Origin of the sequence: Stenotrophomonas chelatiphaga, assembly GCF_001431535.1 — a bacterium.
GTDB classification, from domain to species: domain Bacteria; phylum Pseudomonadota; class Gammaproteobacteria; order Xanthomonadales; family Xanthomonadaceae; genus Stenotrophomonas; species Stenotrophomonas chelatiphaga.
This window is the reverse complement of sequence record NZ_LDJK01000068.1, coordinates 1-51682: the sequence shown is the minus strand read 5'-3', so window position 1 is coordinate 51682 and position 51682 is coordinate 1. Positions and strand designations below refer to the sequence as shown.

Annotated in this window: 41 protein-coding genes and 1 riboswitch; of the genes, 25 read left to right on the top strand and 16 right to left on the bottom strand. The window is 65.6% G+C overall.

Annotated features, from left to right (window positions below; genetic code table 11):
- Nucleotides 1–115 precede the first annotated feature (115 nt).
- Complete coding sequence (locus ABB28_RS14200; protein WP_057509243.1) at nucleotides 116–934, bottom strand: META and DUF4377 domain-containing protein; 819 nt, start codon at nucleotides 932–934, stop codon at nucleotides 116–118.
- 73 nt (nucleotides 935–1007) lie between these two features.
- Nucleotides 1008–1802 carry an undecaprenyl-diphosphate phosphatase gene (locus ABB28_RS14195; RefSeq protein WP_057509242.1) on the bottom strand — a complete coding sequence of 265 codons (795 nt, stop codon included), beginning with the start codon at nucleotides 1800–1802 and terminating at the stop codon, nucleotides 1008–1010.
- Between the two features lie 225 nt (nucleotides 1803–2027).
- Here ABB28_RS14195 and glnA point away from each other — a divergent pair, with 225 nt between their 5' ends.
- The 9 genes from glnA (at nucleotide 2028) to ABB28_RS14150 (ending at nucleotide 11077) form a co-directional block, all read left to right on the top strand.
- Entirely contained in the window at nucleotides 2028–3437 is a 1410-nt protein-coding gene (gene glnA / locus ABB28_RS14190; RefSeq protein WP_057509241.1) for a type I glutamate--ammonia ligase, read from the top strand.
- Between the two features lie 313 nt (nucleotides 3438–3750).
- The gene (locus ABB28_RS14185; RefSeq protein ID WP_042614733.1) at nucleotides 3751–4089 is read left to right on the top strand and encodes a P-II family nitrogen regulator; all 339 of its coding nucleotides are present in this window, start codon (nucleotides 3751–3753) and stop codon (nucleotides 4087–4089) included.
- Between the two features lie 20 nt (nucleotides 4090–4109).
- Entirely contained in the window at nucleotides 4110–5537 is a 1428-nt protein-coding gene (locus ABB28_RS14180; RefSeq protein WP_057509240.1) for an ammonium transporter, read from the top strand.
- Nucleotides 5538–5634: 97 nt separating this feature from the next.
- Nucleotides 5635–6378: an N-acetylmuramoyl-L-alanine amidase gene (locus ABB28_RS14175; RefSeq protein ID WP_057509239.1), complete on the top strand. Its 744-nt coding sequence runs from the start codon at nucleotides 5635–5637 to the stop codon at nucleotides 6376–6378.
- A 70-nt stretch (nucleotides 6379–6448) separates the two neighbouring features.
- A complete protein-coding gene (locus ABB28_RS14170; RefSeq protein ID WP_057509238.1) occupies nucleotides 6449–6724 on the top strand; it encodes a hypothetical protein in 276 nt (91 codons plus the stop codon).
- Between the two features lie 494 nt (nucleotides 6725–7218).
- Entirely contained in the window at nucleotides 7219–8274 is a 1056-nt protein-coding gene (locus tag ABB28_RS14165) for a two-component system sensor histidine kinase NtrB (RefSeq protein WP_057509237.1), read from the top strand.
- Nucleotides 8267–9730: a nitrogen regulation protein NR(I) gene (gene ntrC / locus ABB28_RS14160; protein WP_057509236.1), complete on the top strand. Its 1464-nt coding sequence runs from the start codon at nucleotides 8267–8269 to the stop codon at nucleotides 9728–9730. The genes ABB28_RS14165 and ntrC overlap by 8 nt, the downstream gene beginning before the upstream one ends.
- A gap of 93 nt (nucleotides 9731–9823) precedes the next feature.
- Nucleotides 9824–10393 (top strand): superoxide dismutase family protein, encoded by a 570-nt coding sequence (locus ABB28_RS14155; protein WP_057509235.1) that lies wholly within the window; start codon nucleotides 9824–9826, stop codon nucleotides 10391–10393.
- Between the two features lie 45 nt (nucleotides 10394–10438).
- Entirely contained in the window at nucleotides 10439–11077 is a 639-nt protein-coding gene (locus ABB28_RS14150) for a superoxide dismutase family protein (protein WP_057509248.1), read from the top strand.
- 249 nt (nucleotides 11078–11326) lie between these two features.
- Here ABB28_RS14150 and ABB28_RS14145 read toward each other — a convergent pair whose 3' ends face one another.
- Entirely contained in the window at nucleotides 11327–12214 is an 888-nt protein-coding gene (locus ABB28_RS14145; protein ID WP_057509234.1) for a hypothetical protein, read from the bottom strand.
- A 93-nt stretch (nucleotides 12215–12307) separates the two neighbouring features.
- On the opposite strand from ABB28_RS14145, the gene ABB28_RS14140 reads away from it, so the two are divergent.
- On the top strand, nucleotides 12308–13603 hold the full coding sequence (locus tag ABB28_RS14140) for an acetyl-CoA C-acetyltransferase (RefSeq protein WP_152983481.1): 1296 nt from the start codon (nucleotides 12308–12310) through the stop codon (nucleotides 13601–13603).
- Between the two features lie 97 nt (nucleotides 13604–13700).
- On the opposite strand, the gene ABB28_RS14135 is transcribed toward ABB28_RS14140, so the two are convergent.
- From ABB28_RS14135 to ABB28_RS14125, 3 genes are all read right to left on the bottom strand, one after another.
- Entirely contained in the window at nucleotides 13701–15005 is a 1305-nt protein-coding gene (locus ABB28_RS14135; RefSeq protein WP_057509232.1) for a heme biosynthesis protein HemY, read from the bottom strand.
- Entirely contained in the window at nucleotides 15002–15991 is a 990-nt protein-coding gene (locus ABB28_RS14130) for a uroporphyrinogen-III C-methyltransferase (RefSeq protein WP_057509231.1), read from the bottom strand. The genes ABB28_RS14135 and ABB28_RS14130 overlap by 4 nt, the downstream gene beginning before the upstream one ends.
- Before the next feature lie 135 nt (nucleotides 15992–16126).
- On the bottom strand, nucleotides 16127–16921 hold the full coding sequence (locus ABB28_RS14125) for a uroporphyrinogen-III synthase (RefSeq protein ID WP_057509230.1): 795 nt from the start codon (nucleotides 16919–16921) through the stop codon (nucleotides 16127–16129).
- Nucleotides 16922–16956: 35 nt separating this feature from the next.
- Between ABB28_RS14125 and ABB28_RS14120 the strand changes: the two genes are divergently transcribed.
- The 6 genes from ABB28_RS14120 (at nucleotide 16957) to ABB28_RS14095 (ending at nucleotide 21492) form a co-directional block, all read left to right on the top strand.
- Nucleotides 16957–17424: a YiiD C-terminal domain-containing protein gene (locus tag ABB28_RS14120; RefSeq protein ID WP_057509247.1), complete on the top strand. Its 468-nt coding sequence runs from the start codon at nucleotides 16957–16959 to the stop codon at nucleotides 17422–17424.
- A 47-nt stretch (nucleotides 17425–17471) separates the two neighbouring features.
- Complete coding sequence (locus tag ABB28_RS14115; protein ID WP_057509229.1) at nucleotides 17472–17900, top strand: hypothetical protein; 429 nt, start codon at nucleotides 17472–17474, stop codon at nucleotides 17898–17900.
- Between the two features lie 115 nt (nucleotides 17901–18015).
- Nucleotides 18016–18453 (top strand): rhodanese-like domain-containing protein, encoded by a 438-nt coding sequence (locus ABB28_RS14110; RefSeq protein WP_057509246.1) that lies wholly within the window; start codon nucleotides 18016–18018, stop codon nucleotides 18451–18453.
- A 108-nt stretch (nucleotides 18454–18561) separates the two neighbouring features.
- Nucleotides 18562–19080 carry a protein-export chaperone SecB gene (gene secB, locus ABB28_RS14105; RefSeq protein WP_057509228.1) on the top strand — a complete coding sequence of 173 codons (519 nt, stop codon included), beginning with the start codon at nucleotides 18562–18564 and terminating at the stop codon, nucleotides 19078–19080.
- 20 nt (nucleotides 19081–19100) lie between these two features.
- On the top strand, nucleotides 19101–20126 hold the full coding sequence (locus tag ABB28_RS14100) for an NAD(P)H-dependent glycerol-3-phosphate dehydrogenase (protein ID WP_057509227.1): 1026 nt from the start codon (nucleotides 19101–19103) through the stop codon (nucleotides 20124–20126).
- A gap of 190 nt (nucleotides 20127–20316) precedes the next feature.
- Nucleotides 20317–21492 carry a Fic family protein gene (locus tag ABB28_RS14095; RefSeq protein WP_083492039.1) on the top strand — a complete coding sequence of 392 codons (1176 nt, stop codon included), beginning with the start codon at nucleotides 20317–20319 and terminating at the stop codon, nucleotides 21490–21492.
- A gap of 139 nt (nucleotides 21493–21631) precedes the next feature.
- On the opposite strand, the gene ABB28_RS14090 is transcribed toward ABB28_RS14095, so the two are convergent.
- Entirely contained in the window at nucleotides 21632–22207 is a 576-nt protein-coding gene (locus ABB28_RS14090; protein ID WP_057509225.1) for an OmpO family porin, read from the bottom strand.
- 758 nt (nucleotides 22208–22965) lie between these two features.
- Between ABB28_RS14090 and ABB28_RS14085 the strand changes: the two genes are divergently transcribed.
- Nucleotides 22966–26691, top strand: coding sequence for a YobI family P-loop NTPase (locus tag ABB28_RS14085; RefSeq protein ID WP_152983480.1), 3726 nt, complete (start codon nucleotides 22966–22968; stop codon nucleotides 26689–26691).
- A gap of 1063 nt (nucleotides 26692–27754) precedes the next feature.
- Here the strand turns inward: ABB28_RS14085 and ABB28_RS17790 are convergent.
- Both ABB28_RS17790 and ABB28_RS17785 read right to left on the bottom strand, forming a co-directional pair.
- Nucleotides 27755–28543 carry a hypothetical protein gene (locus ABB28_RS17790; RefSeq protein WP_083492037.1) on the bottom strand — a complete coding sequence of 263 codons (789 nt, stop codon included), beginning with the start codon at nucleotides 28541–28543 and terminating at the stop codon, nucleotides 27755–27757.
- A 105-nt stretch (nucleotides 28544–28648) separates the two neighbouring features.
- Entirely contained in the window at nucleotides 28649–29128 is a 480-nt protein-coding gene (locus ABB28_RS17785; RefSeq protein WP_245625347.1) for a hypothetical protein, read from the bottom strand.
- A 610-nt stretch (nucleotides 29129–29738) separates the two neighbouring features.
- Between ABB28_RS17785 and ABB28_RS14075 the strand changes: the two genes are divergently transcribed.
- Complete coding sequence (locus tag ABB28_RS14075) at nucleotides 29739–30200, top strand: hypothetical protein (RefSeq protein WP_057509222.1); 462 nt, start codon at nucleotides 29739–29741, stop codon at nucleotides 30198–30200.
- 629 nt (nucleotides 30201–30829) lie between these two features.
- Here ABB28_RS14075 and ABB28_RS14070 read toward each other — a convergent pair.
- On the bottom strand, nucleotides 30830–31657 hold the full coding sequence (locus ABB28_RS14070) for an SDR family oxidoreductase (RefSeq protein WP_057509221.1): 828 nt from the start codon (nucleotides 31655–31657) through the stop codon (nucleotides 30830–30832).
- 98 nt (nucleotides 31658–31755) lie between these two features.
- On the opposite strand from ABB28_RS14070, the gene ABB28_RS14065 reads away from it, so the two are divergent.
- The gene (locus ABB28_RS14065) at nucleotides 31756–32643 is read left to right on the top strand and encodes a LysR family transcriptional regulator (RefSeq protein ID WP_211260397.1); all 888 of its coding nucleotides are present in this window, start codon (nucleotides 31756–31758) and stop codon (nucleotides 32641–32643) included.
- Between the two features lie 53 nt (nucleotides 32644–32696).
- The gene (locus ABB28_RS14060; protein WP_083492036.1) at nucleotides 32697–34052 is read left to right on the top strand and encodes a putative bifunctional diguanylate cyclase/phosphodiesterase; all 1356 of its coding nucleotides are present in this window, start codon (nucleotides 32697–32699) and stop codon (nucleotides 34050–34052) included.
- A 112-nt stretch (nucleotides 34053–34164) separates the two neighbouring features.
- On the opposite strand, the gene pnuC is transcribed toward ABB28_RS14060, so the two are convergent.
- From pnuC to ABB28_RS14045, 3 genes are all read right to left on the bottom strand, one after another.
- Nucleotides 34165–34740 (bottom strand): nicotinamide riboside transporter PnuC, encoded by a 576-nt coding sequence (pnuC, locus tag ABB28_RS14055; protein ID WP_211260396.1) that lies wholly within the window; start codon nucleotides 34738–34740, stop codon nucleotides 34165–34167.
- A complete protein-coding gene (locus tag ABB28_RS14050) occupies nucleotides 34737–36908 on the bottom strand; it encodes a TonB-dependent siderophore receptor (RefSeq protein ID WP_057509218.1) in 2172 nt (723 codons plus the stop codon). The genes pnuC and ABB28_RS14050 overlap by 4 nt, the downstream gene beginning before the upstream one ends.
- Nucleotides 36909–36975: 67 nt before the next feature.
- Nucleotides 36976–37071, bottom strand: a riboswitch (TPP riboswitch).
- A gap of 41 nt (nucleotides 37072–37112) precedes the next feature.
- On the bottom strand, nucleotides 37113–38249 hold the full coding sequence (locus ABB28_RS14045; protein WP_057509217.1) for a phosphotransferase enzyme family protein: 1137 nt from the start codon (nucleotides 38247–38249) through the stop codon (nucleotides 37113–37115).
- A gap of 120 nt (nucleotides 38250–38369) precedes the next feature.
- Here ABB28_RS14045 and ABB28_RS14040 point away from each other — a divergent pair, with 120 nt between their 5' ends.
- Together ABB28_RS14040 and ABB28_RS14035 are read left to right on the top strand one after the other, a co-directional pair.
- Complete coding sequence (locus ABB28_RS14040) at nucleotides 38370–40745, top strand: TonB-dependent receptor (protein WP_057509216.1); 2376 nt, start codon at nucleotides 38370–38372, stop codon at nucleotides 40743–40745.
- The gene (locus tag ABB28_RS14035) at nucleotides 40742–42886 is read left to right on the top strand and encodes a phosphocholine-specific phospholipase C (protein WP_057509215.1); all 2145 of its coding nucleotides are present in this window, start codon (nucleotides 40742–40744) and stop codon (nucleotides 42884–42886) included. Before ABB28_RS14040 ends, ABB28_RS14035 begins: the two co-directional genes overlap by 4 nt.
- Nucleotides 42887–42898: 12 nt before the next feature.
- Here ABB28_RS14035 and ABB28_RS14030 read toward each other — a convergent pair whose 3' ends face one another.
- The gene (locus ABB28_RS14030) at nucleotides 42899–43537 is read right to left on the bottom strand and encodes a response regulator (protein ID WP_057509214.1); all 639 of its coding nucleotides are present in this window, start codon (nucleotides 43535–43537) and stop codon (nucleotides 42899–42901) included.
- A gap of 117 nt (nucleotides 43538–43654) precedes the next feature.
- Between ABB28_RS14030 and ABB28_RS14025 the strand changes: the two genes are divergently transcribed.
- Nucleotides 43655–46852, top strand: coding sequence for an ATP-binding protein (locus ABB28_RS14025; protein ID WP_057509213.1), 3198 nt, complete (start codon nucleotides 43655–43657; stop codon nucleotides 46850–46852).
- Here the strand turns inward: ABB28_RS14025 and ABB28_RS14020 are convergent.
- Nucleotides 46849–47232, bottom strand: a complete 384-nt coding sequence (locus ABB28_RS14020) for a c-type cytochrome (RefSeq protein ID WP_057509212.1) — start codon at nucleotides 47230–47232, stop codon at nucleotides 46849–46851. The two genes, ABB28_RS14025 and ABB28_RS14020, sit on opposite strands and share 4 nt — an antisense overlap.
- 7 nt (nucleotides 47233–47239) lie before the next feature.
- Nucleotides 47240–48916, bottom strand: a complete 1677-nt coding sequence (locus tag ABB28_RS14015) for an electron transfer flavoprotein-ubiquinone oxidoreductase (RefSeq protein ID WP_057509211.1) — start codon at nucleotides 48914–48916, stop codon at nucleotides 47240–47242.
- A 372-nt stretch (nucleotides 48917–49288) separates the two neighbouring features.
- Here ABB28_RS14015 and ABB28_RS14010 point away from each other — a divergent pair, with 372 nt between their 5' ends.
- Both ABB28_RS14010 and ABB28_RS14005 read left to right on the top strand, forming a co-directional pair.
- Nucleotides 49289–50014, top strand: coding sequence for a polymorphic toxin type 15 domain-containing protein (locus tag ABB28_RS14010; protein WP_057509210.1), 726 nt, complete (start codon nucleotides 49289–49291; stop codon nucleotides 50012–50014).
- Nucleotides 50015–50043: 29 nt separating this feature from the next.
- Nucleotides 50044–51207, top strand: a complete 1164-nt coding sequence (locus tag ABB28_RS14005) for an acyl-CoA dehydrogenase family protein (protein ID WP_057509244.1) — start codon at nucleotides 50044–50046, stop codon at nucleotides 51205–51207.
- The last annotated feature ends 475 nt before the right edge of the window (nucleotides 51208–51682 follow it).

Here is a 51682-nt window from a genome sequence, read left to right as displayed (position 1 = left end):
GAGCCGCGAAGAGCTACATGGACGTACTTGCGCGTGCCCCGCATAGCCTCCCCGCCCGGCCCACCCCAGCTTCAGCCTGAAAGCCACCCGCGAGGGGGGTCTCACCCGTTCGCAGTCACTTCTCGACAGCCGACTCCACCACCATGTCCAGCACATACGCCTGCGACGACGCATCCGCCGGCGGATTGGCCACCTTGAAGCGGTTCACGCGCAGTACGTTGCGGGTCCCGGCCTCGTGGGTGTAGCCCTCGATGTTGTCGTAGAAGTTCTCGAACCCGCCCGGCTCACCCTGCTTCAGGCCCTGGTCGTCGAACTGCACTTCGCGCACCTGCAGGCACTGCTTGTCCTTGATCAGCGGATGCGGGCACGGCTTGGTCTGCGCGGCCACTTCCAGGAACACGCGCTCACCCGGGCCGCCGAAGCGGGTCTCGGCGGTAGGCTCTGGGGCGAACACCAGCACCTCGCCCTGGGCGGTACGCAGGGTCAGCTCGCCGTTGTCGGCCAGTTCGGTCTTCAGCGTGCCCTGCAGGCGGCTGCCCACGGCCTCGTCCAGCGCCATGATGCTCGGCTCGCAGGCCATGCGCGTGGAGGCCAGCTGCGACAGCACCAGGTTGCCATCAGCCACGGTGTAACCGCCACTCATGCCGTTGCAGGCGTTGGACACCGATACGCGGCCTTCGCTGAAGTCCAGCGTCACCGGCTTGTCGGCGCGCACGAACAGCGCATCGATGCGCTTGCCGTCGGCGCCGGTGGCGTCCTTCAGTCGCCAGTGCTGGCCATGCAGGCGCTGCACGTCCAGGTGCGCGGCGGTCTTCTGCGCAGCGGCGGCGGCCGGTGCCGGGGCGAGGTCATCGGCATTGCCGGCCGGGGCCGGGTTCTGGCTGCAGGCCGCCAGCAGGGCCAACGGCAGGGACAGGATCAGGGTGCGCTTCATTTGGATTCTCCTTGGATTGCCGGATTCAGAACGGGTGCGCGTGCCGGATGGGGTCACGCATCTGGCGCCGCATTCAGTTGCCGGCAGGCAACCACAGCAGCAGTCCCGCGCCGAGCAGGATGCGATACACCGCGAAGGCGGTGAATTTGTGTGACTTGATGTAGCCCAGCAGCCACTTCACTACGACGAAGCCGGTGACGACCGCGGCAAGGAAGGCCACGCCGACGTCGGTCCAGTTTTCGCTGGCCAGGTTGCCCTCCTTGGCCAGTTCCAGGAACGCATAGGCGCTGGCCGCGAACATGGTCGGGATGCCGACCAGGAACACGAACTCGGTGGCCGCTGCACGGCGGCTCAGGCCCAGCAGCATGGCCAGGAAGATCGCCGACGCCGAGCGCGACGTGCCCGGGAACACACCGGCCACCACCTGCGCGATGCCCACGCCGATGGCCACCGTCCAGGTCACCCGGTCACGATCAGGCAGGCGTGCGGTATAGGCCTCCACCAGCAGCATCCAGATGCCACCGATGATCAGCGCCCACGCTACCGGGCTCACCGTTTCCGGCAGTTCCCAGCCAGCCAGGCGCACCGGCAGGCCGACCACCGCGGTCACCAGGAAGGCAGCCCCCAGCTTCATCACGTAGTCGCGGTTCTCGCGCTGGTGCAGGCCGGTGGCCAGGCTCCACAGACGCTGGCGGAAGACCAGGGTGATGGCGAGGATCGCACCGGCCTGGATGATGATGTTGAAGAAGTCCGAGCGCGCGCCCAGCCAATGCTGGGCGATCAGCAGGTGCCCGGTGCTGGAGATGGGCAGGAACTCGGTGACGCCTTCAAGGATGCCCAGCAGCAGGGCGGAGAGCAGGTCTGACATGGAGAAGGATAGTTGGGTGGGCAATGAAAGGTGCCGAAGAGGATAGACCATCTCCTGATGCACCAAGCCAGTGCGCGGTGCTGACAACGCACCATGATGGTGCGTTTTGTTGTGCACCATTCAGGCGCACGCTCATGCAAATCAAGGGCTTGTGAGGGTGCAGAAGTTGGCACGGACATTGCTCTGGTAATCCCAGGCATTCAATTCCAACCGAGGTTCCACCCGATGTCCGTTGAAAACGTTGAGAAGCTGGTCAAGGACAACCAGATCGAGTTCGTCGATCTGCGTTTCGTGGACATGCGTGGCATCGAGCAGCACGTCACCTTCCCGGTCAGCATCATCGAAGCGTCGCTGTTCGAAGAAGGCAAGATGTTCGACGGCAGCTCCATCGCCGGCTGGAAAGGCATCAACGAATCGGACATGGTCCTGCTGCCGGATCCGTCCAGCGCCTACGTGGACCCGTTCTACGCCGACCCGACCATCGTCATCAGCTGCGACATCCTCGACCCGGCCACCATGCAGCCGTACGGCCGTTGCCCGCGCGGCATCGCCAAGCGCGCCGAAGCCTTCCTGAAGTCCAGTGGCATCGCCGAGCAGGCCTTCTTCGGCCCGGAGCCGGAGTTCTTCATCTTCGATTCGGTCCGCTTCGCCAACGACATGGGCAACACCTTCTTCAAGGTCGATTCCGAAGAAGCCGCCTGGAACACCGGTGCCAAGTATGACGGCGCCAACAGCGGCTACCGTCCGGGCGTGAAGGGCGGTTACTTCCCCGTGCCGCCGACCGATTCGCTGCACGACCTGCGCGCGGAAATGTGCAAGACGCTGGAACAGGTCGGCATCGAAGTGGAAGTGCAGCACCACGAAGTGGCCACTGCCGGCCAGTGCGAGATCGGCACCAAGTTCAGCACCCTGGTGCAGAAGGCCGACGAACTGCTGCGCATGAAGTACGTGATCAAGAACGTTGCCCACCGCAACGGCAAGACCGCGACCTTCATGCCCAAGCCGATCGTCGGCGACAACGGCAGCGGCATGCACGTGCACCAGTCGCTGTCCAAGGGCGGCACCAACCTGTTCTCCGGTGACGGCTACGGTGGCCTGAGCCAGCTGGCGCTGTGGTACATCGGCGGCATCTTCAAGCACGCCAAGGCGATCAACGCCTTCGCCAACGCCGGCACCAACAGCTACAAGCGCCTGGTCCCGGGCTTCGAAGCGCCGGTGATGCTGGCCTATTCGGCACGCAACCGTTCGGCTTCGTGCCGCATCCCGTTCGTGACCAACCCGAAGGCGCGCCGCATTGAAATGCGCTTCCCCGATCCGATCCAGTCCGGCTACCTGACCTTCACCGTGCTGATGATGGCCGGCCTGGACGGCATCAAGAACCAGATCGACCCGGGCGCACCGAGCGACAAGGACCTGTACGACCTGCCGCCGGAAGAAGAGAAGCTGATCCCGCAGGTCTGCTCCTCGCTGGACCAGGCGCTGGAAGCGCTCGACAAGGACCGCGAGTTCCTGAAGGCCGGCGGCGTGATGGACGATGATTTCATCGACGGTTACATCGCGCTGAAGATGCAGGAAGTCACCAAGTTCCGTGCGGCCACCCACCCGCTGGAATACCAGTTGTACTACGCCAGCTGAGCACGCGCGGCGGTGGCGGAGGATACCCCTCCCACCTTCGTCATCGCCGCATCTTTTCCGGCTGGGGAGCCGGCAGGGATGAAGCCTGCACCGCTGTAGGAAGTGTTCCATCCGTTCAGGGGCAAGAGAGACCGGACGCGCGTCATGGGCCTACCTCCCTCCCGCGTCGCTGGCTGTGTTTGGAGAGAGACACAGCCGCCAGGGCCCAGACCACGTTCGGCGCAACAGCCACGGCCACCCCATGGGGTGGCCCGTGGTTGCAGACGCCACGGCCTGCATCCGCCGTGGACCCATCCACCATCGGGATATGCGCATGAAACTGATCTCCGCCATCATCCGGCCGTTCAAGCTCGACGAGGTCCGCGAGGCCCTCTCCGACGCTGGCGTGTCGGGCATCACCGTGACCGAAGTGAAAGGCTTCGGTCGCCAGAAGGGCCACACCGAGCTGTACCGCGGCGCCGAGTACGTCGTCGATTTCCTGCCGAAGATCAAGATCGAAACCGTGGTGACCGACGAACGTACCGACGCGGTGATCGAAGCGATCCAGAACGCAGCGGGTACCGGCAAGATCGGCGACGGCAAGATCTTCGTCACGCCTGTCGAACAGGTCATCCGCATCCGCACCGGCGAAATCGGCGCGGACGCGCTGTAACCCACTCGGAGATCCCTCGCATGAAGATTCGACTGTTCGCCGGGTGGCAAGCCCGGTTCCATCTGGTGTGCCTGATGATGCTGCTCAGCGCACTGGCCGTGGGCGCTTTCCCGGGCACTGCCCACGCCCAGGCGCAGGTCACCCCGGTGCCGACCGAAGAAGTGGCGGTCGAGCCGCTGGCTGCAGAGCCGGTCGCCGCCCCGGTGGCTGAAGCGGCCGCCGCACCCACCTTCGACCACGGTGACGTGGCCTGGATGCTGACCTCCACGCTGCTGGTGCTGCTGATGGTGGTGCCGGGCCTGGCCCTGTTCTATGGCGGCCTGGTGCGTTCGAAGAACGTGCTGTCCGTACTCAGCCAGATCCTGGTGGTGTTCTCGCTGGTGATCATCCTGTGGGTGGCCTACGGCTACAGCGCGGTGTTCAGCGAAGGCAACCAGTTCTTCGGCTCCTTCACCCAGTTCGCCTTCCTGAAGGGCTTTTCGCCCGACTCGGTCGGCAACACGCCGATCGCCGGCCTGCCGGATTACCTGTTCGTCGCCTTCCAGTCCACGTTCGCCGGCATCACCACCGCCCTGATCGTCGGCGCCTTCGCCGAACGCATCAAGTTCAAGGCGGTGATCCTGTTCTCGATCCTGTGGTTCACCCTCAGCTACATCCCGATGGCGCACATCGTCTGGGGCGGGGGCTACCTGGGCGAAATGGGTGCGATCGATTTCGCCGGCGGCACCGTGGTGCACATCAACGCAGGCGTGGCCGGCCTGGTCGGCGCGTACTTCGTCGGCAAGCGCATCGGCTATGGCCAGACCGCGCTGAAGCCGCACAACGTGGTGTTCACCTATATCGGCGCGATGCTGCTGTGGGTGGGCTGGTTCGGCTTCAACGCCGGCTCGGCCGCTGCTGCCGACACCGTGGCGTCGCTGGCCTTCCTCAACACCATCCTGGCCACGGCCGCGGCGGTGGTGGGCTGGACGCTGGTGGAAGCGATCACCAAGGGCAAGCCGTCCGCACTCGGCGCTGCATCCGGCGCGGTTGCCGGCCTGGTCGGCATCACGCCGGCCTGCGGCACCGTCGGCCCGATGGGCGCGCTGGTCATCGGCGTGGTCTCCGGTGCGCTCTGCGTGTGGGGCGTCACCGGTCTGAAGCGCCTGCTGAAGGTCGATGACACCGCCGATGTGTTCGGCGTGCATGGCATCGGCGGCATTGTCGGTGCGCTGCTCACCGGTGTCTTCAGCGCGCAGTCGCTGGGCGGCACCAAGGCCGACCTGGATATCGGCCACCAGGTATGGGTGCAGTTCGTCAGCGTCGCATTCACCATCGTCTGGTGCGCCGTGGTGACTGCGCTGATCCTGCTGGTGGTCAAGGCGCTGGTCGGCCTGCGTGTCACCGAAGAAGCCGAGCGTACCGGCCTGGACGTGACCTCGCACGGCGAGTCCGCTTACGAGGTCTGATCCACGGCTTTCTGCAGAACAACTTGTTGATGGCGCTTGCATGCGCCGTGACCGGCGGTCCGGGGGCCGCCGGTTTTTTAATGGGTACAATCGGGGCATGACGATGATCCGCCCCCTGGCCCTGCTGCTTTCCTGCGCGCTGTTGGCCGCCTGCGCCGGTGCGCCGGTGGAAGAGCGCAATCCGCTGGCGAGCTGGGTGCCATCGGCCAACCACAACGCGCGCATGCCGGTGATCATCGTGTTGCACCACACCGACCAGCACTCCGTGCAGCAGAGCCTGGACACCCTGCGCAGTGCCAACAGCGGGGGCAAGGTCAGCGCGCATTACCTGATCGGCGCCGACGGCAGGCGCTACCAGCTGGTCGCCGATGATCGCCGCGCCTGGCACGCCGGGCCGGGACGCTGGGGCACCATCACCGACCTGAACTCCGCCTCGATCGGCATTGAACTGGACAACGATGGTGACACGCCTTTCAGCCAGGCGCAGGTCCAGTCGTTGATCGTGCTGCTGCAGGATCTCAGCAGCCGCCTGCGGATCCCGCCGTCGCAGGTGATCGGGCATGCCGACCTGGCGCCTTCACGCAAGCAGGACCCCAGCCGCTTCTTCCCGTGGCAGCAGCTGGCGCAGGCCGGTTTCGGCGTCTGGCCGCGCGCTGCCGATGGACTGCCGCCGGCCGGTTTCGATGCCTGGCAGGCGCTGGCCGTGTTCGGTTATCCGCTGGACGACCGCGATGCCGCCGTGGGTGCCTTCCATCGTCGCTTCCGCGGCCGCGACGACCTGCCGGCCGTGCTGGATGCCGAAGATGCGCGCATCCTGCATTCGCTGCTGCTGCAGCAATAACCAGCCCTCTGAGGCACACTCAGCGCCCTTTTTCCAGATTTCCGGGCTGCTGGCCCGGGTAGGACAGTTCATGAACACCGCCAAGAAGTACTACAAGCACCCGGCCGAATCGGACCTGGGCAAGGGCAACGTGCTGATGGAAGCCCGCGGCGAGAAGATCGTGCGCCAGGTGGAGATCTACGGCCTGCGGGTGGTGTGGGCTGATGCCACCGGACAGAGCGACGACCGTTTCGCGCTGGCCGACCAGCCGCTGTCTTTCTTTGACTTCGACGAAGACGACGAGATCAGTGCACGCGAATTCGAAAGTGCCTGGAAGAAGGCACGGGACGCCTCCGGTACGCCCTGATCGGTGCGCCAGAGATTGTCTGATTGGGCGCAGCGGCACGCGCTGATGGGGCGTGCGTCATCCCCTTGCGAGGCTGGTTGCAGGTTGATTGTCATCAACACGCACCGCCCGCCCATCGCGGTACGGGGAAGGCGCCCACGCAGATGCGGCGCGGGCGAGATTCGCAAAACGGGTGACAGATCATCGCGTACTTGCCGTCTTCCATGGGCATACGCATTCAACAGGTGTGCGCGCGATGATCGGCGACACCACCAGCGTCTTCGATTCCGGTGCGTCCTTCCGGAGGACCTCCTTTGAACTACTCCGTCTATTACTGGTTCCCGTCGCACGGCCATACGCCTGCCGCTCTGCTCAAAGGGAAGGACTTCTTCACGGGCGCAGCCTGCCCGCCGTAACGAACGTCGTCCGCCGACGGGCGCATCCCTCGGTGATGCGCTCGTCTTTTCAACCCAAGCCACGTCCATCAATCCGCCGTTTTGCACTACATTGGTGCAATGACTGCGTTCCTGCCGCCCCCCGTCATCGAACAGCTCGGCACGCCGGTCGCCTGGGCCGACGCCGGTGGGCGCATCACCGGCTGCAATCCGGCCTTCGCCCGCTGGCTGGGGGTCAGTGGGCGTCGCCTGGTCGGCCAGCCGCTGGTGGCACTGGAAGCACAGGGTGATGCGCTGGCCCATTTCCTTGCCCGCGACGAGCGCGACAGCCTGCGCCTGCACCGGTTGGCATTGGCACTGCCGGGCGAGGGCGCCCGTTTTGCCGAAGGCTGGATGAGCCGCCTGGATGATGGCGGCTGGCTGCTGGAAGCCCACCCGGTGGATGAATTTCGCGGGCTGGACCCCACCCAGGCCCTGCCCAGCGCGCTCAGCGCGGCGCTGAAGGGGCTCGCCCACGAATTGCGCAACCCGCTGGCCGGATTGAAGGGCGCCGCCCAGTTGCTGGCGCGCCGGATCGCCCAGCGCGATGCCGACGAGCGCGAACTGGTGGACCTGATCGGGACCGAAATCGAGCGCCTCAACAGCCTGCTGGACCAATTGCTGTCGCCGGCACCGGCCGCCCCGCACGCCACGTTGAACATCCACGCTGCGCTGGAGCAGGTGCTGCGCCTGGCCGAAAGCGAGGCGGGCTGGGCGGTCAGGTTGCAGCGCGATTACGATCCCAGCATTCCCGAATTCAATGGCGATGCCGATCGCCTCAGCCAGGCGGTGTGGAACCTGGTGCGCAATGCCATCCAGGCCGGCGCCGGTGGCATCACCCTGCGCACGCGGGTGGAACATGGCGTGCGCATCGCCGAGCAGCTCCACCCGCTTGCGCTGCGGCTGGAGATCGCCGACGACGGCCGCGGCGTGCCCGAAGAGCTCGCCGAACACCTGTTCCTGCCGCTGGTGAGTGGCCGCGCCGAGGGCACCGGACTGGGCCTGGCGCTGGCCCAGCAGGTGGCGCGCGAACACCGCGGCACGCTGACCTATCGTTCGCGGCCCGGGCATACCGTATTCACCCTGCTGCTGCCGATCCGCAGCGGCGCCCCCCATGAGGACGTGGCCCATGACTGACGCCCCGCAGCCCGCCCACGCCGGCCAACGGGTCTGGGTGGTCGACGATGACCGCGCCGTGCGCTTCGTGCTGTGCACCGCGTTGCGCGATGCCGGTTACCAGGTGGAAGGTTTCGACAGCGCCGCCGCCGCGCTCGACGCGCTGGCCCGGCAACCGGTGCCGGCACTGCTGTTCACCGATGTGCGGATGCCGGGCGACGATGGCCTGGTGCTGCTGGACAAATTGAAGGCAGCGCACCCGCAGCTGCCGGTGATCGTGATGTCCGCCTATACCGACGTCGCCAGCACCGCCGGTGCCTTCCGCGGCGGCGCGCACGAATTCCTGTCCAAGCCGTTCGATCTGGATGATGCGGTCGCGCTGGCACGGCGCGCGCTGCCGGGCGCCGAGGCACTGCTGCCCGACGATGCGGAACCGGGTGATGCCGGCCAACCGGACCAGGCGCCGCAGCTGGTGGGGGATACCCCGCCGATGCGCGCCCTGTTCCGTGCCATCGGCAAGTTGGCGCAGGCGCCGCTGGCGGTGTTGATCACCGGCGAAACCGGTACCGGCAAGGAGCTGGTGGCCAGTGCGCTGCATCGCGAATCGCCGCGTTCGCGCGCGCCGTTCGTTGCGCTGAATACCGCTGCCATTCCGGCCGAGCTGCTGGAAAGCGAACTGTTCGGCCATGAAGCCGGTGCCTTCACCGGTGCCCAGCGGCGCCATGTCGGCCGCTTCGAGCAGGCGGACGGCGGCACGCTGTTCCTGGATGAGATCGGTGACATGCCGCTGGCCCTGCAGACGCGCCTGCTGCGCGTGCTGGCCCAAGGCGAATTCTTCCGCGTGGGCGGCCGCGAACTGATCCATGTCGACGTGCGCGTGGTCGCCGCTACCCACCAGGACCTGGAAGGCCTGGTCGCGCAGGGGCGCTTCCGTGCCGACCTGCTGCACCGGCTGGACGTGGTGCGCCTGCAGTTGCCGCCGCTGCGTGAGCGCCGCGACGATATCGTCCAGCTTGCCAGCACCTTCCTGGCAGCGGCATCGCACAAGCTCGATGGTGCGCCCAAGCGGCTCACCGCTGCCGCACTGCAGGCGCTGCGCGAGCACGACTGGCCGGGCAACGTGCGCGAGCTGGAAAACGTCTGCTGGCGCATGGCCGCGTTGGCCGCCAGCGATACCATCGGCGCGGCTGACGTGGAGATGGCCCTGAACCGGGGCGGCCCGCGCAGCAGCGCCCGCACCGGCAGCGGCGATCCAGGCCAGTGGGAGGCACTGCTGTCGCAATGGGCGCGGCAACGGCTGGCCGAAGGGGTCGAGGGCCTGCACGCGCAGGTGCGCGAACGCGTCGACCATGCGCTGCTGGACGCCGCCCTGCAGATCACCCACGGCCGGCGCGCCGAAGCGGCCGCACGGCTGGGGCTGGGCCGCAATACGCTGACCCGCAAGCTGGGCGCCGGTCGCCGGCGTGGCAGTCACTGAACCTGTTTCCAAAGCTCCCTGTGCACGGTCCACACATGGCGTTGATGCGTCGTGGACAGGGAGGACCGTAACGTGCGTCGCAAGGAGTCCACGATGTCTTCGATCCGCCTGATCCTGCCGGCTGCCGCCGGCCTGTTGTTGGTTGCCTGCGGCACCACGCCGCCGCCGCCCGCTGCGCCGCCGGTGGCGGTAAGCGTGGTGAGTACCGCGAAGATGGCCGAAAGCAATCTTTCGCCGGCGTCGGCCAGCATCGTCAGCGGTCGCCTGGCGCTGGTGCCCGAAGCCGGCGGCGTACATGTGACTGGCGTGATCGGCGGCCTGCAGCCATTGCAGCAGCCCGGCTTCCACGTGCACGAGCGTGGTGACTGCAGCGCGGTGGATGCCAGCAGCGCCGGCAATCATTTCAACCCGACCCAGCAGCCGCATGGCGCGCCGGGAACAGGGCCGCACCACCTTGGCGACATGCCCAACCTGCGCGCCGATGCGCAGGGCCGGGCCAACGTCGACATCCACCTGCGAGGCGTTACCCTTGGGGGTGGCGCCGCCAACGACATCGCCGGTCGTGCACTGATCGTGCACGCCCAACCAGACGATCATCGCAGCCAGCCCGCCGGCAACGCCGGCGCACGCATCGCCTGCGGCCTCATCCGCATCACCCGGTAGCCCCCGGCTGCAGGCCCTGCACCCCGTCACATGGAGAACCATCCGATGCGCCTGATCCACACTTCGCTGTTCGTTGCCGTCGCCGCCCTTGGCCTGAGCGCCTGCAACAAGCAGCCGGAAAACGCGACCGATACCGTCGCCCCGGCGACCCCTGCCGAAGCCACCGCCACCACCACCCCGGCCGAAGCGCCGCCGCCGATGACCGGTCCGACTGCGGACACCGCCGCCACGGCCACCGCCGTTGCCGAACTGGCACCGACCCAGGGCAATGAAACCAAGGGCTCGGTCAGCTTCAAGCTGGTCGACGGCCGCGTCCACGTCACCGGCCAGGTCACGGGCCTGAAGCCGGGCAGCGAGCACGGCTTCCACATCCACGAAAAGGGTGACTGCAGCGCGCCGGACGGCAACAGCGCCGGCGGCCACTTCAATCCGGGCACCCAGGACCACGGCAGCGTCGCCAGCGAACCGCATCACGGCGGCGACATGCCCAACATCACCGCCAACGCCGAAGGCGTAGCGACCATCGACGCCCCGGTGTCGACCAACGTCAACATCGGCAAGGGTGACGGCTTCGACATCATCGGCCGCGGCCTGATCGTCCACGCCGACGCCGACGACTACAAGACCCAACCCACCGGCAACGCCGGCGCCCGCCTCGCCTGCGCAGTAATCAAAGCCCCATAAGCCCCTCGTAACAACGCAGCAACCCGCAAACAGGAACGCCGGCGAAAGCCGGCGTTCTGCTTTTCAAATCTTCCCCCCCTGGCGTCGGCGCAGAAATCCGTCAGAGGAGGCGATGGGTCAGGTCATGCAGGACCGTCAGTTGCCATGGATGGCAACTGCGAGCCCCCATGGAAGGGTTTACGGCGTGTCCTGCATGACCTGACCCACCGCCTCCCACCAGCGATCCAAACGCGCCGAACGGCGAAACATTCACCGTTCCAACAACGCCCGCGCATCCTGCCCCGCCTCGCAATGCACGAACAACACCGGCACCCCATGCGCCTCCAACACCGCCGCCATCTGCCGCTGCCGCATCAGGTACTGCTCATACACGCCCTTCAGCTGCTCGCAGTCATTGCGCCCATGCGCGTAGTACGTGCACCAGCCCGCCGGATCGAACAGCGCCATCCGCGCTTCGCCCTGCGTATAACGCAGCAACGGCTCCGGCGCCGCATCCAGCCACTCATCCTGGCCCGGCGCCATGATCGCCGTCTCGATCAGCGGCCATAGCACCGCCAGACCCTGGTTGTCGTACTGCATCGACATCATCGCCGCGAGATCGTTCACGGTGAAATAGCGCGCATGTTCCACGCGCGCACCGAACGCCCTCTGCGCCAGCAGCGCGGTATCGGCGTGCGCCATGCCCTCGGCCAGCAGCACCGTTTCCAGCGCATCGGACACCGCCGCCGTAGTCGCCGCATCGGTGCCGGTCAGCAGGAACGGCAGCACGCGCAGGCCGCCGCCTTTCAGCGTGTAATCGGCCTGGAACGGCAGCGGCACATCGCCATTGGCATCGGCACCGAAGGCCAGCAGGCGCGGGCCCTGGCTGCGGCCCGGCGCGCGCATCTGCAGCTCTTCCAGCCGGCGATGGATCGGCCAGCCCGGGCGCAGCACTTCGGCCGGGTCGAAATGCGCCGCTGCGAACACCAGGTCCAGCGCGCTGGCCTGCGGCACCAGCTTGGCCAGGTCGCGGCCGATACGCTCGGCCAGTTCGCCGGATTGGTCGGCGGTAAGTGCGGCCTGCGTGGGCGACTGCCCATCGGCGAGCTCAAGGGCCAGGACGCCGATGGCGTTCATGGCGGGGTCGGTTTTGCTCATGGTTTCACGGTTGGCCCATCACAGGGCGGCAGCTACACTTGGGACCATTATGCCTGCCATGTCGTGCAGGCCATGTTGCAGACACCCTATCCCATGCCAGGTATGTCCATGCCCAACGCCCGACCCGTCGCCATCCTCGGTGGCGTCCGTATTCCGTTCTGCCGCCAGAACACCGCGTACTCGGATGTCGGCAACCTCGGCATGTCGGTACGTACGCTCGGCGCCCTTGTCGAACGGTTCGGCCTGCATGGCCAGCAGCTCGGTGAAGTGGCGATGGGGGCGGTGATCAAGCACTCCAGCGACTGGAACCTCGGCCGCGAAGCCGCGCTGTCCTCGGGGCTGTCCCCGCTGACCCCGGGCATCACCATGCAACGCGCCTGCGGCACCTCGCTGGACACCATCATCGCGGTGGCCAACAAGATCGCGCTGGGCCAGATCGAGTCCGGTATCGGCGGCGGCTCGGACACCACCTCCGACGTGCCGATCGTCTACGGCAAGAAGCTGCGCGCGCGACTGCTGGCCGCCAACCGGGCCAAGAGCACCGGCGACAAGATCCGCGCGCTGACCCGCGGCTTCAAGTTCTCCGAGTTCAAGCCCGAGTTCCCCGGCGTGGCCGAGCCACGCACCGGCAAGAGCATGGGCGACCATTGCGAAGACATGGCCAAGGAATGGAACATCTCGCGCGATTCGCAGGATGAGTGGGCGGTGTCGTCGCACCGCAAGCTGGCCGCTGCCTACGAGCGCGGCTTCTTCAACGACCTGATCGCCCCGTTCCGCGGCGTGGAGCGCGACAACATCCTGCGTGCGGACACCTCGCTGGAAAAGCTGGCCACGCTGAAGCCGGCCTTCGACAAGGTCTCCGGCCGCGGCACGCTGACCGCTGCCAATTCGACCCCGCTGACCGATGGCGCCTCCGCGGTGCTGCTGGCCAGCGAAGAATGGGCGCGCGCGCACGGCCACGCGCCGCTGGCCTACCTGCGTGACTCGCAGGTCGCGGCGGTCGATTTCGTGCATGGCGAGGGCCTGCTGATGGCCCCGACCGTGGCCGTGCCGGAAATGCTCAAGCGCAACGGCCTGACCCTGCAGGATTTCGATATCTATGAAATCCACGAAGCGTTTGCCGCGCAGGTGCTGTGCACGCTGCGCGCCTGGGAGAGCGAGGACTACTGCCGCAACCGCCTGGGCCTGGACGCCCCGCTGGGCCGCATCGATCCGGAAAAGATCAACCCGCTGGGTTCGTCGCTGGCCACCGGCCATCCGTTTGCGGCAACCGGTGCGCGGGTGATCGCCACGGCGGCCAAGCAGCTGGCCGAGCGCGGCGGTGGCCGTGCGCTGGTGTCGATCTGCACTGCCGGCGGCATGGGCGTGGTGGCGATCGTCGAACGCTGATCCGCGTGATCCTGATCCGCGTGATCCGGTAGCGCCGAGCCATGCTCGGCGAGCCGGGAGCCGCATATGCCGAGCATGGCTCGGCGCTACATCAACGCTACGGAATGCGCGGGAAGCCGCTGTCGTCGCGCGGCCGGTCGGCGTCGTACACCGGCGGCACCGGCGTCATCACCTGGTCTTCCACCGTTGCGCGCGGGGCCACCACGACGGCGGGCTCCGGGCGCACCAACGCGATGCTGTCTTCACCGCGCTGCTCGCGCAGTGCGTTGGCCAGGCATTGTGCGGCCAACGTCGTGTCACCCCGGGCCAGCAGCGAAGCGCCCAGCGTTTCCCATGCCGATGCACCGGCGCCTGCGGCGATCGCCTCGTGCAGCAGCACCTCGGCCTCTTCATTGCGGCCCTGTGCCAGTGCCACGCGCCCCTGTGCCAGCAGCAGCGCCGGCGAACCGTCATGCACCCGGCGCCAGCGCACCAGGTTGGATTCGCGGGTCGCCAGCCGCGATGCCGGCAGCGCACCGTACAGTTCCACCAGTTCATCGCTCCAGCGCTGGTCCAGTGCCTGTTCCAGCGCCAGCAGGGCCGGCTCGTCCCAGTCCAGCGCCACCGCACGTGCGGCATAGGCGGAGACCACCGCAGGGTCGGCGCGCAGGGCCTTCGGCGTGGTTTCCCACTGCGCCGCGAGCGCGTTGACGTCGGCGGCTTCCAGCAGCGCCTGTGCCGCCAGCCGGGCTTCCAGCGTGGTCAGGGCATCGGCAGGAAGCACCTTGCTCTGGCGCAGTGCACCCAGCTGACCGTATGCCTCGTGGGCACGGCCGGCGCGGGCCAGTGCTTCGCTGCGCAGCCACAGACCGCGCGGCGGCAGCGGCTGCAGGTTGGCCGCATCCAGCGTATTGATCGCATCGACCGGCAGATCGTCGGCCAGCAGCTGCTCGGCACGCAGCAGCGCCAGGCTGGTGGCATCGGCCGCGCCCAGGCGTTGCAGGTAGGTCTGGCTGGCGGTGTCGTCACCCCGTGCACGCGCACTGCGCGCTGCATTGGCGAGCGCCACGCCGGTCACTTCCTGGTCCTGTGCGGCGCCGTCGAACAGCTTCTCCGCGCGCTGCCAGTGGCCATGTTCATAGGCCTGCAGGCCATCGACCAGGCGCACGCGGCCCTGCTTGCGACGATAGCGGCCCCAGGCGCGGAACGGCGAGGCGATCAGGCTCCACAGCAGCCACAGCACCAGCAGCGACACCAGCACCAGCAGCGCAACCTGCGGCAGGGTGCTGCGGTAATCGGTGCCGCCGTAGCGGAAGATCACTTCGCCATACTGGTTGAGTGTGTTGGCGCCCAGCCACTGCGCGCCGACCACGCCCAGTGCAACGGCCAACAGCAGCACGATCAGGGATTGCAACGGCTTCATAACGGGGTCTCTCCATCTCGCAAGGTGCGCAGTTGTTGCAGGGTGCTGCCCAGTTCCGGTGCGCCCAAACGCAGCGGCGCCGAGCGCAATGCACGCAGTTCAGCACGCTGCCTGCGCAGGTCTGGTGAATCCGGCCACAAGCGGGTCATCCCGTGTTCAATCCGGTCCAGCGCCTGCTGCAGCGCGGTGCTGTCGCCGCGCTCCACGGCGGCACGCGCCAGGGTCAGCTCCACCTGCAGCGCGTCGGCGCCGGCCACGCGCTGGGCATCGGTCAGCGGGCCGCTGAGGCGGCTCGGGGTGATCTGCACGAACGGCGCCAGCGCGATCTCCCACCATGGCCGCACCCGTGTGGCGTCGGCCGGCGATTGCGGGGTGTGCAGCGGCAGGGTCTGCAACGCGTCGGCGACGGCCGCAAGGCGCTGGCGGACCTCAGCGCGCGGTCCGTTGCCGGCGGCATCGAGCACGTTGCGTTCCTGCAGCAGGGCCTGGCGCAGGTTCAGGCCGTCGGCCGAAGGCAGGTCTTCCAGCTGGGTGGCGGCAAGCGCATACAGCCGGCGCGCGCCGGCCAGGTCATCGGCGCCCTCCAGCCGTTGCGCGGCCTGGGTCAGCAGCAGCTCGGCCTCGTCCACGTGCAGCGCATGGCGGTCCTGGCGGGCACTTTCGGCAAGCCGCGCCAGGTTCTCTTCGATCAACGCGCTGCGCTGGCCCAGCCCCAGCACTTCATCGCGCAGCACCCGGTTGGTGCTGGCCGCATCCTGCAGCCGCGCGCTGGCGGCACGCTGGTCGCGACGCAGCGCGTCCACGCTGTCGAGCAGACCCTGCAGGCGCACGGCATCGGCCTGCGACTGCAGGCGGGTCTTTTCCTGCCATTGCTGGAACGCATGCCAGCCCCAGCCGCTTGCCGCGACCAGCAGCAGGACGATGACCAGCGGGACGATCCAGCGCAGCGAGCGCTGCGGCGGGGTAGGTGGGGGGTTCTCAGTCATCGGGACAGCATCCCTGTTGCATGCCGCAGCGGCAAGCAGCGCGAAGGGGGGAGCACCGAGCCCTGCTCGGCGGACCATCGCGGACCTCGGCACGACCTGCCGCCCGCCGTTGCGCTGGCCGAGCGTGGCTCGGCGCTACCGGTGCTGCGTCCGATCAGCGTGCAGGGCAACCGCGGCGGCGGCCAGCTGCGCGGCGGTCGGTCCGGCGGCCACCCGCACCGTCGCCAGGCCGAGGGCCCGTGCCTGCAGCGCAAGCCGCTCACTGGCCACCACCACCGCCATGCCGGCCTGCCAGCGCGCCCGCCACGCCGGCGGCAGCTGCGCCCAGGCGCGCTCCAGCGCCTCGCCACTGCTGACCGCCAGTACCCACGGCCGTGGGGATCGCGACAGCCGCGCCAGCGCCCGCGCCGGCAGCCGCAAAGGCACACGGCGATACACGTCGGCGCGCAGCAGCCGGGCACCGCGCGCCTGCAGATCGGCGGCAATCAGCCCGCGTCCACCGGGCGCGGTGACCAGCCCGATGGTCTTGCCCCGCACATCGGCCAGCACGGGCAGCGCCAGCAGGCCCTCGCTGTCCATCCGCGACGGCGCGATGGCGTGTTCGATGCCGTGCGCCCGCAACGCGCGCAGGGTGCCATCGCCCACCGCCAGCCACGGCCGTTCGGGAGCATTCAGGAACGCATCGCCGAACGAAGCCGCAGCGGCCACCGCGGCGGGGCTGGTGAAGATCACCGCCGATGCCTGCAGGGCCGTGCGTAACGCGCCAGCCCCTGCGGCGTCAGGCCGGCGCTGCAGCCGCCACGGCGACAGGCCGAGCGTGCAGGCGCCTGAATGGGCAAGGGCGACGCGCAGCGCCGCGTGTTGCCCTTGCGGGCGCAACGACACGAATGTCCAACCACACGGTTTCGCATGTTTATCCATTGCCTGCATTATGCGGGCCCGCGTTGTTGCAGGTGTTGTCGCCGATGTCCGTCGAACCCGTTTCCTCCTCGCTGCTGGTCCTGCAGGACGTGCTGGACAGCATGCCGCCGGTGCGCGCGATGCAGCTGCGCCTGGAGGGCTATGCCGATGGCCAACTGCAGCTGACCGCGCCGCTGGCGGTGAACGTCAATGACAAGGGCAACGCCTTCGGCGGCAGCCTGGCCTCGGCCATGACCCTGTCCGGCTGGGCCCTGGTGACCCTGCGCCTGCGTCTGGCCGGGTTCGAAGCGGAGGTCTACGTGGCCGACAGCCAGTTGCGCTACCGCGCGCCGGTGTACGGCGACCTGCACGCGCAGGCCCAGATCGACCCGGACAGTGACTGGGACACCTTCCTGTCCACGTTCAAGCAGCGCGGCAAGGCGCGGATCGGCGTGGTCGCGGTGCAGCCCGGTACCGATGGCAAGCCGGCCGCCGAACTCAGCGGTCGTTTCGTTGCCTTCGCCAAAGGGTAGGATGGCAGGCTGATGCCTTGGGGAGCAGACCGTTGAAGCACCTGCACATGCGCCGCCTGATCCAGTTGTTGATGCTGTCCAGCCTGCTGGCCGCCTCGTTCATGACGCTGGCCGCCGATTTCAGCCGCAAACAGCGCACGCTGCTGGAAGAAACCCAGAACGCCTATGGGTCGACCATCCGCTGGGGCAGCATGGAAGACGCCGTCAGCTATCTCGACCCCGAACGGCGCAGGACCAACCCACCCACCGAATTCGAGCTCAACCGCTACTCGCAGCTGCGGGTTTCGGCCTACCGCGAGCGCAGCACGGCTTCGTTGCCGGATGGCACGGTGGAGCGCCGGGTGGAAATCGGCGTGATCAACATCAATACCCAGGCCGAGCGCCTGGTCACGGTCGTGGAGCGCTGGCGCTGGGATCCGGAGGGCAAGCGCTGGTGGCAGTTCAACGGCCTGCCGGACCTGTGGCAGGGGCACTGACCGCTGCCCTGGCCCTTCCCGGCCGCCCGCCTGTCGCCGGCCGCAATCGCGGCCGGAATCCCGCGCCCATCGCCTTGTGCGACAATCGGCGCCCGCTTATCGACCCGTGACCTGCGTGAATTACGAAGAGTTGGTGGCCTTTGCCGGCCGAAACCCCATGCTGTCGGCCGCCCTGGTGGGCCTGACCGCCGCGATCATCGTCACTGAAATCCGCCGCCTGTTCCGTGGCTACAAATCGCTCAAGCCTGCCGAACTGGTGCAGCTGATGAACGCCGGCGACGCCGTGGTGGTGGACCTGTCCGCCAGCAGCGACTTCGAAAAGGGCCACATCGCCGGCAGCAAGAACGTGCAGGCCAGCCAGTTCGGTCCGGAGCACAAGCTGGTCGCCGCGGCCAAGCAGCGCCCGGTGGTGCTGGTATGCCGTGCCGGCACCGCATCCGAAGCCGCTGCCAAGACCCTGAAGAAAGCCGGTTTCGAGCAGGTGTCCGTGCTCGACGGTGGCCTGCCGGCGTGGCAGCAGGCGGAACTGCCGCTGGTCAAGGGTCGTCATTGACCTGATAGCGCAGGCAGGGGTTGTGCACCGCATGGCCCGCCCCCATCGCTGTTGATGCAACATATCGATCAAACACAACGTTCAACGAATAATCTGGAGCAACAGGAAATGTCCGAAGAAAACACCAACGGCGCCGTCGCGCCGGTCGACGCCGCCAACGGCCCCGCGTTCACCGTCGAAAAGATCTACGTCAAGGACGTTTCCTTCGAATCGCCGAATGCTCCGAGCATCTTCAACGACCAGGTGCAGCCGGAACTGCAGCTCAACCTGAACCAGCAGGTGCAGCGCCTGGGCGAGAACGCCTTTGAAGTCGTGCTGGCCGTCACCCTGACCTGCAAGGCCGAAGACCGCACCGCGTACGTGGCCGAAGTGAAGCAGGCCGGCGTGTTCGGCCTGGTCGGCCTGGACCCGCAGTCGATCGACGTGCTGCTCGGCACCCAGTGCCCGAACATCCTGTTCCCGTACGTGCGTTCGCTGGTCAGCGACCTGATCCAGGCCGGCGGCTTCCCGCCGTTCTTCCTGCAGCCGATCAACTTCGAAGGCCTGTACGCGGAAACCCTGCGCCAGCGCCAGGAGCAGGGTGAAGCGTCTTCGCTCGCCAACTCCGAACCGGTCGGCAACGCCTGATCGGCGTCCCGACCCCGCGCATGAGCGATAACGCTGACAAAGTAGCCGTACTCGGCGCCGGTTCCTGGGGAACCGCGCTGGCCAGCCTGCTCGCCCGGCACGGTCTCCGGACCGTGCTGTGGGGACGCGATGCCGCGATGGTGGAAGCCATCGACCAGCGCCACGAGAACACCCGTTACCTGCCGGGCATCCCGCTGCCGGAATCGCTGCGTGCCACCACCGACATGGCGCAGGCCGTGGAAGGGGCGGCATGGATCCTGGTCGTGACCCCGTCGCACGCGTTCAATGAAACCGTGACCGCGCTGGCGCCGCTGCGCCCGGCCGGTGCCGGCGTGGCGTGGGCGACCAAGGGCTTTGAACCGGGCTCTGGCCGCTTCCTGCATGAAGTGGCGCGCGAGATCCTCGGCGATGACGTGCCGCTGGCCGTGGTCACCGGGCCGTCGTTCGCCAAGGAAGTCACCCAGGGCCTGCCCACCGCGATCACCGTGCACGGCGACGTGCCCGAATTCGCGCAGACCGTGGCCGAAGCCATGCACGGCCCCGCCTTCCGCGCCTATACCGGCGATGACATGCTGGGTGCCGAGCTGGGCGGTGCGATGAAGAACGTGCTGGCCGTGGCCACCGGCGTTGCCGATGGCATGCAGCTGGGCCTGAACGCACGTGCCGGCCTGATCACCCGTGGCCTGAACGAGATGCTGCGGCTGGCCGCGGCGATCGGTGCCAAGCCGGAGACCCTGATGGGCCTGGCCGGGCTGGGCGACCTGGTGCTGACCTGCACCGGCGACCTGTCGCGCAACCGTCGCCTGGGCCTTGCGCTGGGCCGCGGGCAGACCCTGCAGGACGCCATCCGCGAGATCGGACAGGTGGTGGAATCGGTGCAGACCGCCGACGAAGTGATGCGCCAGGCGCGCCGCTACGGCATCGACCTGCCGATCTCCGACGGCGTGCGCGCCGTGCTGCACGGCGAACAGACCCCATCCGAAGGCCTGCGTACCCTGCTGGCGCGCGAGCAGAAGCCGGAGTATCCGGACACGCTGTTCAAGTGACCCCAGCGACGCTGAAACGACGAACCCCGGCCAACGCCGGGGTTTTTCTTTGCGGGATGTCGCTGCCGGTAGCGCCGGGCCATGCCCGGCGGCTGTCCAATGAAAGTTAAAGAGTGCGCGTGACTTTTTAACTTTTCGTGGATAAAGTTAAAAAGGTAGCCTGTCTCTTAAACTTTCGAGGTGATCGGCCATGCGACAGAGTGACGTAGCTCCGCACCTGCGCCAGCATCTCGTGCCGGTGGATGGGAAACCCAACGTGCGCGCCATGGTGGCGCCGCCAACGCCGAGGGCGTTGCCTGCAGGATCCGGTTCGCCTGCACTTGCCCACGCCGCCAGCCAGGCGCTCGGCCGCCTCATCGGCGCGATGGAGGGATGGATCAACCCCGATATCCTGACCCGCACACTGGTCAGGCGCGAGGCCGTCCAGAGTTCACAGATCGAGGGTACAAAAACCGACCTCGACGAACTGCTGACCTATGAAGCGACGTGGAGCGCCGATGGCCTTCCGCCAGACGTGCGCACCACCCAACACTACGTGGAAGCGTTGCAGTACGGACTGGACGCCGTGCGAAGCGGGGGACGCGCGGCGCTGGATTGCACGCTCGTCAGGCAGATCCATGCGATGCTGATGGAGCACGAGAACGTGCCAAAGGGCACTTACCGGGACATCCAGGCATGGATCGGCACCGGCCGGATCGAGGACGCAAGCTTTGTCCCCGCGCCGCCCGCCGATATTGATGCGTGCATGCGCGATCTTGAACGGAACATGCTGCGTTATGCCCGCCGCGAAGATGAGCAGGGCGAGCTGACCGTGCTCGCCCAGATGGCGATCGCGCATGCGCAGTTCGAAACCATCCATCCCTTCAACGATGGAAACGGGCGGACCGGACGCATCCTGATGCCGCTCATTCTTGCCGCTGAAGGTCTGCCCCCGCTGTACCTGTCCGGGATGCTGATGCGTAACCGCAGCGGCTATTACTCCGCGCTCAAGCAGGTGCAGTTGCAGGGGAAATGGGGCCCCTGGATCGACATGACCTACCGTGCCGTGCTGGAGGCGGCGGGCGAGTGCGTATCCTTGGCCGACGATCTGCGCGCGATCGGGCGCGCGTGGTCAGATGCCACGTCGGGTTATCGCAGCCACTCGGTGGTGCGGCGGCTTCCCGAATTGCTGATCGAGCAACCGGTGGTCACCGCCAACACCGTTGCAGCACTGCTTGACGTCTCGCTGGTAGCGGCGAGCAAGGGCATCAATGAGCTGATGACGATAGGCATTCTGAAAGCGAAGGACCAACGGACGTGGGGCAGATCATTCCATGCGTCCGAAATCATTGATCGCCTGAACAAGGCACCTGCCACTCCTCGCTGAGCACCGCGGAAAAAGACCAAAAAAAAGCCCGACCAAAGGCCGGGCTCGGTAGGCGTGTGGGAGAGAGGTCACACGCCGTTTCGCACTTACCACCACACCATTCTTTCAACTACGTATTACGCACTAACGACAGGCGTTCTTACCAGGTGAAGCGCGGACCGACGAACCACTCGCGGTCGCCAGCCTTGGCCAGCTTCACTTCGCCACTCAGGCCCCAGTTCTGGTTGAACTTGGCGGTGGCGCCGACGCGGCCATAGAACTCGCCGTCCGGATCGATACCGTGCTTCTTGCTGAAATCTTCGTACCCGGCCAGCGCATAGCCTTCGATCATCGGGGTGAACGCAGTGCGCACGCCGACTTCGGTCGAATAGCCATTGAAGTCCAGGCCGCGCTTCGGATCGAACTTCTGGTACGCGACGCGAGCCACCAGATCGGTGGTCGGCGCGATGCCGTAGTTGTAGCCGACACCCAGGCGCCACTGATCGACGTCAGCGTTGCTGCGCTCGGTTTCCTGCGCGCTGTAATCACCAAAGATGTGGAAATTCGGATGCACCGCGACCGAACCCTTCACGCCCCAACCGTCGGCATCGCCGCCGCGGGCGTCGGTGTTCACGTAACCGCCTTCCACGTAGTTGTACGACAGGCCATCGGCAGCGGACGCCGCGAACGGCATGGCAACCACGAGACCCAGGGCCAGCAGGGAAATCTTGTTCATCGGGAAACTCACACCTTTCTTGTTTTTGATTTGATCGAGAGCGAAGTGCAACCGCTTTCGATATGTGAATTATCCGTTTGCCATAGCAATGAACCCTGAATATTGAACTGACTGGTACATGAACTGAGTTCCTGTTCAGGGAACTCTGGATCTGCTGCAGGTGGGGTGAACACTATTGTTGGTGCAGATCTGGAGGAACTATGGTGATACGAGCTCTGCACAACTATGGTGTCGAAGGGCTCCGGCGTTTGCACGTGCACACAATTCCGTTGTAAGCGCGCCGCAGTTACGGAATCCCGGCGATGGCGGCTTGGAACTTCTTCGCACTTAGCGTCGCCTGAGCTTCCTTTGCGCCCCCAACCCAAGCAGAAAGCTTCGCCCAACGCTCCATCCTCCACTAGCGCACTATGCCAAGCTCCTAAAGGGAAGACGGCTTCAATCCGGCGGCCGAAGTCCTTGAAATGGACGAAGATGGAGGGAAGTGCAGGCGCCGCTAGCGTCTCGGAGAATTCCTATCGTGCACGCTACGTGCCCCTATACCTAGCTCTCCCCCAACAGCACCTAGATCATGCATCCGACCTCGCCAACTTCTTTAGGGGCGGTAGGTGAGCGGGCGACTGGCATAGCCTTAGGCAGGTAGGGGCAAAGAACGTCATGATTGGAGAGGCCCAGCAGCGCCGCTGCCATACTGTCTCGGGCCTTATCACTGCGATACGCTTTACCACATCACCGTTGCCGCCTACGAAGGACAGGAAGTCATGAATCGCGATAACTCGCCCCTGCCTCCTCCTGAGGACGCGGGAGACCCACAAAATGCCCCCCTAGACCTGCGGCAGGGCGCGGTGAGTCATCAATCGGAAGCCACCCAGGAACTCCTTGGCCTTTCTGCCCTCACTCCTGCATTCAATGAGGATGATCATGGGGTCTACGTCAGGGAGATTCAGAGTGCACTGGACGGCAATCAGATTCGAAATATTGCCCTTTCAGGCAACTACGGTGTAGGAAAAAGCAGCATCCTGAAGCGGATTGTTGCATTGAATCCGGAAAAGATCGTTGAGATTTCGCTCTCTGCGCTATCGCCCGTGGTCCCGGACGCCAACTCCCAGAACGGCGCGTATAGCACGACGAATCAGATCCAGCAGGAGATCGTCAAACAGCTGCTCTATCGGGAAAAACCCAGCAAGACCCCCGGATCCAGATTTCGGAGAATTCAGCAGTTTCAGCCTTCTGTAGAGATCCCGGGCGCCATGCTAGTCGGCGTGATCATCTCTCTTGGTCTCCTACTTTCCGGATGGTCCGCAAAAATAGCTCTCGGTCTCGACGTGACGCCTTGGGGACCTCAGCTACATCTTGCAATATTTGCTGCAGGCTCAGTATTCACATATGCGGCCCGATCTCTCGTCTACGGCCGCCTCAACATCAAGCAACTATCCGCCGGACCTGCCACAGTCACACTGGATGAGCAGTCACGCTCGTACTTCGACCAGTATCTGGATGAGATCTTCTACTTCTTCGAGGTTTCTGAAGTAAGCGTCGTAGTCTTTGAAGATATTGACAGGTTTGATGATCCTCACATCTTCGAAACCCTCCGAGCTCTCAACACATTGCTTAACACACCAGCTGTGAACCAGCCCGTGAGATTCATCTATGCGATGAAAGACAGCATCTTCGAGAGACTGGGTGAATCAGGTCCAGGCCTCGCAGGAGGCGAACACGAGGACGAACAGGAGGCCGAGTCAAATCAGGCGCATCGGGAGGCCCTGCGCGCTAACAGGACCAAGTTCTTCGACCTAGTGATTCCGGTGGTCCCCTTCATCACTCACCACAACGCCAAGAACGTCGTTGTACAACTCTTGGCTGGTCCGGAGTTCGATGTCGATGAGGATCTCATTGACCTAGTTAGCCGTCACGTCCCCGACATGCGGCTGCTAAAGAACGTCCGCAATGAGTTTCTGGTCTTTAGGAATCGGATCCTATCTGGCGCCGGAGCACAGCTAAGGATCACAGATACCGAGCTCTTCGCGATGATGCTGTACAAGGCAACGCACTTGACCGACTTCGAGAACATCCGTCTCGGCGGAAGTGCGCTGGACAAACTCTACAGGAAGGCGCGAGGTCTGATATCTGACGGGATGAGGGCGGTAGCGAGGGAGTCCACCGCGGCCTCAAGGCGCCTATCCACGATCGATAGCATCGCTGATAGGAGTGGCAAGCTTGGGCAAGACCTGAAGCTTCACGCTCAGCGCGTTGCAAGGGCAAATTCTTGGCCTGTAGATCAACTGCAGTTCCTCCAAGATGGCGTTAATTTTCCGGACGAGGACCTCGAGAAAGCCGCTTTCTGGCATGGATTTCTAAGCAGGCAGGATGACCCCAGCATCGAGGCTCGAGTATTTTACCGTGGCAGCCTCCGAGGTACGCTGACGTTTCTTATGTCCGACCTTAATGAGTCCTTCGGTCCATTCAGTGCCGAACAGTGGAAGGAAGATGACCGGGCTGCCTGTTTGGCCCAGCTGGCTGCCTTGGACCGGGATTCACATTTCTTGCGGGGCGCCGATGTTCATGATCTTTGCAAACGTCCAGACCTTAGCAAGTACTTGGCAACAAAAGGGGAAGACGTCGCATCGGTAGCTCGGAAATTCCTCCCTTCGACCCTTGCTTTCGAGCTAGTTAGAGCTGGCCACATCAACCGAAATTTTGCGCTATGCACAGCAATATTTCACGGAACTCGGGTCACCTCGGCAGCAACCAACTTCATGGTTCACCACGTCCAGCGCGGAAGGCCCGACATTTACTTCCAGCTTGCGGCAGACGACGTGGAGGCAATAATCCGGGAGGCCGGAGAGAGCTCATTGTCAGACCCCACGCTCTATAACATATGCCTGTTAGATCACTTGCTGAGCGTCGATGCTCAAAGCGCGAATGCGCTACGCATGATCACTTCGATGGCAACAATGGAAAGCTCTGCGGCGTCTTTCATGCAGGCATACATAAGCAATGGCAAAAGGCCGGCCGAATTATTTGGCCAACTCGCAAACGTATACGAGGGCGTGTTTTCCTATCTAGCCTCCAGTTCCGAGCTTGATGATAGGCTGAGAGCTGAACTTTGCAGTGCCGCACTATTAAATCTAGACGAGAACATTGATTACACGGCAGACGCCCACGTTCGCCGGTATCTAAACGAGGCCTACTCTTATATTTCCTCGCTCACTGAGCAAGCGGTTGATAGCTCCACTGCTCGAAAAATCGCGTGGCTCTTTTCCAAGGCGCAGGCGAAAGTCGGGCTGCTTGAACCATTGTCTGCAGAAGTCACTAAGAAGTTCGTTGCACTCAGCCTTTACGAAATCAATCACGCCAATCTAACTATCGTCAATGATGGGAACCCTGACTTGGCTCTGGACTCATTGTCTAGCTCCAATGGGGCGGCCTACAAGTACGTTCTAAGAAATTTGCCAGTTTATTTGAGTATGCTGCAAGAGGGAGAGTACAGCGTAAGCTCTGCTGATGCCTTTCCCAGTGTCCTCCTTGACGCGGGCCACTGGGAGCAGAAAGTACTTAGGCATTTGGTCCAGCGTGCCAGCAAGGACTGCATCGTCGAGGACTTATCAATCGCGCCCCCTGGCAGCCTTCCGGTCTTGGTCAGTGAAGTCCGTTGCCCTGCCACGCTGCGCAACGTACTGACTTATCTGAAGCACTTCACCGAGGTGGATGATCACCTTGCCGTGCTGCTGACCGCGACCGGAGCAATTTCTGTGGATACGGAAGATGATGTTGAGGACATTGAGCGCGCTGCTTTGGCGGTGCTTCGTGCGCGAGACCTGATGCCGGCCAAGCTTCGGGCAACTATCGTTGGCGGAATGGACATTGTGCTTAGCTCGGATGAGCTCCCTATTGAAAACGGAGAGCTGTTCTCCTTGTTGGTCAAACATCGAGCAGTAGAGGATGGCGTGGAGCTCTACAGAGTGCTCGCTCAAGCCGACTGGCGCACACGCGAGCTCTACATTGCCCAATCAAGGGTTTTCGCGGATTACCTCGACCCAGATATCGTTGGCGGTGATCTTCGCGATCTTATGCGCAGTAAGATCGTCTCATTTAAAGTTAAAAATGCCGTGATAGCACGTGCTGATGAGTTCTCCCAGGATGCGCACGCTGACTCACTTTCGGCTGTGGCAAGCTACGCCGCGACTGTTCGAGCGACGCTTTCCCTTGATCTCGTTCTGAAGCTACCTTCTGTTACTAGGCCTTCGGAGGAATTTGTCGTACTTATGGCCCCCCATCTGAATGCCATGACGCAGCATCAGATTACCGGCGCATTAGCGCAATTGGGATGGCCATACGCCGCTCTCTCCGCAGTTGGAAAGGACAACCCGGTCGTTGCGAACACGCCAGACAACCTAGCGCTGCTTGCGCGTCTTCAGCAACTAAATATCGTGAGTACTTGGAAACCTCTCGGCGATGGGGTTAAGGTCTTCAAGAAGCGCAAGTGACAGAGCTCAAGGAATCTCAGTCTCCTGTAGCCAAGCGTAGTTCGCGCTGTCGACGAACGTGCATGGCAGCAATCAGCGATCAACGGACTCACTGCTCTTAGAAGCGCGCACGCAAGTTGATTTCCGAGAGAGAGCCATGCATGCCCGTTTGCAGAGCGTGGAATTGGAATTCCAGCCAGTTCAGCCTAGTTCCGTTCATCGAAGTTGTGATCTAGGCGGCCGGTTGACACCATCCAAGCCATGCGAAGGGCGTTTGCATCGACCAGCGCGTGATGGCGACGCAACAGCAAATCCGGATGCTTCGAGAACCACCTCTCCAAGTGAGAGGTGGTAACGGGATACCTGTCCATCAAGGTGCACGGGAAGCGCGGCGCATCTTCCAGCCCCTGCGCCCACCTATCGCAACTCCACGACATGGCTTCCCGAAATAGTCTAAGATCATTTGGATAGTCAGCGATGATGTGAGTAGAACGCTGACCGCTCAGGAAGGCTATAAGCGCCTCCGCAAGGCAGCGGTCTGGTCCCACTGGCTGCGCAGCATCCATATCGCGAGCTTGAATCGCCGTCATTCGCGCGCAGAACAGGCCGAAGCGATGCCCGCAGTGAGTCGCTTAGGAGTTTTTAGGAAGACCGTCTTATGGTCCGCTTTTTGCCGGAAGCGGACGTTTCCGCTATCGTCTGTAATCTGTCGATCATGTCGTCCCGCATGTCAATGGGGGCCGCGGTCTACGCCTGGACCTAGCGGTCGTCACGTTAGAGCCCTTGAGTAGGTGGGCTGCAGACCTGTGGCAGAACAGGCAGAATGCCTTGCTGCCGCATCGGCATGTCGCCCCCTCCCACGGGGACGTGGCGTCGCCACTGCACCATGGCCGTTATCGAATCAAGCGAGAGCTTGCGGCCGCGATCTTCCACGCGCGCGAGGCCGACGACCATTCGGGCAGCGGCGTCACCCGTATTTGGCCGTAACCCGTTGATTTACGGGGGGGGGGCGAAAACGTCGTCTTCGGCTGCGAATTGCGAGGGTTAAGCTTCTTTTGCTCTTGGCATCCAGGATCAGGTCTCACTACTTCTCGTTAACGCCGTTCAACCCAAGCAACTCTCTGTCGTCGGCGCTCATTGGATTGTCAATTGCATGACGAATTCTGCGCTGGCACCACGCGTAAAAATCAGGGTGCTCATGCTGCAGTTGCGCCTGTCCTACCTCGTTGAGATGGATCCTGTAGCAGTAGCGGACTGGGCCAATGGTAAGTGTGGAATGGAAAGCCTCGGGCGCGTGATATTGGGGGTTACCTGTGACGATCAGGCCGCCGTGGGCGGCGTAGCTATGGATTGCACCATTCTCGCGTAGGCGGCGGTAGGCGACGTCGGCATCTACGCAAAGCAAAACATAGTTGTTATCACTTATACCTATGGCAAAATCAGCAATCGGCTCGTAAAAAGTTGCGCCAATCTCTGCCAAGTGACAGCACATAAGCTTCGCGAAATACCTGAAAACATCCAAATAAAGTATTCCGCCATTGGCATTGAAGCGGGGGTCTTCATGCACCTTTGCGGGATCCTCCCCCGTTCTCAAGAGGTCTGACGCCAGTGCTCTAAATGCGTCAAATGCCAAATCGGCCGGCTGAGTTCTCGCGTTATTGCAGGTCTCGCATATGCGAGCGGAAAAATGAAACTGCTTCGAGCTTGGGCTCTGTGCATGGCGGTAGCGTTCGCCTGGGCGTCCGATAACCATCGGTTGCGCACCAAACTCACTACGAAGCGCTGCGGCCTTGACCTTATGCTCGCCTGAAAGCGCCTCGGTGGACCCGCATAGGCAGCATTGGCCAGTAAGAGGTGGGGCAAATGGATCCATAGCTAATCTCCGATTACTCGCCGGATCACCTCTTTCAAGCTTATCTTGAGGTGAGGGTCGCTCTATTGTCTGGTAACCCCCGAAATAGAATTGACTGATTTGCCCTTACTGCTCGTTGTTAATCCAGTTCAAGACTGCCAGTAGTTCGCGCTGATCGTAGTACCCGGGTGTCGAACGCGGCTCAAACACACCTTCAGCTATCGCGGCCTCAAATGAGTTCCGAGCCCCTTCATAGTTTGGGACATGTAGACGCTTGATCAATTCGAGGACCTCATCTGGGTCTGCGAAACGACGGTCTGCGAGAAACGCCAGCAACGTTACCAAACCATCGGGGCCAACGAAGGAAGTCAAGGGGAGATCGCTGACCGTGTATCGCTTGGCGGCGAACCAGTACGCCTCATCGTGGTAGCAGCCGCCTTGGTCTGCGTTTGGCGAAGCAGGCTTGTGGTGCACAAGTCGGAGTCCCCGGAGAGCTCCTTCCCATTGCTCAGCAATGGAGCCATTGAGCCATTCAACCCAGCCGTCCTCAACGCTGTTGATCGGATGCCCGCACTGATCGCATTTCCATGGTGGATTCGCTTCCATATGCCCTCCTGATGATTTGGTTGTTCTAGCGCAGTCGGCGGCCGTCGGCAACAGGTGCGGCGAGCTGGGATTGCTGACTTCTAAGTGATGTTAAGCAGTGGCTAAGTTCTTTCTGTTGAGACTGGCCGATAGTGTGTCAAAAGGCGTGGCAATGTAGTCTAAGTTATTGAAGTGCAAGACAACGAATCGGGTCCCAAAGCCGTCCGCCCGGGACGGCTGGTCCAGGCGCGCTGCTCCAGGTCCTCCTCATCAATACACCGGTTCCTTCAACCTATTGATCCGTAACCTATTGATGCGTACAGGGAGAAATGAGCTATCTCCGTTCCGCGGTTGTGACGCCGAATTCCTTATGCATCAGTCGTATGGCGTGCTCAAAAACGATGCCTAGGGGGAGAGGCGGTGGCCTGCCTCTATCTCCGACCTCCGACCGGTTGGGGCACTGCCCTACGGTTTCGGGATGCGCCGGACAGGATGTGTTCGCCCGGTTCGGAGCCCTTCTCCAGGATGCACACGGACAGCTCGCGGCCGGCCTCGATCGCGAGGTTAGGGAGCTGGGCCTGATCGCCTGCGGCCGAGCTACACTCTCCAAGGATCATGCCAAGGAGGCGATGTGGGTAAACAGTCTGATGCCAAGCGCAACGAGAAGCTCAAAGAGCGGCAAAGAAGGGCGGAGGCGGCTGCTGCTCGGTCGTCCGGCGTGAATTCAAATGTCGCAGCGTTCTTCAAGGCCTATGATTCAGAGCCAAACGTCATTGCGGAGCTTCTGGATGAGTCCGGGGGGGCTCTCGCTCACGTTGAGGGAAGCGCAGACGGCGAGAACTGGACGATAGTGGTGATGGGCGAAGCTACGGCAGGGACAGATGACGAGTTCCTTGCTCTTGGTCTGCTGCTCGGGATGGCGATAGATGATCGAGCTGCGGAGGGTGAGTCCTTCATTCAGTTTTCGCCTTGGCTGGTTGAGCAGATCGAAGAGAGTTGCGATTCCAGAGGGGCCGATCCTGACCAATTCCTTCGCTCGCTGCTGCCCGTGGACAAGCGGGACGCAGCATTGCCGCCTGTGCGAATTCTCTAATTCCGCCCTTTAGGGGCGGTCGGCGGCACTGGCGGTTGTGGTCCACATACCCTGTCGGCGCCCCATAGCGGCATCGAAGAATCCCGTCTCGAGATTAACGACGCCAGGGCTTCCTTGCTCGTGCGAGGGCAAACCGGGTACGAAAGGGCGCAGGTTTGGCACAGTCGGCCGCCAAAGCCCTGCAATTGCTAGCGGCGTCGCCCCCCTCCTAAGGGGAAGGTCGCCCATTCGAATCGGGCGGGCATCACCATAGATCAGTGCCATGGCGAGGGGCGCTCTGGTCTTGATGGCATAAGCGATGAGGCTCGGTTCTAGCCGATAGCGGACATGCAGTGAGGGCGGCGCCTATCTACGTCATGTTGGGCGATTCACGGATTAGTTGTCCGCTTCTGGCCGGAAGCGGTTGCTGCAAGGCGGTGCATCGACCGAATCGACCGAAGTGCACAAACTATGCGCTACAGCGGCCACACTTGGAGCTTGGCTAAGCGTCTGATTAAAAAGTGTAAACCTTCGATTTGAACAAACTATGGTGTACATGTACGCCAAAGTTCGTGCCTCAAACGCGTCGATTTGCGCAAACTATGAATTCATTTGCTACACGAACTATGGTGTAAGACCCACAGGGGCGATCACTCCCCATCCACCGACAACGTCACCGCCTTGTGCGCTTCCAGTTCCTGCAGCCGCGCCGCCAGCCCGGCCTTGATCGACGCATAGGCGGTGCTGCCCAGCGCCAATCGCAGCGGCGGGCTGTCTGCATCGGCCGCGGCGATCATCGCGTCCACGGTTTTTCCGGCATCGCCGCGGATCACGAACGCGCCCGATGCAACCGCACGGCGCACCTCGCCGGCGGGCGTGTCTTCATAGCAGTCCATGGTCGGGGCATGGTCCAGCGCGGCAGCGAAATTCGTACCGGTGGGGCCGGGCTCGGCGATGATGAAGTCGATGTTGAACGGCGCCACTTCCTGGCTCACCGACTGCACGAACCCTTCAATGCCCCACTTGCTGGCGTGGTAAACGCTGAAGTTCGGATAGGCGATCTGTCCACCTTCGGACGATACCTGCACGATGCGCCCGCCGCCCTGGGCGCGCAGGCGCGGCAGCAACGCGCGGATGAAGTGGATGCAGCCGGCCAGGTTGGTCGCCAACTGGCGCTCGATCTGTTCGTCGCTGACTTCTTCGCCGGCACCGAACAGACCGTAGCCTGCATTGCTGACCGCCATGTCGATCCGACCCAGCCGCGCGAACGCTTCGTCCACCACGGCCGTGATCTGCCCGGTATCGGTCAGGTCCAGCGTCAGCACCTGCAGGGCCTCGCCATGCCGCGCCTTGAGGTCATCCAATGCGCCCGGGCGACGCAGCGTCGCCGCCACCCGGTCGCCGCGCGCCAGCAGGCGCTCCACCATCAGCCGGCCGAGGCCGGTGGAGGTTCCCGTGATCAACCAGTTGCTTGCCATGTGCGTGCCCTCGTGAGTGATGAGCCCTGATGATGGGCCGCACGCGCTAGGATGATAATCCTCAGCAAACCGCACGAGTCAGTGAAATGGTTTCAGCAATCAAGGCGCCCACACTGGCTGACCTGCGTGCCTTCATGGCCGTGGCCGAACACCGCAGCTTCCGTCGCGCTGCGGACCTGCTGGGCCTGACACCGTCTGCCCTCAGCCACACCGTGCGCGGGCTGGAAACCAGTCTCGCCACGCGCCTGCTGCACCGGACCACGCGCAGCGTCTCGCTCACAGAGGGCGGCGAGCAGCTGCTGCAGCGCATCGGGCCCCTGCTCGGGCAGTTGAACGAAGCGCTGGAAGACGCCAGCGGTGCCAATGGGCGCGTCACCGGCACCCTGCGCATCAATGGCAACGCCGGTGCGATCAGCCTGCTGTTGCGCACCGTGGTGCCGACCTTCCTGCAGCGCCATCCGGACGTGCAACTGGACCTGGTGGCCGAAGGCACGCTGGTGGATATCGTGGAGCAGGGCTTCGATGCCGGCATCCGGCTGGCCGAGGCGGTGCCGAGGGACATGGTCGCGGTGGCGCTGGAACCTTCTCTGCGCTTCCTTGCAGTGGCATCACCCACCTATCTGCAACAGCATCCTGCGCCCCAGGTGCCGGACGATCTCATCCATCACCAGTGCATCCGCCAGCGCCTGCCCAGTGGCAAGCGCTATCGCTGGGAGTTCAGCCAGCGGGGGCAGGAAGTGGCGATCGACGCACCGGGCGCGCTCACCCTCGACAACAGTGCGCTGATGGTGGAAGCGGCGGTGGCGGGCCTGGGTATCGCCTACGTGCCGGAAAGCAACGCACGCCGTGCGCTGGACGAAGCAGCGCTGCTGATCGTACTGGAAGACTGGAGTCCGCCCGGCGCCGGATCGCAGCTGTATTTCCCCGCCAACCGGCACATGCCGCCAAGCCTTCGTGCTTTCATCGAGGTGATACGTGAAGGTTGATTAACACTTGCTGCGCCGCATCAGTACCATGGCGAAAAAAATAGTGGACCTGCATGCTCGAGACAGGAAGTGCGCGTAGTCGTCGGGAGTGGGTGACCCGCAAGTTCCCCGATCACGCGCAATGGCCGCGCGTGAAGCGCCTGCTGCACCTCGGCGGGGTGGTCTGCACGCTGCACGGCGTGGCCTGGGCCACCTACTACGGCACCCATGGCATGACGATGCTGGCCTGGGTGCTGTGTGCGCTGACCCTGGTGGGCGTGGCCTGCTTCGTCATCGCCAACCGGCGTGCCAGGCTGTCGATCGTGCTCATCGCGCACGTCCTGCTGCTGATGACCATCTTCGTCAGCCTGGCCGAAACACCCACCGCGGCGGCAGCACGTTCCACCCACCTGTTCCTGCTGCCGATCGGTGCGGCGACCTTCTTCCTGTTCCGCAGTGAAGGTGTCTACCTGCGCTGGATCCTGCCGACGCTGTGCATGGTCGCACTGGTGTGGCTGGCGATCGATCCGGTCAGCCTCGGTGCGCGCCTGGAGCGGCTGCCGGACGGCGTGCGGAAGATCCGCCACGGCTTGAACACGCTGACCGCGATGGGGCTGACCGGTGGCGTGCTGGCGATCTTCCGCGAAGACCTCGGCGAGCAGATGAACCAGTACTCGGCGCTGGTGCGTGGCATCACCCAGCGCGAACTGCGCGCCTTCCTGCAGCCGCAGGTCGCGCTCAACGGCCAGGTCGTGGGGGCCGAGCTGTTGCTGCGCTGGGACCGGCCCGGGCATGGGCTGCAGTCACCGGTCAACTTCATCCCGCTGGCCGAACAGACCGGGCTGATCCATGAAATCGGCCTGATGGTGCTGCGCCGTGCGTGCGTGCAGTTGGCTGACTGGTCCGCGCTGCCCGGCGTCAACACGTGGGTGCTTTCGGTGAACGTGAGCCCGCTGCAGCTGGCCTCGGCGACCTTCGTGCAGGACGTGCGGGAGATCGTGCGCAGCACCGGCGCCCCGGCCACCCGGCTGCGGCTGGAGATCACCGAATCGGCGCTGGCCCACGACCACGCGCAGATCGCCTCGACCATGAATGCCCTGCGCGAGGACGGCGTGTCCTGGTCGCTGGATGACTTCGGCACCGGCTTCTCGTCGCTGTCGCTGCTGCAGGTGCTGCCACTGGATGAGCTGAAGATCGACCAGACCTTCGTGCGCGGCATGGGCGAGGACGCAAGCCATCGCGAACTGGTGCGCAAGATCATCGAGATCGCTGCCATCCTCGGGGTGTCCACCGTGGCCGAAGGCGTGGAAACCGAACAGCAGCGCGCGTGGCTGGCCAGCATGGGCTGCCGGGTGTTCCAGGGGTATCTGTTCGGCCGGCCGGTGACCGCTGATGACTTCCATGCCGCGCACGTGGCACCGCGGGTCTGATGGTGTGCGCGTGCGCGGCCCACGCCGCGCTGCGCGCCCCTGGCAGCGCCGAGTCATGCTCGGCGGGGGCACCGTGACGCGGCAACCAACGGCCGCCGCGCACGGCTCGGCGCTACCGGTAACCCGGGTGGCGGGCGCTGGCCGACCACGCGCGCACGCCGAGCATCGCCAAGCCGATGAACACCACGTACAACGCGGCGGTCACGTGCAGTGACTTGAACAGGTAGACGCCGATGTAGATCACATCGACGAAGATCCACAGCCACCACGCCGCCACATGGCGACGCGCCTGCCACCACTGCGCGACCAGGCTCAGCGCCGCCAGCAACGCATCCAGCCACGGAATCGCCGCGTCGGTGAGGGCATGCATGCCGGCACCGAGCGCCAGCCCGAACGCCACGCCGATGCCGAGATCGCGCACCACGTACCGCGCCGGCAGCGGCACGATGCTGACCCGGCCATCGGCCTGCGCGCTGTGCCGCCAGCTCATCCAGCCGTAGACCAGGAAGCCACCGAACACCACCTGCAGCAGCGTGTCCGAATACAGGCGGGCCTCGGCGAACACCAGCGCATACAGCGCCACCGAGGTCAGCCCGATCGGCCAGCCGATCAGCCGCCGCCGCGTCATCAGCCACACGCCGGCGATGCTCAGCGCCGCGGCCGACCACTCCAGCAGTTCGGCGTTCATAGCGCGATGGTGACCGACAGGCGCGCCTGCCGCGGCGCACCGGCGAACAGGTAGTAGTCACCGGCGCTGCTGCCGGTATCACGCCAGTAGAACTTGTCGAACACGTTGTCCACCGACAGCCGCCACGTCACCGGCTGCTGGCGCAGCGTGTGCTGGTAGCGCAGGCCCAGGTCGACCACGCTGTAGCTGGGGGCGCGCACGCTGCCATCCACCGTGGCGGTGTTGGATGCGGCATAGCGCCAGCCGCCGGTGACGCCCACGCCGGTGGCGAACGGCAGCGCGTAGTCCAGGTGCACGGTGGCCCGCGTTTTCGGTACGTTGACCAGTTGGTGGCCTTCGTAGGCGGCGGTGGCGGTATCGCGTGCACGCGCCTGCAGCACGCTGGCGCTGGCAGTGACCTGCAGCTGCTCGGTGATGCGCCCGTTGGCGGTCAATTCCAGCCCGGTGTGGGTCTGCTGGCCTTCCTGCACGAAGGTGAAGCCGGCATCGCTGTCGTCGGCCTTGGCGTACTGGAAGGGCTGGCTGGTGCGGAAGATCGCCGCACCCAGGGTCAACGCATCGGTGGCGCCGTACTTGATGCCCACTTCCAGCTGCCGCGACAGCACCGGCGGCAGGAACTCGCCGTCGTTGGACGTCCAGAACGGGGCCTCCTGGCCCAGCGAAATGCCGCGCACGTAGCTGACGTAGGCGTTCACCTGGTCGGTCGCGTTCCAGATCAGCGCGGTCTGCGGCAGGAAGCGTGAGATCCGGCTGTGCCGTTCCGGGTTGCCGCGCTTGTCATAGGCGCGTTCGTCCAGCCGCACCATGCGCCCGCCGGCCAGCCACTGCCAGTCATCACCGAAGCGCATGCGGTCCAGGACGAACAGGCCATCCTGGCGGCTGTCCAGGCGACGCACGGAGGCGCCGGGCTGCAACGGCGAGGGCGCGAACACCGGCACCTGCGGATCATGGATGTTGGCCGTGCCGACGTACTCGTTGACGTTCTGGCGCTTGTCCACCGTACGCCGGAAGGTATCTGCGCCGAAGCTCAGCTGGTGGGTGACGCGGCCGGTGTCGACGCTGCCACGCAGTTCGGCGCGCAGTTCCTGGTTGACCCGGGTGTCGTCCGGGCTGCGGTAATCGTAGATGTCATAGTCGCCATTGGGCGCGAAATAGTTGCCCGGCACGCTGCCATCGGCGCACTGCGCGGCGTAGTAGCAGCCGTAGGCGAAGGCCACGTTGTCATCGATCACCGAACGGCTGTGGCTGGCCGACACCCGCGACTGCCAGCGTGGACCCAGTTCAAAGGTGTGCAGGGCGGTCAGGTTGGTGCTGGCGATGCCGACCGGCTGCTGCCACGGCTGGTAACCCAGCATCTTCGAGCGGTCCACCGCGCGCGGCAGCTCGGTCGCGCCCAGCAGCTGGAAGCCCGATGCCGAACGCTGTGCGCTGGTCTGGTAGTTGGCATCCACCTCCAGCTTGCCGCGTTCGCCGATCAGCCAGTCCGCGGCCAGCGAATAGAAGTTGCGACGCCCGTCGGCGTGGTCGATGTAGGACGCGCTGTCTTCCCATGCAGCATTGACGCGCACGCCGAAGCGCGGCGTCAGCCAGTGGCCCACGTCCACGGCGGTATAACGGGTGCCTTCCGAATCAGTCCCCAGGGTGACGGTGCGCACTTCGGCAGCGCGCTTGCCGACGTAGTTGATGATGCCGCCGGGCGCCATCACCCCGGCAGCCAGCCCGGCTTCGCCCTTCAGGATTTCCACCTGCTGGATGTTCTCCAGCGCGATGCGCTGCTCGCCAGTGGTGGCCAGGCCATTGAAGCGGTAACCGGTGGCGGTATCCAGCGCAAAGCCACGGATGGCGATGTTCTGGTAATAGCCGACCGGCGCGTAGCTGTCGCCCAGCGAGGCATCGTTGGCGGCCACTTCGCTCAGCGTGCGCACCTGTCGGCTGTCCAGCAGGCTACGGTCCAGCACGTTCACCGAGGCCGGGGTGTCCTTCCAGCTGGCCGTACCGAAGCTGCTCGACGGCGTGGTGGCGGCCGGGGCCTGCTGGGCCTGCACGCGCACGGCAGCCAGTTCAGTCGGGGAACGCGGGGAGGATTCGGCGCTGGCCTCGGCAGCGTGCAGCGGCAGCGCGGCACAGAGGGCAACGGTCAACAGCGTAGGGCGCAGGCAGCGGTTCATTCGATTCGTCATCAACAGGAAGAAAGACGAAGCGACGGCGCGCGCGCAGGGGCCCTGCGGGCCCATGCGCTTGCTGCTCAAAGCTCCCTACGCCGGTGCAAACCGGATCAGGTTCCAAGGGACTCTCTCAGCCTGGTCAAACCAGGCACCCCCGCTTCAGGCCCTCATTTCACACCAAAACGGCCGAAGAAGCGAATCAGCCGCTCAGGCGGCGCCGCGCAGCGTGGCCAGCAGGCCTTGCCCGGCGGGGGTGCGGAACCAGTCGGCGTGGCCGAGCAGGAAGGTCCGGTAGGCCACGTCGGCGTTGGCGCGGGAGCCGGTGATGGCGTGGAAATACTCCACTTCGGACAACGCGAAATCCAGGTGCACCACGGGCAGCAGGTCGGCCAGCAGCCGGACCTGGTCGGCCGACAGCGGCCGCGCATCGCGGTAGCCGAGCAGCAGCGCCAGTGCGATGTCACCGCGTACCGCCTGTGCGCCACGGTCCAGTTGCAGCCACGCGACGGCATTGCGTTCGATCGCCGTAGCCAGGTCGTACAGCGCGCTGGTGGGCGAGGCCAGCCCGAAATCGAGCACGGTGCTGACCGTGCTGGCGCCGCTGCCGGTCTGCCACAGCAGGTTGGACACATGCCAGTCGTTGTGGCCCCACAGGCGAGGCTCGGCGGCCAGCCGTGCGGCCAGCCCGACGTGCCAGGGCAGGATCGCGCGCTGCAGGTCGGCCTGCCACGACGTGTCGGCCAGGTAAGCGGCCAGCCCGGGACGTCCGGGCAACTGCGCGCTGAGCAGCGCGATCGGGTCCTCGGCGCGGATCAGGTCATCGCGCGCGACCAGCAGGTGGGTCGCCCGCTGCGGTGCGTGGAAGCTGTCCGAGGCGGTGTGCAGCAGGGCCAGCATGCGCCCGGCCTGCCAGGCCTGTTCCACGCTGGCCGGCGGCGTCCACGAGGGCACATCGCGGTACAGGTCCTGCCCCGCGCCTTCGGCATGTACTTCGAAAGTCCAGTCACCGTGCGGCACCGCCGTCGCGCCATCCTGGTCGGCGATGACGCGTGCCACGGGCACCCCATGGGCGGCCAGGTGCGCGATGAAGCGATGCTCTTCGGACAGCACCGCAGCGCTGCGCACGCTGTGGTGATGGCGCTTGATGAAGAAGCGCCCCTGCTGGCCTTCCACCAACGCCGCTGCGGAAAACGGCCGCGGGCTGTGCCACAGCAACCGGCAGTGGCCGTGCAGCTGCACGAAACGTTGCTGCAGCCACGCGATCTCGCCGGCGCTGATCGCAGGCCAGTCGGCTGGGACCTCGTCGTTGTCGAGGCCTTGGACGTGGTGGGCAGGAGTGGTCATGGGCAGGCTTCAGCGGGGACGCCATGGTACTCCGCCGACACGGCTGCGCTTTGCCATGTCATGCCCACGTCATTGCGCCTGCCAATACTCCGGCCGACCCCACCCCCATGACCTGACCCGATGCCCGCTCCCGGACGTAGCCGTTATCCCCGCGTTTCCCTGCTCGCCGTCATGTTGCTGCCTGCGCTGCATGCCCATGCGGCCGAGGAAGGCGCGCCCGCCCCCGCCGACGATGCGCGCACGCTCGACCAGGTGCAGGTGATCGGCCAGGCCACCAGCTATTCCAAGACGTCGGTCAGCAAGGAAACCATCAACCGGCAGACCATCCTGAGCAGTGTCAACAACGCGCTCAACGAGTTGCCGGGCGTGGTGGTCAGCGAGGCCGATGCCACCGGTTCGTCGGTGTGGGGCACGCAGATCAGCATGCGCGGCTTCGTCACCAACCGCGATACGCAGCAGATCGGAACCACCATCGACGGCCTGCCCAATGGTGGGTCCGGCTACGGCGGCGGCTCGCTGGCCAACCGCTACATCGACACCCTGGACCTGGAAACGGTGGAAGTCAGCCAGGGTACGGCGGACATCTCATCGCGCTCCAACGAAGCGCTGGGCGGCACGCTGAACTTCCTCACCAGCGATCCGCTGCAGGAACAGCGCGTGCGCTTCGTTGTAGGCGGCGGTGACAACGACGCGCGCAAGTATTACGCCCGCTTCGATACCGGCCTGCTGGCCGGGCACACCCGCGCCTGGATCAGCGCTTCCTCGGCCGAGGTACGCGACTGGATCGACGGCAGCGGCCGTACCAGCAACGACCACGTGGCCGCCAGGTTCGTCACCGAACTGGATCGCTGGACGCTGAGCGGTTACGCCTCCTACAACGATGCCAACGAACCGGAATACACCAGCGTTTCGCCGGCCAGTTTCGCCACCAACCCGGACCGCGATGGCCTGGTCGGCAACCTGACCGGCATCCCGAACCTGGACCAGAACTTCCGCTCCGGCTCGCGTGCGCTGCGCGAGAACACCTTCGGCTACCTGCGTGCGGCCTTCGACGGCGGCACGGGTTTCAAGGCCAGCGTGGCCGGCTACGCGCACAGGATGGAAGGCCGTGGCGACTGGCTGCCGCCTTATCTGGTGCAGGCGCGCGAAGACGGTGTGGGCCATCCGGAATCCGAGTACCGCGGCGGTGACACCGTGTACGGCGGCTCCGCGCTGGGCCAGTTCTATTTCGTCAACCCCGATGGCAGCGCCGCGCAGGTGATGCCCGGCTGCACGCCGCGTGCCGGCTTCACTGCCGAGTACGACCCCAACTGCTACGCCGCAGGGGTGCAGGGCGTTCAGTCCTATCGCCACTCGCACTACGACAACGACCGCGCCGGCTTCACCGCGGACGTGGAATGGAAGCAGGAGTTCGGCCGCATCGACAACACCGTGCGCGGTGGCATCTGGGTGGAGAACGTGGACCGCAGCGTGCGCCGCGATTGGCACCGCCTGCTCAACGTCGGCACGGATATCTCCTTCGACAACGTGCCGTACTGGGTGCAGTTCGAAGACCGCTACAAGGTGGACGAGCAGATGTACTACGTCGAAGACGTGGCCCGCTTCGGCCCGTTCAGTGCACGCGTAGGCGTCAAGCAGTTCTTCGTCGACCAGAAGCGCCAGCGCACGATCGGGGCGGCGGAGAACGTGCGTTCGGATTCGAAGTCCGACCCGCTGCTGTCCGCCGGTGCCACCTGGACGCTGCCGGTGCAGGGCCTGGAAGCCTTCGCCGGTTATTCGCAGAACTTCGCCGCCATTCCGTCCGGCGTGCTCGGCGAAACCGATGCACAGCGCTTCGCGCGGGTGGAACCGGAAACCGCGGACAACATCGAACTGGGCCTGCGCGTCAGCCGCTGGCCGCTGACCGGCTCGATCACCCTGTACAACATCAAATTCGACAACCGCATCGTCTACCTGCCCGCGCGCCTGGCCGATGGCATCGACTACCTGGACGAGACCGATGGCGTCTACGAAAACTTCGGTGGCGTGGAAAGCACCGGCGTGGAAGCCGCGCTGGGCTACGGCTGGGCCAACGGCTGGCGCATCAACGGGGCCTACACCTACAACCGCTCCGAATACCTGGGCAGTGGCAACGCCGCGCGCGATGCCGAACTGGGCATCGTCGACGGCGCCGATGTGATCGGGCAGCCGCGCCACATCCTGGTGATGTCGGCCGACTGGCAGGGCGAACGCTGGAACTTCGGCGTGTCCGGCCGCTACCTGGGTGAGCGCTACCTGGACGCGTCCAACGCCAACAAGCTGCCGTCGGCCACGGTGTTCAACGCCAATATCGGCTTCGACCTGCAGGACCTGTCGCCGAAGCTGAAGGGCGTGGGCGCCAGCTTCGTGGTCAGCAACCTCACCGACCGCCGCTACCTGTCCGGGGTGGATGGCAGCGATACTGCGTTCATTGGTGCACCGCGCACCGTGGGCTTCTCGGTACGGGTAGATCTGTGAGCGAACAGCAGCACACACCGCACGATAGCGGCCGCCGCCGCCTGCTGCAGGGCGGCGTGGCGGCCGGCATCGCCGCGCTGATGCCGAGCATCGCGCGCGCGGCGGCGATCGCCCCGGACGCGCGCACGCGCAGCCTGCAGGACCTGCAGCACATCGTGGTGCTGATGCAGGAAAACCGTTCGTTCGACCATTACTTCGGCACCCTGCCCGGCGTGCGCGGTTTCGGTGACCGTTTCGTGCCGCCGGCCCCGCCGCTGCAGCCTGGCCACCCGACCCGCACGCTGTGGCTGCAGCCCAACGCCGCCGGCACCCACGGCATCGCCCCGTTCCCGCTGGATACCGCCGCGCACTTCGGCCACATGCGCGTGGAAGGTACCCCGCACACCTGGCCTGATGCGCAGAAGGCGTGGGACCACGGGCGCATGGCGCACTGGCCGGCGGCCAAGCAGGACCATGCGATGGGCTATTACCAGCGCGCCGACCTGCCGTTCCAGTTCGCGCTGGCCGAAGCGTTCACCGTCTGCGATGCCTACCACTGCGCGATGCAGGCCGGCACCAACCCGAACCGGCTGTTCCTGTGGACCGGGCACAACGATCCGCAGGCGCAGGCCGGCGGCCCCGCGGTCGCCAACTCGCACGACAACTTCCCGGAGCTGGGCGGCCACGCCGCGTCCTACACCTGGACCACGTATGTCGAACGGCTGCAGCAGGCCGGCGTGGACTGGCGCATCTACCAGGACATGGCCGACAACTTCACCGACAACCCGCTGGCGGGGTTCGAGGCGTTCCGACAGGCCTGGCGGAACGCGCCCGGGCATGACGCCGAACTGCGCGAGCGCGCGGTCAGCACGCGCGGACTGGAGCAGCTGCGCCAGGACGTGCTGGACGGGCGCCTGCCACAGGTCAGCTTCCTGATTGCCGATGCCGCCGGCAGCGAGCACCCGGGCCCGTCCAGTCCGGCACAGGGCGCGGCCTACACCGCGCAGGTACTGGATGCACTGACCGCCGATCCAACGGTGTGGAGCCGCACCGCGCTGCTGCTGATGTTCGATGAGAACGATGGATTCTTCGACCACATGCCGCCGCCGGCCCCGCCTTCGGCCGACCCCGCGCTGGCCGCTGGATGGGCCGGCGCTTCGGTGGTGGATACCGCAGGCGAGTACCACCGGCATCCATCGCCGGGCAATGAAAAGCAGGACGAAGCCGCGCTGCATGGCCGCCCCTATGGGCTGGGTCCGCGCGTGCCGATGTACGTCATTTCTCCGTGGAGCCGCGGTGGCTGGGTGGATTCGCAGGTCTACGACCACACCTCGGTGATCCGCCTGATCGAGCGGCGCTTCGGCGTGGCTGCGCCGGCTATCTCAGCGTGGCGGCGCGCGGTGTGTGGCGACCTGACCGCCGCCTTCGACTTCTCCCGGACCGACAACCGCCCGTTCGCGCACGCACTGCCGGCCACGGCCGCAACCGCCGCGCGCGCCGCTGCCCTGCCGGCGCGGACCGTGCCGGTGCCCCCGCAGGCCCTGCAGCCGGCGCGACAGGAGCCCGGGATACGTCCCGCGCGCGCGCTGCCCTACCGCCCCGGCGTGGCCATCCAGACCGATGCGGAGGCTGCCGAGGTCCGGCTGACGCTGGCCTGCGAGGGCGCCGCCGCCGTGCTGCACGTTTACGACCTGCTGCGGTTGGAGGCGCTGCCGCGTCGCTACACCGTGGGACCGGGCAAGGACCTGCAGGGCATCTGGCCGCTGGATGCGGAACAGGGCCATGACCTGTGGGTGCTCGGCCCGAACGGCTTCCATCGGCGCTTCCGCGGCAGTGCCCAGGCGCCGATGCCGGTCGAAACAGAGATCGAGCGTGTCGCAGACAGCATGGTCCTGCAGCTGCGCAACCCCGGTCCGGCGCCGGTCACGGTAGCGGTGCGCGGCAACGCGTACCCGGGCCTGATGCCGGAGCGGACGCTGTCGCTGGCCGCTGGCGAAGCCGCACGCATCCGCTGGCCGGCGGCCGCGACCGGCGCCTGGTACGACCTGGACGTGCAGCAGCCAGGCACTCGCCAGCGGCTGGCGGGGCGCGTGGAAGACGGCCGGCCCGGCAGCAGTGATCCGGCAATGGCGCATGCGCCGCTGCGGTTCGACCTGGGATGAACCGCAGCGGGACTACAGCTGGCCGTTGCGCAGGTAATCGAACAACTGCGCATCGCTGTTCAACCCCAGCTTGAGCATCGCATCGCCCTTCTGGCGGCTGATGGTGCTGGCACTGCGATGCAGCAGCGTGGCGATCTCCTTGACCGTCATGCCCTTGCCGAGCAGGCGCAGCACCTCCACTTCGCGCGGTGACAGCGGGCGGCCTTCGCCTTCCACCATCGCGCTGCTGCCGGCTGCTTCCACGCGTTCCTTCAACGACAGGCTGACGTAGGGCAGGCCACGGTGGACCGTGCGGATGGCGACGGGCAGTTCGTCCATCGACGATCCCTTGTCCACCAGTCCCAGCACGCCAGCGTCGCGCACCATGCGCAGGATCGCCAGGTTGCTGGACACGCTGAGCATCAGCACCGGCAACAGCGGATAGCGTCGACGGATCATGCTGATCATCGCAAAGCCATCCGGCACGGTGCTGTCCGGCATCGAATAGTCGGTGACCAGCACATCGCACGGATGGATGGACAGGTAGGCCAGCAGGTCCTGTGCGGTGGCGGCCTCGGCCACGACTTCGCCGACGCCGCTGCCGTGGATGACCGACCGGGCGCCGATGCGAACCACCGGGTGGTCGTCAGCGATGATGATGCGAAGCGTCATGCTCTAGTATGGCCCCGGGTGACATGGGTTGGGTGGGAAGCAGGCATCGACGATATCCCTATTCTAAGGAGAGCGAACCTGGTGCGCACGATCCTGGCTCACTGCCGAGGATGCGGCATGGGCGTGCTGCTGTCGCTGTTGCCTGCGACGGCATGGGCCACGCCCCCTGCGCCGCGTGCCGACACAGCGTCGGATTCCCGGCCCCACGCGGTGCTGTCGGTGGGGGTCTACGACAGTGGCTGGCCGCCGTTCGAGTTCGTCGAAGGGGACCGGGTGCGCGGGCTGGGCCCGGACACGCTGGCCGATCTTGCGACACGGATGGGCGTGACGCTGGACTATCGTCGTTATCCCAACTGGCCGCAGGTGCTGGAAGCCGCCTGCCGCGGTGACATCGACGTGGTGATGAACGTGTCGCCCAGTGCCGCGCCGAGCCGCTGCCTGGCCTACAGCACGTCGTATGCGACCGCGCCGCTGGCCGTGGTGGGGCGCAGCGATGACCTGCGCGCGTCCAATGATCCGGACCTGGCGGGCCTGCGCGTGGTGAGCGAGCAGGACTTCCTGACCCAGGCGCAGATCCGCACCCGTTTTCCCGCCGCGCGCCAGCTGGCTGCGCCGCACACGCTGGATGCGCTGCGGATGGTGGCGCAGCAGCAGGCCGATGTGTTCATCGGCAACGCCTACGTGGCCAACCAGCTGATCCACGACAACGCCCTGGAAGGCATCGCGCTGCTGCGGCCGATCGACATGGACCTGGACGCGCTGCACTTCGGCGTGTCCCCGTCCAGGCCGGCGCTGCTGGAGGCGCTGGACCAGGCGATGGCGCGGCAGCCGGCATCGGTGCGTGCGGGTATTGCCGCGCGCTGGCTGCGCGTGCCGGTATGGTCTGCGCCGGCGCGGCAGGCATTGGACCAGGTGGAGCGCCGCGCGCTGTCCACGCCGCTGCGTACCGGCTTCGCCCCGAATGCCGCACCGCTGTCCTTCGCCGATGGCGAGGGACGGCCTGCGGGGCTGGCCAGCGAGTACCTGCAGCGGCTGCGCCAGGCCGGCGCCACGCTCACCCCCGAACCCAGCCACGACTGGTTCGACCTGCGCGAGAAAATGCGTCGCGGCAGTATCGATGCGGTGATGGGGGTGCCGAATGATTCGCGTTACCTGGGCGAAGGCTGGGTGTTCAGCCAGCCCTTCATCAGCGTGCCCAATGTCATCGTGACCGGACCCGGCAGCGGCACCGTGCTGGACATGGATGACCTGTCCGGCAAGCGCGTGCTGCTGTCTGATCCGGAGCGGCTGCGGCTGCCGGTGCTGCAGCGTGCGCCGGAGGCACGCATCCTTGCGGCACGCAGCGCCGAGCAGGCCCTGCAGCGATTGCTCGACGGCGAAGCACAGGCCTACATCGGCAACCTGGCGATCGTCGACCGGCTGCTGCGCGAGCGCTTCCCCGGTCAGTTGCAGGTGGCCGCACCGGCCGGCTTCGAGGATGACCTGTCGTTGGCGGTGAAGCGCGAACACGCCGGCCTGGCGACGCGGTTCGATCGCCTGCTGCAGGAAATGGGCCCGCGCGAACGCGAGGCGCTGCGCAATGACTGGCTGGCAGTGGCCTACCAGGGCGGCAGCGACTGGCGTGCGCTGGCGCGCTGGGGCATTCCGCTCGCCCTGGTGCTGCTGACCGCGTTGCTGGTGCACCTGCTGGGTTACTGGCGGCTGCAGCGCGAAGTGACCAGCCGTCGACGACTGGAACAGCGCTTGGCCGACATTACCCGCAACCTGCCGGCGGTCGTCTACCAGATGCGTTGGACAGCCGATGGCGGTCTCGATTTTCCCTACGTGGCCGGTGACATGCAGCCCCTGTTCGGCATCGACCCGCAGCAGGCGATGGCCTCGGCACAGGCGCTGCTGGAGACCATCGACGTGCGCGACGTGGCGGACATGCAGGCGTCCATCGAGCGCGCCGCGCGCGACTTCCTGCCGTTCGAACTTGAGTTCCGCACCACCGGCATGCCGGGATCGCCGCGCTGGGTGCGCAGCCAGGCCCAGCCGTATGCAGCCGATGCCGGTACGGTCACCTGGAGCGGCTACTGGGTGGACATCAGCGAGGCGCGCGCGCAGGCCGATGCACTGGAAGCGGCGATGGCCGCGGCCGAGCAGGCGGCCGAGGCGAAGGCCCGCTTCCTGGCGACCATGAGCCATGAAATCCGCACCCCCATGAGCGGCGTGCTGGGCATGCTGGAGATGCTCGCGCATACGGCCCTGCAGCCCGCCCAGCGCACCCAGGTGGAGGAAGCGGAGTCCGCCGCGCAGGCGCTGCGGCAGATGCTGGACGACATCCTGGACTACGCCAAGATGGATGCCGGTGCGTTGCGCCTGGATCCGTTGCCGATGCCGCTGCGGCCGCTGCTGGAATCGCTGCAGCAGCGTCATGCACCGCAGGCGGCGGCCAAGGGACTGGGCCTGCGACTGGAGGTGGACGTGCGGCTGGCGGCCACCCACGAAGTGGATGGGCTGCGCTTGCGCCAGGTGCTGGAAAACCTGCTGGACAATGCCATCGCCTTCACCCGGGAAGGCGAGGTGGTGCTGCGCGCGGAGGTGCTGGAAGGCAGTTCGCCGAGCCTGCAGGAACTGCGCCTGCAGGTCATCGACACCGGCATCGGCATGCAGCCGCAGCAACTGCAGGCCCTGTTCCAGCCCTTCGCCGACGTGGATGCCGCCGCCCCGCACCACCGCGGTGGCATCGGCCTGGGACTGACGCTGTGCCAGCGCCTGGTGCAGCTGATGGGCGGGCGGCTGCTGGTACACAGCGTGGCCGGCAAGGGAACCGAGGTCGATGTGCTGCTGCCGTTGCCGGTGGCCAGCGATGACGACGTGATGGCCGCGGTGCCGGGTCCGGGCAGCGTGCCGCCGCTGCCGACGCACCTGCGCACGGCACGGGTGCTGGTGGTGGAAGATCACCCGACCGCGCAGGCGATGATGGCCTGGCGGCTGCAGCAGCTGGGCGTATCGCACGCCGTGGCGGGCGACGGCCGGGAAGGACTGGAGCTGCTGGCGGCCTCCGCGTTCGACATGGTGATCAGCGATTGCCGCATGCCGGTGATGGATGGCTATGCGTTCACCCGCCTGCTGCGTGAGCGCGAACAGCGCCAGGGCGCTGCGCGCCTGCCGGTGGTGGCATTGACCGCCAGCCTGCTGGAGCAGGACCTGCGGCGTTGCCGTGAGGCGGGCATGGATGAGGTGCTGACCAAGCCGTTGTCGCTGGCACAGCTGCGGCAGTGCCTGCTGCGCTGGCTGCCTGCTTCGCCGGTGGGCGCTGCCGGCGCCTAGCGTGCGTTCTGCTGCAGATATTCGATGACCAGCCGGCGCCGTTGCGGATCCGGGAACGCGTTGTACATGCGCGTGCCGGGAACACTGGCAGCGGGTGAACGCAGGAAGGCGTCCAGTGTCTGTTCGCTCCACACGATGTCCGCTGCGCGCATGCCATCGGAGTAGGCATAGCCGGCCAGGCTGCCTGCACGCCGTCCAAACACGCCGTGCAGGTTCGGGCCGTAGCGGTTGATGCCGCCGGCGTGCACGGTGTGGCAGCCGGCGCAGATGGCGAAGGCGCGCTCGCGTTCCAACGCAGCGGCCTGCGCCGGATCCTGCGGCGCAGCGGCACGACAGGCGCCCAGCAGCGCGACGCTGGCCAACAGCAGCAGGATCCGCATCGTCGGATCACATGCCGGCGTAGTTCGGGCCGCCGCCACCCTGCGGAGTGACCCAGACGATGTTCTGGGTCGGATCCTTGATGTCGCAGGTCTTGCAGTGCACGCAGTTCTGGGCGTTGATCTGCAGGCGCTTGTCGCCCTCGCCGCCGACGAACTCGTACACCCCGGCCGGGCAGTAGCGCGCTTCCGGCCCGGCGTATTCGGCCAGGTTGACCTGCACCGGGATGCTGGCGTCCTTCAGCGTCAGGTGGCTGGGCTGGTCTTCGGCATGGTGGGTGCTGCTCAGGAACACCGAGCTGAGCTTGTCGAAGGTCAGCACGCCATCCGGCTTGGGATAGTCGATCTTCGTGTGCTGTGCGGCCGGCTCCAGGCAGGCGTGGTCCGGTGTGCTGTGGCGCAGCGTCCACGGCGCGTTGCGGATGCCCAGCTTGGGCAGCAGCCACTGTTCGATGCCGGTCATCAGCGTGGCCACCGCCTGGCCCTTCTTGAACCATTGCTTGAAGTTCTTCGACTGCTGCAGCTCGGCATGCAGCCAGCTGGATTCGAAGGCCTGCGGATAGGCACTGAGCTCATCGTGCTGGCGGCCGGCCGCGATTGCATCGAAGGCCGCGTCGGCGGCCAGCATGCCGGTCTTGAGCGCCGCGTGGCTGCCCTTGATGCGGCTGGCATTGAGGTAGCCGGCTTCGCAGCCGACCAGCGCACCGCCGGGGAACACGGTTTTCGGCAGCGACAGCAGGCCACCGGCGGTGATCGCACGTGCGCCGTAGCCGATGCGCTTGCCGCCTTCCAGGTGCGTGCGGATGGCGGGATGGGTCTTGAAGCGCTGGAACTCTTCGAACGGGCTCAGCCACGGGTTCCGGTAATCCAGCCCGACAACGTAGCCGATGGAGACCTTGCCGCCTTCGGCGTGGTACAGGAATGCGCCACCGTAGGTGCTGCCGTCCAACGGCCAGCCCGCCGCATGCACCACCAGGCCCGGTTCGTGCTTTGCCGGATCGATTTGCCACAGCTCCTTGATGCCGATGCCGTAAGCCTGCGGATCGCGGCCTTCGTCCAGCTTGAAGCGGGCGATCAGCTGGCGGCCGAGGTGACCGCGCGCGCCTTCGGCGAAGACGGTGTACTTGGCCAGCAGTTCCATGCCGCGCTCGTAATTGGGGCCATGCCGACCGTCTTTTTCGATGCCCATGTCGCCGGTGGCCACGCCGATGACCTCACCGTTCCCGCCGTACAGCACTTCGGCGGCGGCGAAGCCGGGGAAGATCGCCACCTCCAGCGCTTCGGCCTGCTGGGCCAGCCAGCGGCCCACTTCGCCCAGGCTGACGATGTAGTTGCCTTCGTTGTGGAAGCATTCCGGCAACAGCGGCTTGGGCGTGGTGCGCGCGCCGGTTTCACTGAGGAACAGGAATTCGTCGCGGGTGACCTTCTGCTTCAACGGCGCGCCGCGCTCGGCCCAGTCGGGGAACAGTTCGGCCAGCGCACGGGGGTCCATCACCGCGCCGGACAGCAGGTGCGCGCCCGGTTCGGAGCCCTTTTCCAGTACGCACACCGACAGCTCGCTGCCGGCTTCGATGGCGCGCTGGCGCAGGCGGATGGCCGTGGCCAGCCCGGCGGGGCCGGCGCCGACGACGACGACATCGAATTCCATCACTTCGCGTGGGGGCAGTTCGGTGGCTTCTGCGCTCATGGATGACCTGACTCTTGGGTAGACCGCCGTGCTGCGGGGCGGTGGTTGCCTGGAATAACGCACGTGCTGCCACGGCGAAACGGGTGTTTGAATCCATCAGGTTAACGGCTGGCCGACGGATCGGCCAGTTGCCCGGCGCGATGTGGGCTGCACCGGCCGCAGGACGCGTCCTGCGGGTGCTGGATGCTGCAATGCAGCAGTTGCGCTGCGTCGCACGCGAACCGTTGCCGCGGTCCGATATAGCGCGCATCGACATTGCGGGTCGCCTTCATCGTTTGTCTTGAACGATGCGCGTTATGAGCAGGCCATCGCCCATCGAAACAACCAGTTATTCCTACGCTGTGGCGGACAGTGGGACGAGAGGAATGCGCGATGTCACGCCGGCAGGTCCGCGACGCATCAGGGTTCTACGCGGTGACGGGCCGCATGGATCCGCTGGCGGCGCGAGACGACCTGCTACCGCGTGCCCCTGCCACCCCGGCGCACTGTGCCCTGGCGTGGGTCCTTGCGCGCGTGGCCGATTGCCTCGCCGGTTCCGGCATGAGCTGCCTGCGGCTGGTTTTCTCGCCGCAGAAGCTCGATCACGGCAAGTACAACGAACTGGATCGTCAGCTGGCCGGGCAGCAGGCAGGCCTCAACGCGCTGACGGTGGAGGAATACCTCGGCGCACGCGCACGCTTCGACCCCCGCGCCCGTGATCCAGGCATCGCACGTCGCGCGCGACGTTCATGGCGGGACAAACTGGCCGCAGTGCATGGCGAGGCGCTTGCCGGGCAGGGCATCGCCCCCGCCGAAGCCGGCGAGCGCGCCGCGCTGCTGGCTGATCAGCAGATGCGCAGCCTGCATGCGCTGCACAATCCGGACCGGGTGGTGGGCGGGCGCGATCTGATCGGCGACTTCGGCGACGGCCAGGTCAACTGCACCATCGGCCGGCAATGGACGCTGGCACGCCGGGGGGAGGTCCCGCGTGTACAGCAGCTGGATGCGGCCGCTTCGCGGGTGCCGGCGTGGCTGCGCGGGAGCACGCGGATGAACGGGCAGCTGGTACGCGAAGCGCCTGCCGTCCTCGACGCCGCGCCCCCGCCCCCACCACAATGACCGCGATTCCGCCCCACCTGGTGCATCCGATGCGACTTGATCCCTGCGACCTGTTCGATGTCCGTTCCCTGCTCAGCGACGAAGAGCGCGCCGTGCAGGACAGCGTGGCGCGCTTCGTCGACCAGCGCGTGCTGCCGGTCATCGGCGACTGCTTCGACCAGGCGCGTTTCCCCGCTGAACTGGTGCCGGAGATCGCGGCGCTGGGGCTGCTCGGAGCGACGCTGCCGCCGGCGTACGGCGGCGGTGGGATGGACGCGGTGGCCTACGGGCTGATCTGCCAGGAACTGGAGCGCGGTGATTCCGGCCTGCGCAGTTTCGTGTCCGTGCAGAGTTCGCTGTGCATGCATCCGATCTTCGCCTACGGCAGCGAAGCGCAGCGGCTGCGGTGGCTGCCGGCGATGGCCCGCGGTGAACGGATCGGCTGCTTCGGCCTGACCGAAGCGCACGGCGGGTCGGATCCTTCCAGCATGAAGACGCGTGCGGTGCGCGAGGGTGACCAGTGGCGCCTGGACGGCAGCAAGATGTGGATCACCAATGCGCCCATCGCCGATCTGGCCATCGTCTGGGCGCAGACCGAAGACGGTGTGCAGGGCTTCATACTGGAACGCGGCATGGCAGGCTTCAGCGTGCAGGAGATCGGCCGCAAGATGAGCCTGCGTGCGTCGTCCACGGGTGCCTTGTTCTTCGACCAGGTGCAGGTGCCGGAGGCCAACCGGTTGGCGGGCGTGGTGGGCATGAAGGGCCCGCTGGGCTGCCTGAACCAGGCGCGGTTCGGCATCAGCTGGGGTCCGATCGGCGCGGCCATCGCCTGCCTGCGCGAGGTGCTGGCGTATGCCGGCCAACGCGAACTGTTCGGCCGGCCGCTGGCGGCCACCCAGAGTGCGCAGATCAAGCTGGCCGACATGGCCCGCCGGATTACCGGTGCGCAGCTGCTGGCCCTGCAGCTGGGACGGCTGAAGGAAGCAGGCAGGCTGCAACCGCAGCAGGTAAGCCTGGCCAAGTGGAACAACTGCCGGATGGCGATCGACATCGCACGCGAATGCCGTGACCTGCTGGGTGCGGCGGGGATCACCACCGAGCACGCCGCGATCCGGCATGCGCTCAACCTGGAATCGGTGATCACCTACGAAGGCACCGAGACGGTGCACCAGCTGGTGATAGGCCGCGAACTGACCGGCCTCACTGCGTTCTGAGTTTTCCGCGCTTGCGCGCGGCTTCCAGGCAACGGCAACGTCCACTTCAAAAGCGGCAGGATTCTTGCGTTGGTGGGGCGGGTCCATGGCGGCCATGGAGCCTTCGGTAGCGCCGACCCATGGTCGGCGGGTGTTGGGGGAGTGGGGTCTTATGGCTTCCGCCGACCATGGGTCGGCGCTACCGCTTTTCTTTCTTCATTACGCGGGTGGCGGCCACCGGAACCTGTCAGGGGGCCGGGCGGTGGGGCTGGGCGGGGGCGTTGAGCGCCATGGATGGCGCGAAACGAGGCCCGCATGGATGCAGCTTTTGCCGTCCCCCGCACAGCCCCACCGCCCGGCCCAAAGCACGTAGCCAGCGAAACGCAGCCACCCGCGAGGGCGTCCCACCCGTTCGACCCACCTACCGCGCAGGCAACAGCACCGCCGCAGTGTCCACGCACGCGACCATCCGCTCACCGGCTGCCAACACCGGCCA

Bases quoted from the DNA above. Each gene is read 5' to 3' on its own strand.
- glnA (WP_057509241.1), top strand. From the start codon at position 2,028: ATGTCCGTTGAAAACGTTGAGAAGCTGGTCAAGGACAACCAGATCGAG.
- ABB28_RS14155 (WP_057509235.1), top strand. From the start codon at position 9,824: ATGTCTTCGATCCGCCTGATCCTGCCGGCTGCCGCCGGCCTGTTGTTG.
- ABB28_RS14040 (WP_057509216.1), top strand. From the start codon at position 38,370: ATGCCCGCTCCCGGACGTAGCCGTTATCCCCGCGTTTCCCTGCTCGCC.
- ABB28_RS14200 (WP_057509243.1), bottom strand. From the start codon at position 934: ATGAAGCGCACCCTGATCCTGTCCCTGCCGTTGGCCCTGCTGGCGGCC.
- ABB28_RS14015 (WP_057509211.1), bottom strand. From the start codon at position 48,916: ATGAGCGCAGAAGCCACCGAACTGCCCCCACGCGAAGTGATGGAATTC.
- ABB28_RS14170 (WP_057509238.1), top strand. From the start codon at position 6,449: ATGAACACCGCCAAGAAGTACTACAAGCACCCGGCCGAATCGGACCTG.
- ABB28_RS14150 (WP_057509248.1), top strand. From the start codon at position 10,439: ATGCGCCTGATCCACACTTCGCTGTTCGTTGCCGTCGCCGCCCTTGGC.
- ABB28_RS14130 (WP_057509231.1), bottom strand. From the start codon at position 15,991: ATGACTGAGAACCCCCCACCTACCCCGCCGCAGCGCTCGCTGCGCTGG.
- ABB28_RS14085 (WP_152983480.1), top strand. From the start codon at position 22,966: ATGAATCGCGATAACTCGCCCCTGCCTCCTCCTGAGGACGCGGGAGAC.
- ABB28_RS14010 (WP_057509210.1), top strand. From the start codon at position 49,289: ATGTCACGCCGGCAGGTCCGCGACGCATCAGGGTTCTACGCGGTGACG.
- ABB28_RS14070 (WP_057509221.1), bottom strand. From the start codon at position 31,657: ATGGCAAGCAACTGGTTGATCACGGGAACCTCCACCGGCCTCGGCCGG.
- ABB28_RS14120 (WP_057509247.1), top strand. From the start codon at position 16,957: ATGTCCGTCGAACCCGTTTCCTCCTCGCTGCTGGTCCTGCAGGACGTG.
- ABB28_RS14025 (WP_057509213.1), top strand. From the start codon at position 43,655: ATGGGCGTGCTGCTGTCGCTGTTGCCTGCGACGGCATGGGCCACGCCC.
- ABB28_RS14195 (WP_057509242.1), bottom strand. From the start codon at position 1,802: ATGTCAGACCTGCTCTCCGCCCTGCTGCTGGGCATCCTTGAAGGCGTC.
- ABB28_RS14185 (WP_042614733.1), top strand. From the start codon at position 3,751: ATGAAACTGATCTCCGCCATCATCCGGCCGTTCAAGCTCGACGAGGTC.
- ABB28_RS14125 (WP_057509230.1), bottom strand. From the start codon at position 16,921: ATGCAGGCAATGGATAAACATGCGAAACCGTGTGGTTGGACATTCGTG.
- ntrC (WP_057509236.1), top strand. From the start codon at position 8,267: ATGACTGACGCCCCGCAGCCCGCCCACGCCGGCCAACGGGTCTGGGTG.
- ABB28_RS14050 (WP_057509218.1), bottom strand. From the start codon at position 36,908: ATGAACCGCTGCCTGCGCCCTACGCTGTTGACCGTTGCCCTCTGTGCC.
- ABB28_RS14165 (WP_057509237.1), top strand. From the start codon at position 7,219: ATGACTGCGTTCCTGCCGCCCCCCGTCATCGAACAGCTCGGCACGCCG.
- ABB28_RS14005 (WP_057509244.1), top strand. From the start codon at position 50,044: ATGCGACTTGATCCCTGCGACCTGTTCGATGTCCGTTCCCTGCTCAGC.
- ABB28_RS14145 (WP_057509234.1), bottom strand. From the start codon at position 12,214: ATGAGCAAAACCGACCCCGCCATGAACGCCATCGGCGTCCTGGCCCTT.
- pnuC (WP_211260396.1), bottom strand. From the start codon at position 34,740: ATGAACGCCGAACTGCTGGAGTGGTCGGCCGCGGCGCTGAGCATCGCC.
- ABB28_RS14095 (WP_083492039.1), top strand. From the start codon at position 20,317: ATGCGACAGAGTGACGTAGCTCCGCACCTGCGCCAGCATCTCGTGCCG.
- ABB28_RS14115 (WP_057509229.1), top strand. From the start codon at position 17,472: ATGCGCCGCCTGATCCAGTTGTTGATGCTGTCCAGCCTGCTGGCCGCC.
- ABB28_RS14175 (WP_057509239.1), top strand. From the start codon at position 5,635: ATGACGATGATCCGCCCCCTGGCCCTGCTGCTTTCCTGCGCGCTGTTG.
- ABB28_RS14140 (WP_152983481.1), top strand. From the start codon at position 12,308: ATGCCAGGTATGTCCATGCCCAACGCCCGACCCGTCGCCATCCTCGGT.
- ABB28_RS14100 (WP_057509227.1), top strand. From the start codon at position 19,101: ATGAGCGATAACGCTGACAAAGTAGCCGTACTCGGCGCCGGTTCCTGG.
- ABB28_RS14030 (WP_057509214.1), bottom strand. From the start codon at position 43,537: ATGACGCTTCGCATCATCATCGCTGACGACCACCCGGTGGTTCGCATC.
- ABB28_RS17790 (WP_083492037.1), bottom strand. From the start codon at position 28,543: ATGGATCCATTTGCCCCACCTCTTACTGGCCAATGCTGCCTATGCGGG.
- ABB28_RS14090 (WP_057509225.1), bottom strand. From the start codon at position 22,207: ATGAACAAGATTTCCCTGCTGGCCCTGGGTCTCGTGGTTGCCATGCCG.
- ABB28_RS14060 (WP_083492036.1), top strand. From the start codon at position 32,697: ATGCTCGAGACAGGAAGTGCGCGTAGTCGTCGGGAGTGGGTGACCCGC.
- ABB28_RS14180 (WP_057509240.1), top strand. From the start codon at position 4,110: ATGAAGATTCGACTGTTCGCCGGGTGGCAAGCCCGGTTCCATCTGGTG.
- ABB28_RS17785 (WP_245625347.1), bottom strand. From the start codon at position 29,128: ATGGAAGCGAATCCACCATGGAAATGCGATCAGTGCGGGCATCCGATC.
- ABB28_RS14020 (WP_057509212.1), bottom strand. From the start codon at position 47,232: ATGCGGATCCTGCTGCTGTTGGCCAGCGTCGCGCTGCTGGGCGCCTGT.
- ABB28_RS14135 (WP_057509232.1), bottom strand. From the start codon at position 15,005: ATGAAGCCGTTGCAATCCCTGATCGTGCTGCTGTTGGCCGTTGCACTG.
- secB (WP_057509228.1), top strand. From the start codon at position 18,562: ATGTCCGAAGAAAACACCAACGGCGCCGTCGCGCCGGTCGACGCCGCC.
- ABB28_RS14045 (WP_057509217.1), bottom strand. From the start codon at position 38,249: ATGACCACTCCTGCCCACCACGTCCAAGGCCTCGACAACGACGAGGTC.